The 52854-nt window shown below is 70.5% G+C and carries 60 protein-coding genes, 3 tRNA genes and 1 pseudogene (1 of these 64 cut by a window edge); 40 read left to right on the forward strand and 24 right to left on the reverse strand.

Going from position 1 to position 52854, the window contains the following annotated elements; all coding sequences use genetic code 11:
- The first annotated feature begins 215 nt into the window (after positions 1-215).
- Positions 216-401: a hypothetical protein gene (locus ACZ6ZQ_RS17005; protein WP_469769318.1), complete on the forward strand. Its 186-nt coding sequence runs from the start codon at positions 216-218 to the stop codon at positions 399-401.
- Between the two features lie 179 nt (positions 402-580).
- Here ACZ6ZQ_RS17005 and ACZ6ZQ_RS17010 read toward each other — a convergent pair whose 3' ends face one another.
- Entirely contained in the window at positions 581-1030 is a 450-nt protein-coding gene (locus ACZ6ZQ_RS17010; protein ID WP_469769319.1) for a VOC family protein, read from the reverse strand.
- 22 nt (positions 1031-1052) lie between these two features.
- On the opposite strand from ACZ6ZQ_RS17010, the gene ACZ6ZQ_RS17015 reads away from it, so the two are divergent.
- Together ACZ6ZQ_RS17015 and ACZ6ZQ_RS17020 are read left to right on the forward strand one after the other, a co-directional pair.
- Entirely contained in the window at positions 1053-1694 is a 642-nt protein-coding gene (locus tag ACZ6ZQ_RS17015; RefSeq protein ID WP_469769320.1) for a CGNR zinc finger domain-containing protein, read from the forward strand.
- Positions 1694-2089 (forward strand): SRPBCC family protein, encoded by a 396-nt coding sequence (locus ACZ6ZQ_RS17020; protein ID WP_469769321.1) that lies wholly within the window; start codon positions 1694-1696, stop codon positions 2087-2089. Before ACZ6ZQ_RS17015 ends, ACZ6ZQ_RS17020 begins: the two co-directional genes overlap by 1 nt.
- Before the next feature lie 92 nt (positions 2090-2181).
- Here ACZ6ZQ_RS17020 and rarD read toward each other — a convergent pair whose 3' ends face one another.
- Complete coding sequence (gene rarD / locus ACZ6ZQ_RS17025; protein WP_469769420.1) at positions 2182-3090, reverse strand: EamA family transporter RarD; 909 nt, start codon at positions 3088-3090, stop codon at positions 2182-2184.
- A gap of 158 nt (positions 3091-3248) precedes the next feature.
- Complete coding sequence (locus ACZ6ZQ_RS17030) at positions 3249-4112, reverse strand: SDR family oxidoreductase (protein ID WP_469769322.1); 864 nt, start codon at positions 4110-4112, stop codon at positions 3249-3251.
- A gap of 129 nt (positions 4113-4241) precedes the next feature.
- On the opposite strand from ACZ6ZQ_RS17030, the gene ACZ6ZQ_RS17035 reads away from it, so the two are divergent.
- Positions 4242-4580, forward strand: coding sequence for a winged helix-turn-helix transcriptional regulator (locus ACZ6ZQ_RS17035; RefSeq protein ID WP_453664649.1), 339 nt, complete (start codon positions 4242-4244; stop codon positions 4578-4580).
- Positions 4581-4631: 51 nt separating this feature from the next.
- On the opposite strand, the gene ACZ6ZQ_RS17040 is transcribed toward ACZ6ZQ_RS17035, so the two are convergent.
- From ACZ6ZQ_RS17040 to ACZ6ZQ_RS17060, 5 genes are all read right to left on the reverse strand, one after another.
- A complete protein-coding gene (locus ACZ6ZQ_RS17040; RefSeq protein ID WP_469769323.1) occupies positions 4632-5693 on the reverse strand; it encodes a 2-oxoacid:ferredoxin oxidoreductase subunit beta in 1062 nt (353 codons plus the stop codon).
- Positions 5686-7632 carry a 2-oxoacid:acceptor oxidoreductase subunit alpha gene (locus ACZ6ZQ_RS17045; protein ID WP_469769324.1) on the reverse strand — a complete coding sequence of 649 codons (1947 nt, stop codon included), beginning with the start codon at positions 7630-7632 and terminating at the stop codon, positions 5686-5688. The genes ACZ6ZQ_RS17040 and ACZ6ZQ_RS17045 overlap by 8 nt, the downstream gene beginning before the upstream one ends.
- Positions 7633-7871: 239 nt before the next feature.
- Positions 7872-8531, reverse strand: a complete 660-nt coding sequence (locus ACZ6ZQ_RS17050) for a LuxR C-terminal-related transcriptional regulator (RefSeq protein ID WP_469769421.1) — start codon at positions 8529-8531, stop codon at positions 7872-7874.
- A 291-nt stretch (positions 8532-8822) separates the two neighbouring features.
- The gene (locus tag ACZ6ZQ_RS17055; protein ID WP_469769325.1) at positions 8823-10133 is read right to left on the reverse strand and encodes a sensor histidine kinase; all 1311 of its coding nucleotides are present in this window, start codon (positions 10131-10133) and stop codon (positions 8823-8825) included.
- A 487-nt stretch (positions 10134-10620) separates the two neighbouring features.
- Positions 10621-11859, reverse strand: a complete 1239-nt coding sequence (locus ACZ6ZQ_RS17060) for a sensor histidine kinase (protein ID WP_469769422.1) — start codon at positions 11857-11859, stop codon at positions 10621-10623.
- Positions 11860-12185: 326 nt separating this feature from the next.
- Here ACZ6ZQ_RS17060 and ACZ6ZQ_RS17065 point away from each other — a divergent pair, with 326 nt between their 5' ends.
- The 13 genes from ACZ6ZQ_RS17065 to ACZ6ZQ_RS17125 all read left to right on the forward strand — a co-directional run bounded on the left by ACZ6ZQ_RS17065 (position 12186) and on the right by ACZ6ZQ_RS17125 (position 24192).
- Entirely contained in the window at positions 12186-12587 is a 402-nt protein-coding gene (locus ACZ6ZQ_RS17065; protein WP_469769326.1) for an NADH-quinone oxidoreductase subunit A, read from the forward strand.
- Positions 12578-13237 carry an NADH-quinone oxidoreductase subunit B gene (locus tag ACZ6ZQ_RS17070; protein ID WP_469769327.1) on the forward strand — a complete coding sequence of 220 codons (660 nt, stop codon included), beginning with the start codon at positions 12578-12580 and terminating at the stop codon, positions 13235-13237. Before ACZ6ZQ_RS17065 ends, ACZ6ZQ_RS17070 begins: the two co-directional genes overlap by 10 nt.
- Positions 13234-14556, forward strand: a complete 1323-nt coding sequence (locus ACZ6ZQ_RS17075) for an NADH-quinone oxidoreductase subunit C (protein ID WP_469769328.1) — start codon at positions 13234-13236, stop codon at positions 14554-14556. The genes ACZ6ZQ_RS17070 and ACZ6ZQ_RS17075 overlap by 4 nt, the downstream gene beginning before the upstream one ends.
- Positions 14553-15521, forward strand: a complete 969-nt coding sequence (locus ACZ6ZQ_RS17080; RefSeq protein WP_469769329.1) for a complex I subunit 1/NuoH family protein — start codon at positions 14553-14555, stop codon at positions 15519-15521. The genes ACZ6ZQ_RS17075 and ACZ6ZQ_RS17080 overlap by 4 nt, the downstream gene beginning before the upstream one ends.
- Positions 15521-16138, forward strand: a complete 618-nt coding sequence (locus ACZ6ZQ_RS17085; RefSeq protein WP_469769330.1) for a NuoI/complex I 23 kDa subunit family protein — start codon at positions 15521-15523, stop codon at positions 16136-16138. The genes ACZ6ZQ_RS17080 and ACZ6ZQ_RS17085 overlap by 1 nt, the downstream gene beginning before the upstream one ends.
- Positions 16138-16707: an NADH-quinone oxidoreductase subunit J family protein gene (locus ACZ6ZQ_RS17090; protein WP_469769423.1), complete on the forward strand. Its 570-nt coding sequence runs from the start codon at positions 16138-16140 to the stop codon at positions 16705-16707. Before ACZ6ZQ_RS17085 ends, ACZ6ZQ_RS17090 begins: the two co-directional genes overlap by 1 nt.
- On the forward strand, positions 16707-17066 hold the full coding sequence (gene nuoK, locus ACZ6ZQ_RS17095; RefSeq protein WP_453665963.1) for an NADH-quinone oxidoreductase subunit NuoK: 360 nt from the start codon (positions 16707-16709) through the stop codon (positions 17064-17066). Before ACZ6ZQ_RS17090 ends, nuoK begins: the two co-directional genes overlap by 1 nt.
- Positions 17063-19054 carry an NADH-quinone oxidoreductase subunit 5 family protein gene (locus tag ACZ6ZQ_RS17100; RefSeq protein ID WP_469769331.1) on the forward strand — a complete coding sequence of 664 codons (1992 nt, stop codon included), beginning with the start codon at positions 17063-17065 and terminating at the stop codon, positions 19052-19054. The genes nuoK and ACZ6ZQ_RS17100 overlap by 4 nt, the downstream gene beginning before the upstream one ends.
- A 3-nt stretch (positions 19055-19057) precedes the next feature.
- Entirely contained in the window at positions 19058-20635 is a 1578-nt protein-coding gene (locus ACZ6ZQ_RS17105; RefSeq protein WP_469769332.1) for an NADH-quinone oxidoreductase subunit M, read from the forward strand.
- On the forward strand, positions 20632-22188 hold the full coding sequence (locus tag ACZ6ZQ_RS17110; protein ID WP_469769333.1) for an NADH-quinone oxidoreductase subunit N: 1557 nt from the start codon (positions 20632-20634) through the stop codon (positions 22186-22188). Before ACZ6ZQ_RS17105 ends, ACZ6ZQ_RS17110 begins: the two co-directional genes overlap by 4 nt.
- Positions 22189-22322: 134 nt before the next feature.
- Positions 22323-22781 carry a large conductance mechanosensitive channel protein MscL gene (gene mscL / locus ACZ6ZQ_RS17115; protein WP_469769334.1) on the forward strand — a complete coding sequence of 153 codons (459 nt, stop codon included), beginning with the start codon at positions 22323-22325 and terminating at the stop codon, positions 22779-22781.
- 155 nt (positions 22782-22936) lie between these two features.
- Positions 22937-23800, forward strand: a complete 864-nt coding sequence (htpX, locus tag ACZ6ZQ_RS17120; protein ID WP_469769335.1) for a zinc metalloprotease HtpX — start codon at positions 22937-22939, stop codon at positions 23798-23800.
- The gene (locus tag ACZ6ZQ_RS17125) at positions 23797-24192 is read left to right on the forward strand and encodes a YccF domain-containing protein (RefSeq protein ID WP_469769336.1); all 396 of its coding nucleotides are present in this window, start codon (positions 23797-23799) and stop codon (positions 24190-24192) included. The genes htpX and ACZ6ZQ_RS17125 overlap by 4 nt, the downstream gene beginning before the upstream one ends.
- Before the next feature lie 144 nt (positions 24193-24336).
- Here ACZ6ZQ_RS17125 and ACZ6ZQ_RS17130 read toward each other — a convergent pair whose 3' ends face one another.
- Positions 24337-25572 carry an APC family permease gene (locus ACZ6ZQ_RS17130; protein WP_469769337.1) on the reverse strand — a complete coding sequence of 412 codons (1236 nt, stop codon included), beginning with the start codon at positions 25570-25572 and terminating at the stop codon, positions 24337-24339.
- Positions 25573-25673: 101 nt separating this feature from the next.
- Between ACZ6ZQ_RS17130 and ACZ6ZQ_RS17135 the strand changes: the two genes are divergently transcribed.
- Positions 25674-25943 carry a GlsB/YeaQ/YmgE family stress response membrane protein gene (locus ACZ6ZQ_RS17135; RefSeq protein ID WP_453668272.1) on the forward strand — a complete coding sequence of 90 codons (270 nt, stop codon included), beginning with the start codon at positions 25674-25676 and terminating at the stop codon, positions 25941-25943.
- A 10-nt stretch (positions 25944-25953) separates the two neighbouring features.
- Here the strand turns inward: ACZ6ZQ_RS17135 and ACZ6ZQ_RS17140 are convergent, their stop codons facing one another.
- Positions 25954-26661 carry an alpha-ketoglutarate-dependent dioxygenase AlkB family protein gene (locus tag ACZ6ZQ_RS17140; protein ID WP_469769338.1) on the reverse strand — a complete coding sequence of 236 codons (708 nt, stop codon included), beginning with the start codon at positions 26659-26661 and terminating at the stop codon, positions 25954-25956.
- Positions 26658-27164 carry a methylated-DNA--[protein]-cysteine S-methyltransferase gene (locus tag ACZ6ZQ_RS17145; RefSeq protein WP_469769339.1) on the reverse strand — a complete coding sequence of 169 codons (507 nt, stop codon included), beginning with the start codon at positions 27162-27164 and terminating at the stop codon, positions 26658-26660. Before ACZ6ZQ_RS17145 ends, ACZ6ZQ_RS17140 begins: the two co-directional genes overlap by 4 nt.
- A gap of 441 nt (positions 27165-27605) precedes the next feature.
- Between ACZ6ZQ_RS17145 and ACZ6ZQ_RS17150 the strand changes: the two genes are divergently transcribed.
- Genes ACZ6ZQ_RS17150 through ACZ6ZQ_RS17160 form a run of 3 tightly spaced genes read left to right on the forward strand, consistent with a single transcriptional unit; the run spans position 27606 to position 28461 of the window.
- Positions 27606-27902, forward strand: a complete 297-nt coding sequence (locus ACZ6ZQ_RS17150) for a hypothetical protein (protein WP_469769340.1) — start codon at positions 27606-27608, stop codon at positions 27900-27902.
- The gene (locus tag ACZ6ZQ_RS17155; RefSeq protein ID WP_469769341.1) at positions 27899-28189 is read left to right on the forward strand and encodes a hypothetical protein; all 291 of its coding nucleotides are present in this window, start codon (positions 27899-27901) and stop codon (positions 28187-28189) included. Before ACZ6ZQ_RS17150 ends, ACZ6ZQ_RS17155 begins: the two co-directional genes overlap by 4 nt.
- The gene (locus ACZ6ZQ_RS17160; RefSeq protein WP_469769342.1) at positions 28186-28461 is read left to right on the forward strand and encodes a hypothetical protein; all 276 of its coding nucleotides are present in this window, start codon (positions 28186-28188) and stop codon (positions 28459-28461) included. Before ACZ6ZQ_RS17155 ends, ACZ6ZQ_RS17160 begins: the two co-directional genes overlap by 4 nt.
- 180 nt (positions 28462-28641) lie before the next feature.
- On the opposite strand, the gene ACZ6ZQ_RS17165 is transcribed toward ACZ6ZQ_RS17160, so the two are convergent.
- On the reverse strand, positions 28642-29226 hold the full coding sequence (locus ACZ6ZQ_RS17165; RefSeq protein WP_469769343.1) for a DUF6415 family natural product biosynthesis protein: 585 nt from the start codon (positions 29224-29226) through the stop codon (positions 28642-28644).
- A gap of 364 nt (positions 29227-29590) precedes the next feature.
- On the opposite strand from ACZ6ZQ_RS17165, the gene ACZ6ZQ_RS17170 reads away from it, so the two are divergent.
- From ACZ6ZQ_RS17170 to ACZ6ZQ_RS17180, 3 genes are read left to right on the forward strand one after another with little or no spacing between them, the layout of a single operon-like run.
- Positions 29591-30667, forward strand: a complete 1077-nt coding sequence (locus ACZ6ZQ_RS17170) for a hypothetical protein (RefSeq protein WP_469769344.1) — start codon at positions 29591-29593, stop codon at positions 30665-30667.
- Positions 30667-31215 (forward strand): GNAT family N-acetyltransferase, encoded by a 549-nt coding sequence (locus ACZ6ZQ_RS17175; protein WP_469769345.1) that lies wholly within the window; start codon positions 30667-30669, stop codon positions 31213-31215. The genes ACZ6ZQ_RS17170 and ACZ6ZQ_RS17175 overlap by 1 nt, the downstream gene beginning before the upstream one ends.
- 22 nt (positions 31216-31237) lie before the next feature.
- Entirely contained in the window at positions 31238-31591 is a 354-nt protein-coding gene (locus ACZ6ZQ_RS17180) for a hypothetical protein (protein ID WP_469769346.1), read from the forward strand.
- A 767-nt stretch (positions 31592-32358) separates the two neighbouring features.
- Here the strand turns inward: ACZ6ZQ_RS17180 and ACZ6ZQ_RS17185 are convergent.
- Positions 32359-32715: a hypothetical protein gene (locus ACZ6ZQ_RS17185; RefSeq protein ID WP_469769347.1), complete on the reverse strand. Its 357-nt coding sequence runs from the start codon at positions 32713-32715 to the stop codon at positions 32359-32361.
- Positions 32716-33223: 508 nt separating this feature from the next.
- A complete protein-coding gene (locus tag ACZ6ZQ_RS17190) occupies positions 33224-33523 on the reverse strand; it encodes a hypothetical protein (protein ID WP_469769348.1) in 300 nt (99 codons plus the stop codon).
- A 40-nt stretch (positions 33524-33563) separates the two neighbouring features.
- Here ACZ6ZQ_RS17190 and ACZ6ZQ_RS17195 point away from each other — a divergent pair, with 40 nt between their 5' ends.
- Positions 33564-34574 (forward strand): quinone oxidoreductase family protein, encoded by a 1011-nt coding sequence (locus ACZ6ZQ_RS17195; RefSeq protein ID WP_469769349.1) that lies wholly within the window; start codon positions 33564-33566, stop codon positions 34572-34574.
- 389 nt (positions 34575-34963) lie between these two features.
- On the forward strand, positions 34964-36340 hold the full coding sequence (locus ACZ6ZQ_RS17200; RefSeq protein WP_469769350.1) for a S41 family peptidase: 1377 nt from the start codon (positions 34964-34966) through the stop codon (positions 36338-36340).
- Here ACZ6ZQ_RS17200 and ACZ6ZQ_RS17205 read toward each other — a convergent pair.
- From ACZ6ZQ_RS17205 to ACZ6ZQ_RS17215, 3 genes are all read right to left on the reverse strand, one after another.
- Positions 36252-38189 (reverse strand): bifunctional DNA primase/polymerase, encoded by a 1938-nt coding sequence (locus ACZ6ZQ_RS17205; protein WP_469769351.1) that lies wholly within the window; start codon positions 38187-38189, stop codon positions 36252-36254. The genes ACZ6ZQ_RS17200 and ACZ6ZQ_RS17205 overlap by 89 nt on opposite strands.
- 68 nt (positions 38190-38257) lie before the next feature.
- Entirely contained in the window at positions 38258-38596 is a 339-nt protein-coding gene (locus ACZ6ZQ_RS17210; RefSeq protein WP_469769352.1) for a hypothetical protein, read from the reverse strand.
- On the reverse strand, positions 38593-39012 hold the full coding sequence (locus tag ACZ6ZQ_RS17215) for a hypothetical protein (protein WP_469769353.1): 420 nt from the start codon (positions 39010-39012) through the stop codon (positions 38593-38595). The genes ACZ6ZQ_RS17210 and ACZ6ZQ_RS17215 overlap by 4 nt, the downstream gene beginning before the upstream one ends.
- A 110-nt stretch (positions 39013-39122) precedes the next feature.
- Between ACZ6ZQ_RS17215 and ACZ6ZQ_RS17220 the strand changes: the two genes are divergently transcribed.
- The 3 genes from ACZ6ZQ_RS17220 (at position 39123) to ACZ6ZQ_RS17230 (ending at position 41201) form a co-directional block, all read left to right on the forward strand.
- The gene (locus ACZ6ZQ_RS17220; protein ID WP_469769354.1) at positions 39123-39878 is read left to right on the forward strand and encodes a helix-turn-helix domain-containing protein; all 756 of its coding nucleotides are present in this window, start codon (positions 39123-39125) and stop codon (positions 39876-39878) included.
- 82 nt (positions 39879-39960) lie between these two features.
- A complete protein-coding gene (locus ACZ6ZQ_RS17225; protein ID WP_469769355.1) occupies positions 39961-40593 on the forward strand; it encodes a tyrosine-type recombinase/integrase in 633 nt (210 codons plus the stop codon).
- A gap of 2 nt (positions 40594-40595) precedes the next feature.
- Positions 40596-41201 (forward strand): tyrosine-type recombinase/integrase, encoded by a 606-nt coding sequence (locus ACZ6ZQ_RS17230; RefSeq protein WP_469769356.1) that lies wholly within the window; start codon positions 40596-40598, stop codon positions 41199-41201.
- Positions 41202-41220: 19 nt separating this feature from the next.
- Here the strand turns inward: ACZ6ZQ_RS17230 and ACZ6ZQ_RS17235 are convergent, their stop codons facing one another.
- Positions 41221-41709 carry a YajQ family cyclic di-GMP-binding protein gene (locus ACZ6ZQ_RS17235; RefSeq protein WP_453668270.1) on the reverse strand — a complete coding sequence of 163 codons (489 nt, stop codon included), beginning with the start codon at positions 41707-41709 and terminating at the stop codon, positions 41221-41223.
- Between the two features lie 193 nt (positions 41710-41902).
- On the opposite strand from ACZ6ZQ_RS17235, the gene ACZ6ZQ_RS17240 reads away from it, so the two are divergent.
- Together ACZ6ZQ_RS17240 and ACZ6ZQ_RS17245 are read left to right on the forward strand one after the other, a co-directional pair.
- Positions 41903-41984: transfer RNA gene (locus ACZ6ZQ_RS17240), tRNA-Tyr, on the forward strand.
- Between the two features lie 25 nt (positions 41985-42009).
- On the forward strand, positions 42010-42210 hold the full coding sequence (locus ACZ6ZQ_RS17245) for a hypothetical protein (RefSeq protein WP_469769357.1): 201 nt from the start codon (positions 42010-42012) through the stop codon (positions 42208-42210).
- Between the two features lie 287 nt (positions 42211-42497).
- On the opposite strand, the gene ACZ6ZQ_RS17250 is transcribed toward ACZ6ZQ_RS17245, so the two are convergent.
- The 4 genes from ACZ6ZQ_RS17250 to ACZ6ZQ_RS17265 form a co-directional block, all read right to left on the reverse strand.
- Positions 42498-42956 (reverse strand): transglycosylase SLT domain-containing protein, encoded by a 459-nt coding sequence (locus ACZ6ZQ_RS17250; RefSeq protein WP_469769358.1) that lies wholly within the window; start codon positions 42954-42956, stop codon positions 42498-42500.
- 844 nt (positions 42957-43800) lie between these two features.
- A complete protein-coding gene (locus ACZ6ZQ_RS17255; protein ID WP_469769359.1) occupies positions 43801-44301 on the reverse strand; it encodes a GyrI-like domain-containing protein in 501 nt (166 codons plus the stop codon).
- Between the two features lie 136 nt (positions 44302-44437).
- A complete protein-coding gene (locus ACZ6ZQ_RS17260) occupies positions 44438-45094 on the reverse strand; it encodes an SDR family oxidoreductase (protein ID WP_469769360.1) in 657 nt (218 codons plus the stop codon).
- Positions 45095-45506: 412 nt separating this feature from the next.
- Positions 45507-46754: an amidohydrolase family protein gene (locus ACZ6ZQ_RS17265; RefSeq protein ID WP_469769361.1), complete on the reverse strand. Its 1248-nt coding sequence runs from the start codon at positions 46752-46754 to the stop codon at positions 45507-45509.
- Between the two features lie 345 nt (positions 46755-47099).
- Between ACZ6ZQ_RS17265 and ACZ6ZQ_RS17270 the strand changes: the two genes are divergently transcribed.
- The 7 genes and pseudogenes from ACZ6ZQ_RS17270 (at position 47100) to ACZ6ZQ_RS17300 (ending at position 50135) form a co-directional block, all read left to right on the forward strand.
- Positions 47100-47172: transfer RNA gene (locus ACZ6ZQ_RS17270), tRNA-Thr, on the forward strand.
- A gap of 47 nt (positions 47173-47219) precedes the next feature.
- Positions 47220-47292 (forward strand) — tRNA-Met (locus ACZ6ZQ_RS17275).
- A gap of 86 nt (positions 47293-47378) precedes the next feature.
- Positions 47379-47543, forward strand: a complete 165-nt coding sequence (rpmG, locus tag ACZ6ZQ_RS17280; protein WP_003948671.1) for a 50S ribosomal protein L33 — start codon at positions 47379-47381, stop codon at positions 47541-47543.
- A gap of 133 nt (positions 47544-47676) precedes the next feature.
- Entirely contained in the window at positions 47677-48129 is a 453-nt protein-coding gene (locus ACZ6ZQ_RS17285) for an FAS1-like dehydratase domain-containing protein (RefSeq protein WP_453662608.1), read from the forward strand.
- 5 nt (positions 48130-48134) lie between these two features.
- On the forward strand, positions 48135-48563 hold the full coding sequence (locus ACZ6ZQ_RS17290) for a MaoC family dehydratase (RefSeq protein ID WP_453662606.1): 429 nt from the start codon (positions 48135-48137) through the stop codon (positions 48561-48563).
- Positions 48564-48567: 4 nt separating this feature from the next.
- A pseudogene (locus ACZ6ZQ_RS17295) lies at positions 48568-48953 on the forward strand (hypothetical protein); the annotation flags it as partial.
- 126 nt (positions 48954-49079) lie between these two features.
- The gene (locus ACZ6ZQ_RS17300; protein ID WP_469769362.1) at positions 49080-50135 is read left to right on the forward strand and encodes a UDP-N-acetylmuramate dehydrogenase; all 1056 of its coding nucleotides are present in this window, start codon (positions 49080-49082) and stop codon (positions 50133-50135) included.
- A 70-nt stretch (positions 50136-50205) separates the two neighbouring features.
- Here the strand turns inward: ACZ6ZQ_RS17300 and ACZ6ZQ_RS17305 are convergent, their stop codons facing one another.
- The gene (locus ACZ6ZQ_RS17305; RefSeq protein ID WP_469769363.1) at positions 50206-50841 is read right to left on the reverse strand and encodes an NAD(P)-dependent oxidoreductase; all 636 of its coding nucleotides are present in this window, start codon (positions 50839-50841) and stop codon (positions 50206-50208) included.
- A gap of 168 nt (positions 50842-51009) precedes the next feature.
- On the opposite strand from ACZ6ZQ_RS17305, the gene ACZ6ZQ_RS17310 reads away from it, so the two are divergent.
- Complete coding sequence (locus ACZ6ZQ_RS17310) at positions 51010-51621, forward strand: TetR/AcrR family transcriptional regulator (protein ID WP_469769364.1); 612 nt, start codon at positions 51010-51012, stop codon at positions 51619-51621.
- A gap of 43 nt (positions 51622-51664) precedes the next feature.
- Positions 51665-52384 (forward strand): hypothetical protein, encoded by a 720-nt coding sequence (locus ACZ6ZQ_RS17315; protein WP_469769365.1) that lies wholly within the window; start codon positions 51665-51667, stop codon positions 52382-52384.
- Here ACZ6ZQ_RS17315 and ACZ6ZQ_RS17320 read toward each other — a convergent pair.
- On the reverse strand, positions 52329-52854 hold the 3' end of the coding sequence (locus ACZ6ZQ_RS17320) for an adenosine deaminase (protein ID WP_469769366.1). 536 nt of this gene lie beyond the right edge of the window; only the last 526 of its 1062 coding nucleotides appear in the window; the start codon falls outside the window, past its right edge; its stop codon occupies positions 52329-52331. The genes ACZ6ZQ_RS17315 and ACZ6ZQ_RS17320 overlap by 56 nt on opposite strands.

Below are 52854 nucleotides of genomic sequence, written 5' to 3' on the forward strand. Positions count from 1 at the left end.
CCCCTGAGACGACGGAATCCCAGGAGGCTGGAGCTGTGCGGGTGCGGCGTGTGTGCTGAATGTTCAGCGAGATGTTGACTGACCGTCAAGGGCAGAAACCGGTCAGTCGGGTTCGATAGCCGGACATCGCGGAACGGTCAACGCCGCACGGCGTTTTGAGTACGCATCGTCTCCCCGGGCCCGGGCCCGGGCCCGGGCGCGGGCACGCTGGCTCCATGCCGGCGTGCGGTTGCATGGACCTCGGCCGGATCGCGTGGACCCTGGCCGAGCGGGGCGAGGTCGGGATCCTGCTCGGTCTCATGCGACTCGCCGATCCGGCCCGATCCACCGGACATGCCCTGCCAGGGGCCCTCCCGGCAAGCGTCGCCCTGTCGCGCCGCCCGGCACGCACTCCCCCGTAGCCCTTCGGGCACGGGAGGTGCCCCCACGCTGCGTTTCGGGATCGTCCAAGTACGCCCAAGTACGAGGACGACCTCCCCCAACCTCCGGCCGGGGGTACCCCCACCGCCTTGCATCTGCACGCACCGGACGCCGCGAAGCCCGCCCTCCGGGCGGACGGCGGCAGACAGGACTTACTCGTCTAGTGCACGCAGAACTCGTTGCCCTCGGGGTCCTGCATGACGCACCACTCGCCCCCGGGCTCCTTCACCTGGTGGAGCACCGTCGCGCCCAGTTGCTCCAGCCGGGCGATCTGCGCGTCGCGCAGCCCGGGGCCGGGGTGCAGGTCGAGATGGAGGCGGTTCTTGCCCGTCTTCGCCTCCGGCACCCGCTGGAACAGCAGCCGCCTGCCCAGGCCGGTGCCCGTGTCCTTGTCGTACGGATCGTCCGGATGCCGGACGGCGGCCAGATCCCGCCATGCGCGGCGGTCGTGCCAGTCGGTGGTCGCGGATTCCGGTGCGGCTCCCATGCCGAGCAGTCGCTCGATGAAGGCGCTGTTGTCCTCCGTCACGTAGCCGAGGGCCTCGGCCCAGAAGTCGGCCTGGGCGAGCGGGTCGGTCGCGTCGATCACGAGTTTCCAGTGCATCGTCATGGCAACCAGTTATAGTGGTTACATGAACAGCGGCGCAATGGACTCAACGGGACTCGTGCTCCACACCCCGGAGGGGCGGTCGTACCGCTTCGACCCGGGCGCGCTCTGCCTGGAGCTGCTGACCACCGGCGGCCCGGGCGCCCTTGCGCGCTACGAGGTGCTGGACGAACCGGAGGGCCTGGTGCGCTGGGCGGAGGCGAGCCGGCTCGCCCCGGGTCTGCCGCTCACTGTGACCGCCGCGGAGGCCGCCGCGGCGCGCGCTCTCCGCGACGCCCTGTGGGGACTGACGCGGGCCCGCGCCCACGGCCGGGCGGCCGGCCCGGCCGATGTGGCGGTGCTGAACGACGCGGCGGCCGCGCCCGCGCTGGTCGCCCGCCTCGCCCCGGACGCCACCCACGCGTGGGCTCCCGGCGCGACCGGCACCCAGCTCGTGTCGACCGTCGCGCGCGATGCCATCGACCTCTTCACCGGCCCGTACGCCGACCGGATCCGCGAATGCGGCGCCCACGACTGCGGCCTGCTCTTCGTGGACACCTCCCGGCCGGGACGCCGCCGCTGGTGCGCGATGGAACGCTGCGGCAACCGTCACAAGGTCCGGACCCACCGGGCCCGCCATACAGGCCATACAGCCCGCCATGCAGGCCATACAGAAGGAGACAAGTGATGCCCACGGGACTGACTCGGGACGCCGGCTGGCAGATCGGCGTGTCCAGAACGCTGCCTCTGCCGCCCTCCGCCGTCTGGGACTTCATCGCGAGCGACGAGGGCATTGCTCTCTGGCTCGGCGCGCGTGGCGGGCTGCCGCACGAGAAGGGTGCGCCCTACGAGACGGCGTCCGGCGTCACCGGTGAGATCCGCAGCTACCGGCCCGGCGACCGCATCCGGCTCACCCACGGCGGTACGACCGTCCAGGTCGCGGTCTCCCCCGCCGGCGACGGCACCCGCACGGTGCTCCGCTTCCACCAGGAACACCTCGCCGACGCAGCGGAACGCGAACAGCGGCGCGCGCACTGGCAGTCGGTGATGGCGTCCGTCACCACGGCGCTGGGCGAGGCCTGAACGACCCCTGCGCGTCTCGTGGGTGCCGGTGTGGGTCTGACCCTGGTGATCACCGGGAGGCAGTGATCACCGGGAACGAGCGAGAGCCGCGGTCAGGCGGCGGGTTCGGGGCTCTTCACGGCGCCCGGAACTCCGGTCGCCCGCGCCTCGGCCAGGCGGAGCGCCTCCGCCTTGTTGCGACGGGCGGTGTGCAGGGCGTCCCAGGTGAGGACGGTCAGGGCGAGCCAGACCAGGGAGAAGCCCGCCCAGCGCTCGGGAGGCATGGCCTCGTGGAAGTACACGACGCCCAGCAGGAACTGGAAGAGCGGCGCCAGGTACTGCAACAGTCCCAGCGTCGAGAGGGGCACCCGGATCGCCGCGGCGCCGAAGCAGACCAGCGGCACGGCGGTGACGATCCCGGTCGCCGCGAGCAGTGCCGCATGCCCGGCGCCGTGCGCACCGAAGTCGGCCGAGCCCTGCGAACCCAGCCACAGCAGATAGGCGAGCGCGGGCAGGAACTGCACCGCCGTCTCGGCCGCCAGCGATTCGAGGCCCCCGATGTTGGTCTTCTTCTTGATCAGCCCGTAGACCGCGAACGAGAACGCCAGGACCAGTGAGATCCACGGCGGCCGCCCGTACCCGACCGCCAGCACCAGCACCGCGGCGAAGCCGATGCCGACCGCCGCCCACTGCGCCGGCCGCAGCCGCTCCTTCAGCAGCAGCACGCCCATCGCGATGGTGACCAGCGGATTGATGAAGTAGCCGAGCGAGGCCTCCACCACCTGGCCGGCGTTGACGGCCCAGATGTAGAGACCCCAGTTGACGGTGATGACCGCCGCGGCGACCGAGATCAGGCCGAGCTTGCGCGGCTCGCGCAGCAACTCCCGTACCCAGCCCCAGCGGCGCAGCGCCAGCAGGGCGACGGCGACGACGGCCAGCGACCACACCATGCGGTGGGCGAGGATCTCGACGGCGCCGGCCGGCTTCAGCAACGGCCAGAAGAGCGGGACCAGGCCCCACATGCCGTAGGCGCCGATCCCGTAAAGCAGTCCTGCCCGCTGCTCGCTGTCCTTCACTGAGCCTCCCCTGTCCTGCCCTGCGCCGCGCTGTCCTCGTCGAAGGTAGCGCCGCGCAGGGCAGGCTGTCATGTCCGTATCGCGATACGGTCATGACGCTCCGATCAGCGGCGCGCGAGGGCCTCGGCGACCGTGTCGGCCAGCGGCGTCGTGGGCCGCCCGATGAGTCGCGCCAGGTCGCCGCTCGTACGGGCGAGCAGCCCGCGCTCGATGGCGTGGTCCACGTCGACGAGGATCGCGGCGAAGGCCTCCGGCACACCCGCGCCGGTCAGGATCTGCTGGTGCGCCTCGGCGGGCACGTTGTTGTACGCGATGTCCTCGCCGGACTGCCGGGCGACCTCGGCCGCGTACTCGGCGAGCGACCAGGCGGTGTCGCCGCTGAGCTCGTAGGCCCGGCCGAGGTGGCCCTCGCCGGTCAGTACGGCGGCCGCGGCGGCGGCGTAGTCGGCGCGGGCGGCGGAGGCGACCCGGCCCTCGCCCGCGTTGGCGACGACGGCGCCGTGCTCCAGCACCGGCGCCAGGTTGCCGGTGTAGTTCTCGGTGTACCAGCCGTTGCGCAGGAAGGTGTAGGGCAGGCCGGAGTCGAGGACGGCCTGCTCGGTGGCCTTGTGCTCGTCGGCGAGTGTGAAGTCGGCGTCGGGGCCGCCGAGGACGCCGGTGTACGCGAGCTGGGCGACGCCCGCCTCCTTCGCGGCCGCGATGACCGCCGTGTGCTGCGGCACCCGCCTGCCGACCTCGCTGCCGGAGATCAGCAGCACCCGGTCGCCGGCCCGGAACGCTCCGGCGAGCGTCTCCGGCGCGCTGTAGTCGGCGACCCGCACGGCGACGCCGCGCTCGGCCAGGTCGGCGGCCTTCTCCTTGTTCCGTACGACCGCGGCGATGGTTCCGGCGGGGACGCCGGTGGCGAGGAGGTGCTCGATGACAAGGCGGCCGAGCTGTCCGGTGGCTCCGGTGACGACGATGCTCATGGGGGGATTTCTCCGTTTCGTAGGGGCTCCGGCACCGACCCTACGGTGAGCGCTAACTCTGCGAAAGTACCCACTTTGAAGTAAGGTACTGGTGTGAGCGTAAGCAGGAAGCCCGATGTCAACGACACGATGTGCCCGTCCCGCATCGTCCTGGAGCACGTCACCAGCCGCTGGGGCGTCCTGATCCTCGCCGCCCTGCTGGAGCGTTCGTACCGCTTCAGCGAGCTGCGCCGAGCCGTCGGCGGCGTCAGCGAGAAGATGCTGGCCCAGACGCTGCAGACCCTGGAGCGCGACGGCTTCGTCCACCGCGACGCCAAGCCCGTCATCCCGCCGCGCGTGGACTACTCCCTCACCGCACTCGGCAAGGAGGCCGCCGACCAGGTGTGGGCGCTGGCGCGCTGGACCGAGCGGCGCGTCGAGGACGTGGAGCGGGCGCGCGCCGCATACGACGAGGCCCGGACCTCCTGAGAGGAGGTCCGGGCCTCGTGGTACCTCACGGCACCGTGCGGGACTGGCAGGTCAGCCGACGACGGTCCAGGTGTCGTTGCCGGTGAGCAGTGCGCTCAGGTCGCCCTTGCCGTTCTGTTCGATGGCGGCGTCGAGCTGGTCGGACATCTGGACGTCGTAGACCGGGCGGTCGGTGCTGCGGAACACACCGATGGGCGTGTGGCGCAGGGTGTCCGGGTCGGCGAGCCGGGACAGCGCGAACGCGGTGGTGGGGCTGGCGCTGTGGGTGTCATGGACGAGGATCTGCGACTCGTTCTCGGGGGTGACGGTGACGGCCTTGAGGTCGCCGGTGGCCGGGTCGCGGAGCACGCCCTTGGCGTTGTCGGTGCCGAAGCGGATCGGCTGCCCGTGCTCCAGCCGGATCACGGCCTCCTCGGCCTGCTGCTTGTCCTTGAGGGCATCGAAGGCGCCGTCGTTGAAGATGTTGCAGTTCTGGTAGATCTCCACCAGCGCCGTGCCCGGGTGGTCGGCCGCCGCGCGCAGCACCTCGGTGAGGTGCTTGCGGTCGGAGTCGATGGTGCGGGCGACGAAGGACGCCTCCGCGCCGATGGCCAGGGAGACCGGGTTGAAGGGGGCGTCGAGGGAGCCCATCGGCGTCGACTTCGTGATCTTGCCGACTTCGGACGTGGGGCTGTACTGGCCCTTGGTCAGTCCGTAGATCCGGTTGTTGAAGAGCAGGATCTTGAGGTTGACGTTGCGGCGCAGGGCGTGGATGAGGTGGTTGCCGCCGATGGACAGCGCGTCGCCGTCGCCCGTGACGACCCAGACGGACAGGTCGCGGCGGGAGGAGGCGAGTCCGGTCGCGATCGCCGGGGCGCGGCCGTGGATGGAGTGCATCCCGTAGGTGTTCATGTAGTACGGGAAGCGGGAGGAGCAGCCGATGCCGGAGACGAAGACGATGTTCTCCTTCGCCAGGCCGAGCTCGGGCATGAAGCCCTGCACGGCGGCGAGGATCGCGTAGTCACCGCAGCCGGGGCACCATCGGACCTCCTGGTCCGACTTGAAGTCCTTCATCGACTGCTTGGCCTCGGCCTTCGGAACCAGGGACAGCAAAGAGGACGCTGTCTCAGTCATTGATGGCCTCCTTGAGAGCCGTGGCGAGCTGCTCGGCCTTGAACGGCATGCCGTTGACCTGGTTGTAGGAGTGGGCGTCGACCAGATACTTCGCGCGGATCAGGGTGGCGAGCTGGCCGAGGTTCATCTCCGGCACCACTACCTTCTCGTAACGCTCCAGGACCTCTCCCAGATTCCGGGGGAAGGGGTTGAGATGGCGCAGATGGGCCTGCGCGATGGGGAGACCGGCGATCCGCAGCCGGCGGACGGCGGCGGTGATCGGCCCGTACGTGGATCCCCAGCCCAGGACCAGGGTCTTCGCGTCGTCGGGGTCGTCGACCGTCAGATCCGGCACCTCGATGCCGTCGATCTTGGCCTGGCGGGTGCGGACCATGAGGTCGTGGTTGGCCGGGTCGTAGGAGATGTTCCCGGTGCCGTCCTGCTTCTCGATGCCGCCGATGCGGTGTTCCAGGCCGGGGGTGCCGGGCACGGCCCAGGGCCGTGCCAGGGTGTGGGGGTCGCGCTTGTACGGCCAGAAGACCTCGGTGCCGTCGTCCAGGGTGTGGTTGGGTCCGGTCGCGAACTGGATGCGCAGATCGGGCAGTTCGTCGACATCGGGGATCCGCCACGGTTCCGAGCCGTTGGCCAGGTAGCCGTCGGACAGCAGGAACACCGGGGTGCGGTAGGTGAGCGCGATACGGGCTGCGTCCAGGGCCGCGTCGAAGCAGTCCGCCGGGGTCCTGGGGGCCACGACGGGGACCGGGGCCTCACCGTTGCGGCCGTACATGGCCTGCAGCAGATCGGCCTGCTCGGTCTTGGTCGGCAGTCCGGTGGAGGGACCGCCGCGCTGGATGTCCACGACCAGCAGCGGCAGCTCCAGGGAGACCGCCAGCCCGATCGTCTCGCTCTTGAGCGCGACGCCGGGGCCGGAGGTGGTGGTGACCGCGAGCGAGCCGCCGAACGCGGCGCCCAGCGCGGCGCCGATGCCGGCGATCTCGTCCTCCGCCTGGAAGGTGCGCACCCCGAAGTTCTTGTGCTTCGACAGTTCGTGAAGGATGTCGGAGGCCGGGGTGATCGGGTACGAGCCGAGGTAGAGGGGCAGGTCGGCCTGCTGGGACGCGGCGATCAGCCCGTAGGACAGCGCCAGGTTTCCGGAGATGTTGCGGTAGGTGCCCGGCGGGAAGGCGGCGGTCGCGGGGGCGACCTCGTAGGAGACGGCGAAGTCCTCGGTGGTCTCGCCGAAGTTCCAGCCGGCCCTGAAGGCGGCCACGTTCGCCTCGGCGATGGCGGGCTTCTTCGCGAACTTGGCCCGCAGGAACTTCTCGGTGCCTTCGGTGGGCCGGTGGTACATCCACGACAGCAGGCCGAGCGCGAACATGTTCTTCGAGCGTTCGGCTTCCTTGCGGGAGAGCCCGAGGTCCTTGAGCGCCTCGATCGTGAGGGTCGTCAGGGGTACGGGGTGGACGTTGTAGCCGTCGAGCGAGCCGTCCTCGAGCGGACTGGTGTCGTAGCCGACCTTGGCCATGGCGCGCTTGGCGAATTCGTCGGTGTTCACGATGATCTCGCCGCCGCGCGGGACATCGCCGATGTTGGCCTTGAGCGCGGCAGGATTCATCGCCACCAGCACGTTCGGCGCGTCGCCGGGGGTGAGGATGTCGTGGTCGGCGAAGTGCAGCTGGAAGCTGGAGACACCGGGCAGGGTGCCGGCGGGGGCGCGGATCTCGGCCGGGAAGTTCGGCAGCGTGGACAGGTCATTGCCGAAAGACGCCGTCTCCGACGTGAAACGGTCACCTGTCAGCTGCATACCGTCACCGGAATCACCCGCGAACCGAATGATCACCCGGTCGAGGTGGCGTACCTCTTTCGTGCCGGGAGGCTGCCGCGGCCCCCCGACGAGAGCCTCGCCGCCCTCGTCTGCCTCGTCTGCGTGCTCGGCTGGGCTACTGACCTGGCTGGTCACTGAACTGGACCTCCTTCGAGGCGGCTGGGCTGCGGCCGGCTCACCGGTCGCTCCAAGGTCAACCCTACGTCGGTAAGGGTCGCCTTCCCGGTACCGCTCATATACTGGACGTCAATTTGAGACGCCCCTGTGCCCTGGTATGCCATGTTCTGTTCGCCCCCCCCGGGTCCTTCTCTTGAAGACGCCCCCGCCTATCCTGTGGTTCTCACCGAAACTGACTCTGACACAGTGTCAGGCAACTATGAGTTGAGATAGGTCAGCACGGCCAGTACACGCCGGTGATCGCCGTCGCTCGGGGACAATCCGAGCTTCAGGAAGATGTTGCTGACGTGCTTCTCCACCGCGCCGTCGCTCACCACCAGCTGCTTCGCGATCGCCGAGTTCGTGCGGCCCTCCGCCATCAGACCCAGGACCTCCCGCTCGCGCGGCGTCAGCCCGGTCAGGACGTCCTGCTTACGGCTCCGCCCCAGCAGCTGCGCCACCACCTCCGGGTCCAGCGCGGTGCCGCCCCGGGCGACCCTGACGACGGCGTCCACGAATTCGCGCACCTCGGCGACGCGGTCCTTCAGCAGATAGCCCACGCCGCGGCTGCTCCCGGCGAGCAGCTCGGTGGCGTACTGCTCCTCCACGTACTGCGACAGCACGAGCACGCCGATCCCGGGGTGATCGCGGCGCAGCCGTACCGCCGCGCGTACGCCCTCGTCGGTGTGGGTGGGCGGCATCCGCACGTCGGCGACCACGACGTCGGGCAGTGACTGCTGCGCGGCGAGATCGTCGACGGTCTTGATCAGCGCGTCGGCGTCGCCGACGCCCGCGACCACGTCGTGCCCGCGATCGGTCAGCAGCCGGGTGAGGCCCTCCCGCAGCAACACGGAATCCTCGGCGATGACCACCCGCACCCTGTCCTCCACGACCTTGTATCCCCCTACGTCGATGCGCGCGTCGGAAGGGCGACGCGCCTGCGTGCTCCAGCATCGCAGCATTGCGGGGTGCGTGCGGTGAGGTTGGGGAGGGGGCCAGGGGTGTGCCGGGGCTGCCGTTCTGCGGGGTGCGGACCCCGCGGCCCCTCCCGCAGCCCCTGGTCCATAGGCGTCCGCACTCGGCAACCGGGCTCTGGCGCGGAGCCGATCCGATACCCGGGGTGTACCGGGATGTACCGGGGTGTACCCGGGTGGGGAGCCACGCCCCGCTCACCCCCGCCAGGGCAGCTCCGCCGTCACCGTCGTCGGCCCGCCCGCCGGTGAGTCGACCACGAGGATCCCGTCGACCGCGTCGAGCCGCTCGGTCAGCCCGGCCAGCCCGCTGCCGGCGGATACCTCCGCCCCGCCCCGCCCGTCGTCGGAGACCTGAAGCATCAGCCGGTCCTCCGTACGCCACACATCCACCGACGCCCGACCCGCCTGCGCATGCTTGCTCACGTTCTGGAGCAGTTCGGAGACCGTGAAGTACGCGATGCCCTCGATCGCCGGGGCCGGCCGCGCGGGCAGGTCGACCTCCACCCGGACCGGCACCGTGCAGCGGGAGGCCACGGCGGACAGCGCGGCGTCCAGGCCGCGGTCGGTGAGGACGGCCGGATGGATGCCGCGCGCCAGATCCCGGAGTTCCTGGAGCGCCGTCTTCACCTCTCCGTGCGCCTCCTCCACCATCCGTGCCGCCGCCCGCGGATCCTCGGCCAGCTTCTCCTTGGCCAGCCCCAGGTCCATGGCGAGGTTGACCAGCCGGGCCTGGGCGCCGTCGTGCAGATTGCGCTCGATGCGCCGCAGGTCCGCGGCCGCCGTGTCCACGACGACGCCGCGGTCCGACTCCAGCTCCACGACGCGGCCCTCCAGCCGGGAGGGCCCGAGCAGCCCCATCACGAGCAGCCGGTCCACCGTGGCCAGCCCGCGGATGATCCACGGCGTGATCAGGACGAGCAGCAGCCCGATCGTGCTGGTCAGGGCCAGCTCGAAGGGCGAGTCGAGGTAGAAGCTGTGCGTTCTGTCGTCGTAGAGCTGGAGCCCGTCGATGCCGGCGTACACCGGGAACACCCACTGCCACAGCGGGTACGTGAGACAGGCCCAGCCGTACGCCCAGAAGGTCAGCGAGACGCAGAACGCGAACACCGCCCACGGCATGTGCACCATCGCGTACAGCAGATGCCGCCAGGACACCCCGCTCTTCAGCATCGCGCCCATCCAGGACATCGGCCCGTGCCGCTCGGGCCGGACCGGTGCGGGGTCGGCGATGTCCAGCCCCAGCAGCCCTCGCGCCCGGCTCCGCTCCAGCGCGCCGAAGCCGCGGCACATGGCGAGGGCTCCGGCGAGGACCGGGATGCCGAGGAAGGTGACCACCAGGCCGGCACCGGTCGCCGTCAGCGTCACGGCGAGCGAGAAGAAGACGATGCTGAGCGGCAGGTTCAGCATGAGGTAGCCGAACTCTCGCCAGGTGCGGCCTTCGAACGGCGCGCGCAGTGCCGGGGGAAGGAAGTGGGCCCGGTGCTCCGGTTCGTATGCCGTGGCCATCGTCGTGGTCGTCCGTTCTGCTCGGCGGCGGGTGCTGGGTGCTGGGTGCTGGGTGCTGAGTGCTGAGTGCTGCGTACCGTGCCTTTGCTGTTCATCGCGGTACTCCCTCAAGACTGCTGACCGCGCCGCCGGCACACCATGAGGCCGGTATCCCTCTTGGCCCGGGGGTTTTCCCTACCTGGCCGGAGACGTGAGGCCGCCGACCCGTTATGGGGACGCCGCCCCTACCGGGTACCGGGACCGCTCTGCCGCCTACCTGGTACCGGGAGGCTCCCCGCCTCCTACCTGGTACCGGGACCGATCTGCCTCCTACCTGGTACCGGGACCGATCTGCCTCCTACCTGGTACCGGGACGGCTCTCTGCCTCCTACCTGGTACCGGGACGGCTCTCTGCCTCCTACCTGGTACCGGGACGGCTCTCTGCCTCCTACCTGGTACCGGGACGGCTCTCCGCCTCCTACCTGGTACCGGGACGGCTCTCCGCCTCCTACCTGGTACCGGGACGGCTCCCCGCCCTCGCCGCGGCGCCGCTGCCGGCCGGCATCCGGTCGCGCCACGGCAGCTCCGCCGTGACGACCGTGGGGCCGCCGCGCGGTGAGTCGACGACGAAGAGGCCGTCGACCGCGCCGAGCCGCTCCGCGAGCCCGGCCATGCCGGTGCCGCCGGAGGGCGAGGCGCCGCCGTTGCCGTCGTCCCGTACCTGGATCAGCAGGCGGTCGTCGCGCCGCCACACCTCGACGGACGCCGTGCGGGCACCGCTGTGCTTGCTCACGTTCTGGAGCAGTTCGGAGACCGTGAAGTACGCGATGCCCTCGATCGCCTCGGCCGGCCGGGCCGGCAGATCGACCGCGACCTGCACGGGCACCGTGCAGCGGGAGGCGACGGAGGAGAGCGCGGCGTCCAGGCCGCGGTCGGTGAGGACGGCCGGGTGGATGCCGCGTGCCAGGTCCCGCAGTTCCTGCAGGGCGAGCTTCACCTCGTCGTGCGCCTCGTCGACCATGGCCGCGACGGTTTCGTCGGCCTGGCCCTCCAGCAGCTTCTCCTTGGCCAGACCGAGCCCCATGGCGAGGTTGACCAGCCGGGCCTGGGCGCCGTCGTGCAGGTCGCGCTCGATGCGCCGCAGGTCCGCGGCCGCCGTGTCCACGACGACGCCGCGGTCCGACTCCAGTTCGGCGATCCGCCGCTCCAGTTCGTCGGAGGGCGACAGCAGCCCGCGGACCATCGCCCGGTCGGCGTTGGCCATGCCCCGCACGATGTACGGCAGCACCGGCCAGAGCACGAACAGCCCCACCAGTGTCACGGTGAAGGCCAGGACACCCCACGGCAGCCGGATGAACGCGTACAGCGCGGACCGCCAGGCCACGGGGTCCTTGAGCCCGGTCCACAGCGAGGAGAAGAAGCCGCCACCGCGGGGGCGCGGCAGCGGGCTCGGCTCGTCCACCCGTACGCCCAGCAGCTTGCGCGCCCGCGCCCGCTCCGACCTGCCGAGCAGCCGTGAACCGGCCAGCCCGCCCGCCAGCAGGGGCAGACCGACGACCGTCACCGACAGCCCTGCGCCGATCGCGACCATGGCCACCGTGTAGACGAACCCGGCAATCGCGATCGGCAGGTCGGAGAGGAGATGCGCGATCTCCTTCCAGGTGTGCCGGTCGTACGCGAAGCGGGCGGGCGGCGGACCGTCGTGGTCGTCCACGTGGTCGTCCACCTGGTCCAGGGGACCGTTCATGGGGTCGTTCACGGGGTCGTCCACGGCGTCCACGGGGACATCCATGAGGCCGTCGACGGGGTCGTCCATGGGGTCGTCCATGGTGCTGCTGGTCGGGGTCATACGGCACAGCCTGCCCGGTCGTATCCGCGCACGCCATGGGGTACATGGGTGGGGGCGGAGTGGGGATATCCCCACCGTGAGGCGGCTGCGGGGCGCCTGCCGGGCGCCTGATGCCGTCCGATGCGTGACACGGCTGCTTACCGTCTCTTTAACAGGGCCTAGACTCCCGTGCGTACAGATCGTCGAACGGACATCGTCGAACGGGCAGGGAGCGAGGGGCGGACGTGCGCAAACTCACCGAACCGACCGTACTCGCGGCCGACTACTTCCAGAGCTATTCGGTCGTCGGACTGCTCGCCCTGATCGGCGTGCTCTTCGTCGCGGTGGCCTTCGGCGCGGGACGGTTGCTGCGGCCGGTCGTACCGACGCAGGAGAAGATGCTGACGTACGAATGCGGAGTCGACCCGGTGGGGGAGGGCTGGGCCCACACCCAGGTCCGCTACTACGTCTACGCGTTCCTGTATGTGATCTTCGCCGTCGACTCGATCTTCCTGTTCCCATGGGCCACGGTGTTCGCCGCGGCCGGATACGGCGCGGCGACGCTCGTGGAGATGTTCATCTTCCTCGGCTTCCTGGCCGTGGGAATTCTCTACGCATGGAAGAAGGGCGTCCTCACATGGACGTGACCCCGCAGACCCCGGGCTCCGCCCAGGCTCCCGAGCCCGTGCTGCTTCCCGAACCGATGGGGGCACCGCCCGCCGAAGGCAGGGGGAGGCTGGGCGCCCTCGCCCGGCTCGCCCCCGAGCCGATGAAGGTGGTCCTGAACTGGGGCCGCCGCTACAGCCTGTGGGTCTTCAACTTCGGTCTTGCCTGTTGCGCGATCGAGTTCATCGCCGCGTCGATGGCCCGGCACGACTTCATCCGGCTCGGCGTGATCCCCTTCGCGCCCGGACCGCGTCAGGCCGACCTGATGGTCGTGTCGGGCACGGTGACCGACAAGATGGCGCCGGCGGTGAAGCGGCTCTACGAGCAGATGCCCGAGCCCAAGTACGTCATCTCCTTCGGTGCCTGCTCGAACTGCGGCGGCCCGTACTGGGACTCGTACTCGGTGACCAAGGGCGTCGACCAGATCATCCCCGTCGATGTGTACGTGCCGGGCTGCCCGCCGCGGCCCGAGGCACTGCTCCAGGGCATCCTCAAGCTGCAGGAGAAGATCGCGCGCGAGTCGCTGGGCGAGCGATACGGCTCGGCCCCGGGCCGTGCCTCGGTGGGCGAACTCCGCAGCGGCCTGGTCACCCCGCCTCCTGCCCCGTCCGAGCCGGGAGCCGCCTCATGAGCACGTTCGAGACGGACATCGCCGAGCGCTTCGGACCGGACGCCACCGCTGAGCAGGCGTACGACCTGCTGACGGTGGACGTCCCCACCGCCACCTGGACCGACGCACTGCGCACCGCCCGCGACGAGCTGGGCTGCACCTATTTCGACTGGCTGAGCGCCGTCGACGAGCCGGGCGTGGGCTTCCGCGTGTGCGCGCACGTCGTCGCACTCCAGGCCGCGCCGGCTGCCGCCGGTGGTTCGGCGTCCGGCCCGGACGCCGGGCCGGGTGGTCATGTGGTCCGCCGGCTGCTGCTGCGTACGACCGTTCCGCACGAGGCGCCGGTGCTCGCGTCCGCGGTGGAGGTCTACGCGGGCGCGGCCTGGCACGAGCGCGAGACGCACGAGATGTTCGGCGTGGACTTCACCGGTCACCCGCACCTCGTCCCGCTGCTCCTCCCGGAGGGCTTCGAGGGGCACCCGCTGCGCAAGGACTTCGTGCTGGCTGCCCGGGTCGCCAAGGCCTGGCCGGGTGCGAAGGAGCCGGGGGAGTCCGATCACGGCGGCCCCAAGCGGCGCCAGATGCTGCCGCCCGGTGTCCCCGACCCGAACGAGTGGGGCCCCCTCAAGGGCCAGCTCCCCCCGGCCCCCGCCCGCCCGGCCCGTACCCCACGTGCCGCAGGCGAACGCCCGGCGCGCCGCACCCCGGCCGGCGAGGCTCCGGCGCGCCGCGCGCGTACGGCGGCCGAGGGGTCCGCGAGCCAGACGCCGGAAGAGGCCGGAGCTCCGGCCGCGGCTCCCGCGCGCCGCTCCCGCAGCGTGTCGGAGGGTTCGGCGAGCCAGCGCCCGGCGGCCACCGAGCAGCCGGAGGCAGCGGCGACCCCGGGCACCCCGGCTGCGGCACCACCGCGCCGTTCCCGTAGTGCGGCCGACGGCTCGGTGAGCCAGGCCGCGCCGGCCGGCGAGGAAACGTCACCCCCGCCGCAGGCCCCGCGCACCCGCACCGCCGACGCGCCCTGGCACCACGCCCGCCCGGCCTTCGACGAACCCGGGACCAAGCCGGAGCCCGGCCCCGGTGCCGCCCCCGGGACGAAGCCGGAGCCCGGCCCTGGGACGCAAGCGGAGCCCGGCCCCGAGGCAGAGCCTGAGCCCGCGGCCGGTGCCGAGCCCGAAGCCGGTGCCGCATCCGAGGCCGGTGCCGAGCCCGAGGCCGCGGCGGACGGAGAGCCGCCGTCCCGCGCCGCGGCCGACACCCCACCGACCACCCCCCGGCCGGAGCCAGGGTCCGACGACGGACCTGGTGACGAGCCGAACGACGCCACAGGAGGCGACTCCGCGTGAACGACGCACTCGACGTCGCCCTGCGGCTGATCGTCGTCTTCGCCGTGTTCCTCGTCCTGCCCCTCGTCATCGGGCAGACCGAGCACAAGGTGATGGCCCATATGCAGGGCCGCCTCGGTCCCATGTACGCGGGCGGCTTCCACGGCTGGGCGCAGCTCGTCGCGGACGGCGTGAAGTTCGCGCAGAAGGAGGACGTGGTCCCGGCCAACGCCGACCGCCGCATCTTCCAGCTCGCCCCCGCCGTCGCCCTTCTCCCCTATCTCCTCGTGCTGGTCGCGATCCCGATCGGCCCGAGCGAGGGCGCGGTCGGCATCATCGTCGACGCGGGCATCTTCTTCGTGCTCGCCGTCATGGGTGTCGGCGTGCTCGGCTCGCTCATGGCGGGCTGGGCCTCGGCCAACAAGTTCTCCCTCCTCGGCGGTCTGCGTACTGCCGCTCAGCTGCTCGCGTACGAGCTGCCGATGCTGCTCACCGCCGCGTCGGTCGCGATGGCCGCCGGCACCGTCTCCATCCCCGGCATCCTGAACGCCTTCGAGTGGTGGTGGGTGCCCTGGCAGATCGTGGGCGCCTTCGTCTTCTTCGTCGCCGGGCTCGCCGAGCTGCAGCGCCCGCCGTTCGACATGCCGGTCGCCGACTCCGAGATCATCTTCGGTGCGTACACCGAGTACACGGGACTGCGATTCGCGCTGTTCCTGCTCGCTGAGTACGCAGGCATCGTCGTCCTCTGCGGTCTGACCACGGTCCTCTTCCTCGGCGGCTGGCACGGCCCGTTCGGCGCCGAGGGCCTCGGCTGGGTCTGGACCCTGCTCAAGACGAGTGTGCTCGCCTTCGTCGTGATCTGGCTGCGGGTGACCTATCCGAGGCTTCGCGAGGACCAGCTGCAGAGGCTCGCCTGGACGACGCTCGTCCCGCTCGCCCTCGCCCAGATCGCCCTCACCGGCGTCGTGAAGGTGGTGATGCAGTAATGCCGATTCCCGGATCCGGCCTGGCCAAGGGCCTGGCCGTCACCCTGCGGACGATGACGAAGCGCTCGCACACCGCGCAGTACCCGGACGTGCAGCCCGAACTCCCGCCCCGCACGCGCGGCGTGATCGGCCTGTTCGAGGAGAACTGCACGGTCTGCATGCTCTGCGCCCGTGAGTGCCCCGACTGGTGCATCTACATCGACTCCCACAAGGAGACGGTCCCGGCCGCCGTGCCCGGTGGCCGCGAGCGCAGCCGCAATGTCCTCGACCGTTTCGCGATCGACTTCTCGCTCTGCATGTACTGCGGTATCTGCATCGAGGTGTGTCCTTTCGACGCGCTGTTCTGGTCTCCGGAGTTCGAGTACGCGGAGACGGACATCCACGAACTCACCCATGAGCGGGACAAGCTCCGCGAGTGGATGTGGACGGTTCCGGCGCCGCCCGCGCTCGACCCCGCCGCCGAGGAGCCGAAGGAGATCGCGGCAGCCCGCAAGGCCGCCGAGAAGCTCGCGGCCGCGCAGGCCGATGCCGCGCAGGCCGACGCCGCGTCCGGCGCGTCCGGTGCCGCCGGATCCGGCGGGTCCGCCACGCCGCCCGCCGAGGGAGGACAGGCATGATGCTCGCCGCCGGCCTCACCGGCGAAGCCGGCAACGGCTTCCTGTCCCCGACCGGTGTCGAGATCGCGTTCGTGCTCGTCGGCATCGCCACCCTCGCCGCGGCCGTTGTCACGGTGACGACCAGGCAGCTGGTGCACGCAGCCCTCTGGCTGGTCGTGGCGCTGGGCGGTCTCGCCGTCGAGTACCTCCTGCTCACCGCCGAGTTCATCGCCTGGGTGCAGGTGCTGATCTATGTCGGTTCCGTCGTGGTCCTCCTGCTCTTCGGTCTGATGCTCACCAAGGCCCCCATCGGCCGCTCCCCGGACGCCGACTCGGGCAACCGCCCAGCCGCCCTCGTGGTGGCCGTTGCCGCCGCGACCGCCCTGGTGTGGGTGGTCGTCGACGCGTTCCGCACGACCTGGATCGATCTGGACGGGCCGGCGCAGGGCTCCACCCGGGTCTCCGGCGAGATGCTCTTCCGGTACTGGGTGCTGCCGTTCGAAGCCCTCTCCGTCCTGCTTCTGGCCGCACTGGTCGGCGCGATCGTCCTGTCCCGCAAGGGCTCCCAGGACCGAGAGGGGAAGAGCTGATGCATCTCGCCTATCCCGCCGTGCTCTCCGTCCTCCTCTTCTCCACCGGCCTGTACGGAGTGCTCGCGCGCCGCAACGCGATCCTGGTCCTGATGTCCGTCGAGCTGATGCTCAACGCGGTCAATCTCAACCTGGTCGCCTTCGACGTCTGGCTCCGCGACACGCTGCACACCGGCCAGGCGCTGACCCTGTTCACCATCGCCATCGCCGCCGCGGAGATCGGCATCGGCCTGGCGATCGTCCTGATGGTGTACCGCAATCGCGGGACCTCGGACATCGACAAGCTTCGCGACACCGCCGAGGGCTCCGAGGCCGCGGAAGCCCCCGCCCCGGCAGAGAAGGCTGAGGCCACCGCGTGACCACGACGACCCTCGCCGTTCTCGTCCCCCTCCTTCCGTTCCTCGGCGCCGCGGCCGGTCTGCTGCTCGGCCGCATCGCGCCTGGGTTCGTCCGTCCCCTGGCCGTTCTGCCGACGCTGGCCGCGACCGTACTCGCGGTCCTCGTCGCCGTACGCCAGGGCGGTGGCAAGCCCATCTTCGCCGCCACCCAGCTCACCCCCACGGGTTCGGTCCCCATCGACCTCGCCCTCTACCTCGACGGCTTCGCGGTCCTGGTCGCCGTCCTGGTCGGGGTCGTGGCCTCCTGCGTGCAGATCTACTCGACGGCCTATCTGCGCGACGACCCTCGCTACCCCTCGTACGCGGCTCTCGTCTCTCTCTTCACCTCCGCCATGCTGCTCGTCGTCTACTCCGGCGACCTGATGGTGCTGCTGGTCGGCTGGGAGATCATGGGCATCTGCTCGTACTTCCTGGTCGGCCACTACTGGGAGACGCCCGAGGCGCGTGCCGCCTCCCTGAAGGCCTTCCTGGTCACCAAGCTCGGTGACGTCCCCTTCCTGTTCGGCCTGTTCGCGCTCGCCGTGGACGCCGGAACGTTCCGCATCACCGGGATCCTCGGCGCGGTCTCGGTCGGGGCCATCGATCACCCCACCCTCGTGGCGCTGCTGCTCCTCGCGGGCGTGGCGGGCAAGTCCGCTCAGTTCCCGCTGCACACCTGGCTCCCCGACGCCATGGCCGGTCCCACCCCGGTCTCGGCGCTCATCCACGCCGCGACGATGGTCGCCGCCGGCATCTACTTCATCGCCCGGCTCCTTCCTGTCTTCACCGCCTCCGCGGCAGCCCTCGTCGTGCTCGCCGTGATGGCCGCCGTCACCATGGTCGGCTCGGCGCTCGCAGCCCTCGCCCAGGACGACATCAAACGTGTCCTCGCCTACTCGACCATCGGCCAGCTGGGCTATATGTCGGGCGCCCTGGCCGTCGGTGACCGCGGCGCCGCCGTCTTTCACCTCCTGTCGCACGGCGCGTTCAAGGCAGTGCTCTTCCTCGCCGCCGGCGTGATCATCCACGCCGCCGGCACCAACTCGCTGACCGCCATGTCCCGGATGGGCGGCCTGGCCAAGCGCATCCCCGACGCGTACTGGACGATGACGATCGCCCTGCTCGCGCTCGCCGCCATTCCTCCCTTCGCCGGCTTCTTCTCCAAGGAAGCCGTCCTCGTCGCCGCCGAGCACACCGCGCTCGGCGAGAGCGAAGCCGCCCCGGCCGTGGCCGGCTGGGCCGTCCTGGTCGCGGGCCTGCTCACCGCCCTTCTCACCGCGGCCTACGCCACCCGCCTGTGGCTTCTCGCCTTCCGGGGCCGCGGGGCGCAGGCCCCCGACCACGGCAGGCAGCCCCTCGCCATGAACGCGGTGCTCTGGGTGCTCGCCATCCCCTCCCTCGGCTTCGGCCTCACCGCGGCCTACGTCGACGACTGGTTCGACGGACGGACCCTGGCCCCGACGCTCACCACCGCCGTGCTCGGCACGGGCGTCGCCCTCGTCGGCGGACTGGTCACCTACGGCACCTGGCGGCACACAACGGCCCTGGCCGCCCGGGCTCGGGCCGGTGCGCCCGCCCCGGAGCAGCCCCCGATCGTCGCCCACCCCGATGCCGAGCCCGGCTTGGTCGAGGCGGAGGCCCTGCACATGCCGCACCCCACGGCCGACCCCACCGACCCGGGCCGGCTGCTGCTCGGTCCGTTGCACCGCCCGGCGGCCGCCGGCTTCCACCTCGACGCCGTCTACCGCGCCCTGTTCGTCCGCCCCGTCCTGGCCGGCGCCGAGCTGGTCCGCTTCCTCGACCGCGAGGTCGTCGACACGTACGTACGCGGCGCGGGCACCGGTACCAACTGGCTGGGCTGGCTCGTCCGCCGTGCCCAGACCGGCAACGTGCAGACCTACCTCAGCGCCCTGCTGGCCGGCTCCGTCGTCCTGGCGATCGCCGCCGTACTCGTCGCCGCCGGAGTGTGAGCCGTGATCGATATCAGCGAATCCGTGATGCAGTTCCTTCTCGCGTTCATGGTCGTCGGCCCGCTCATCGGCGCGGCGGCCGCTCTCCTGCCGGCCCCGCCCGGACTGAAGGGGAAGTCACCCGACCAGGCCGTGCTCCGCCACGGGGTGACCGTCACCGGCGTGATCCTCGCCGCCGCTGTCGCCCTCGCGCTCGGCTTCGACCACGACCAGCCGTCGAAGATGCAGGCCACGACGGACATCAGCTGGATCCCGGCGCTGGACGTGCGGATCCACCTCGGCACCGACGGCATTTCCCTCCCCCTTCTGGTCCTGACCGCGCTGTTGACCTTCCTCTGCGCGCTGTACAGCTACTTCAAGATGCCCGCGGGCCCGTCCCCGAAGGCCTTCGTCGCCCTGCTGCTCGTTCTCGAGTCCGGCACCCTCGCGACCTTCGCCGTCCTCGACCTGCTGCTCTTCTTCCTCGCCTTCGAGATGGTCCTCATCCCGATGTACTTCCTCATCGCCCGCTGGGGCGGCGAGGACCGCCGCCTCGCGGCCTGGAAGTTCATCCTCTTCACGCTGCTCGGTTCGGTCGTCATGCTGCTCGGCCTGCTCCTCGTCGGAGTCAAGGCCGGCACTTTCGACATGGTGGCACTCGCCACTGACAACGGCCGGGGTCTGAGCCTTTCGGTGCAGGTCATCGCCGTTCTTGCGATCGGGATCGGCCTCGCCGTGAAGACCCCGATGTGGCCGCTGCACAGCTGGCTCCCCGATGCCCACACGGCCGCTCCGACGGTCGGCTCGGTCCTCCTCGCCGGCGTGCTGCTGAAGATGGGCACGTACGGATTCGTCCGCATCATCCTGCCGATCACGCCGGACGGAATGCAGGTCTTCGCCCCGTACCTCGCGGCCTTCGCCGTCGTCGGCATCATCTACGGATCGCTCGCCTGCCTCGCCCTCGCCAAGCCCGGCGCCAAGGGCGACCTCAAGCGCCTGATCGCGTACTCCTCCGTCGGCCACATGGGCTTCGTGCTCCTCGGCATCGCGACCATGACCCCCACCGGCGTCAACGGCGCGCTCTTCGCCAACATCGCCCACGGCCTCATCACCGGTCTGCTCTTCTTCCTGGCCGGCGCGGTCAAGGACCGCTACGGCACGGCCGACCTCGACACCCTCGCCGGCGCGACCGGCGCCGCGCTCTACGGCCGCGCACCCCGCCTCGGCGGACTTCTCGCCTTCGCCGCCGTCGCCTCGCTCGGCCTGCCCGGCCTCGCCGGATTCTGGGGGGAGATGCTCGCCCTGTTCGGCGCCTTCGACCCCGCCGACGGCCTCAGCCGCCCCGCCTTCCTCACCTTCATGGTGATCGGCGGCCTCGGCACCCTGCTCACCGCGGCGTACCTCCTGGTCGTCGTCCGCCGCGTCTGCATGGGTGGCGAGCGGCCGGCCGGCGAGGTGAAGCTCGCCGATGTCCAGGGATACGAGTTCGCCGCCTGGACGCCGCTCGTCGCCCTCACCGTCCTCGCCGGACTCTGGCCCGCGGTCCTCCTCGGCCTCACCGACCCGGCCGTGCAGAAGCTCCTCGCAGGAGGAAAGGCATGACCTCCCTGGCCGTCGTCGCCCTGCCGGCGCAGTCCGCGCCTCTCGCCGCCCCTGTCATCCAGTCCGTCGACTGGCTCGCCATCGCCCCGCCCACCATCGCCGCGGTGGCCGCCCTGCTCATCCTGGTCGCCGACCTCTTCGTCCCCGAGCGGAGCAAGGCGTTCCTCGGCTATGCGGCCATCGCCGGCCTCGCCGCCGCGGTGCTCTCCCTCGCCCCGCTGCGCAAGGGCGACCGCTCCACGTTCTGCCTCACCACCGCGCCGGACACCTGCAGCTACACGGCCGACAACTTCACCCTGGTCATCCAGTTCCTGGTGCTCGGCGGCGCACTGCTCACCGCGCTGCTCTCGGTCACCGAGACCAAGGACCGGCTGCCCGCGGGCGAGTACTGGTTCCTACTGCTGTCCTCGGCCGCCGGAGCCGCCCTGCTGCCGGCCTCCCGGGACCTGGCCACCCTCGTCGTCGCCCTCGAAGTGGCCTCGCTGCCCGCGTTCGCCCTGGTGGGCCTGCGGCGCGGCGACCGGATGTCGAGCGAGTCGGCGCTCAAGTTCTTCCTCTCCTCGGTCACCGCCACCGCCGTGATGCTGCTCGGCGTCAGCTTCGTGTACGCGACCACCGGCACCCTGCACCTCACCCAGGTCGCCATGCGCCTGGACGATGTCCCGGGGCAGCTGGAGACCCTTGCCCAGGCGGGCGTCGCGCTCACTCTCGTGGGCTTCGCCTTCAAGACGGCCGCCGTTCCGTTCCACTTCTGGGTGCCCGACACCTATGTGGGCGCACCGCTGCCCGTCGCCGCGTACCTCTCCGTCGTCGGAAAGGCGGTCGGCTTCTCCGGGCTGATCCTGGTGACCGTCATCGCCTTCCCCGCGTACGCGGACGTGTGGGGGCCCGCCATGGCCGTACTCGCCGGTCTCACCATGACCGTCGGCAATGTCGCGGCCGTACGGCAGTCGGCCACGCGCGCGTGGAGCGCTGTGCGGCTGCTGGCCTGGTCCTCGGTGGCGCAGGCCGGCTACATCCTGGTGCCGATCGCGGCGGCCGCGTACTCCAGCGACGACCAGATCGGCTCCACCGTCGCGTACGCCCTGATGTACGCCGTCGTGAACCTCGGTGCCTTTGCCGTCGTCGCCCTGGTCGCCCGTACGAAGCCGCTGAACCGGATCGCCGACTACCGGGGGCTGTACGCCACCCGCCCGGTGACCGCCCTTCTGATGGGGTTCTTCCTGCTCTGCCTGGCCGGGCTCCCGCCGGGCATCATCGGGCTCTTCGCGAAGGTCACCGTCTTCTCCGCGGCTGTCGACGCGGGTCTCGGATGGCTCGCGGTCGTCATGGGCATCAACGTCGTGATCGCCCTCTACTACTACCTGCAGTGGACGGCCCTGCTCTTCCGCGCGCCGGAGGAGGCGCCCGGGGCGGCAGCGGAAGGCGCGGCGGAACGGCATCGGGCACCCGCTCTGGTCACGGCCACGATCGCGCTCACCGGGGCCGTCGGCATCGTGCTGTCCGGGTGGCCGCAGCTGGTGCTGCGCTTCGCGGCGGTCAGCCTGTTCTGACGGGCCCCGCAGGCTCCTGACCGGCCCCGGAACGCGCGGTTCGACAAGCAGTGCCCCTACGGGGCACCGTGTTCAGCGCATCTGGACACCATCAGGAACTCAGGAACTGACTCAGGAACTAAGGAGAGCCGGCCGTGCTGAGCGGGTTCAAGGACTTCATTCTCCGCGGAAACGTGATCACGATGGCGATCGGTCTCGCCGTCGGCTCCGCCTTCACCGCGGTCGTCACGGGATTCAGCAACGCGTTCATCACCCCGCTGATCGGGGTCGCCACACGCGGTGCCGGTGACTTCAGCAAGGCCACGTTCACGGTCCAGGGAGTGAAGTTCCCGTACGGCCTCTTCATCAGCGCCGCGATCGCCTTCGTGATCACGGCGGCGGTGCTCTACTTCTGTGTCGTCGTCCCGATGATGAAGGTGCAGAACCGCTTCACCAAGGAGGAGCCGGTCAGCATCAAGGCGGCGGTCCGTGACTGCCCCCGCTGCTTCACCGAGATCCCCGCGATCGCCAGCCGCTGCGCGCACTGCACCAGCGAGGTGGAGCCCATCCCGGCGGCGCTGGAGAAGGCCGGGCTGCTCCCGTCCCAGCGCTGATTCACCCGAACGGCCCACCGGCGACGACGCCCCCGCCCGGAGCGACGGGGGAACCCGCGGCTCCCGCCTGGCGTTGACCAGTACGGGAGGGTCCACTGGAGAGCGGACCACGACCAGCAAAGGGTTCCCCTGCCGCACCACTTGGAGGGCGTACCGTGCACCGCCGGCACAACGGGCTGAGGACCGCTGTTCTCCTCGGGGGACTGTCCGCCCTCATCATCGCCATCGGCAGTCTGTTCGGCCGTACAGGCGTGATCGTCGCCGTTCTCGTGGCGGTCGGGACGAATGCGTATGCGTACTGGAACAGCGACAAGCTGGCCCTGCGGGCCATGCGTGCGCGCCCCGTCAGCGAGTTCGAGGCCCCCGCCCTCTACCGGATGGTCCGGGACCTCTCCACGCAGGCCCGTCAGCCGATGCCCCGCCTGTACATCTCGCCGACCCAGGCGCCCAACGCCTTCGCCACTGGGCGCAATCCGCGCAACGCCGCGGTGTGCTGCACCGAGGGGATCCTGCGGATCCTCGACGAGCGCGAGCTGCGCGGTGTCATCGGCCATGAGCTGAGCCATGTCTACAACCGGGACATCCTCGTCGCGTCGGTCGCGGGTGCCCTTGCCTCGGTGATCATGTTTCTGGTCAATTTCGCCTGGCTGATCCCCATCGGCCGATCCGACGACGACGACGGCCCCGGCATCCTCGGCATGCTCCTGGTCGTGATCCTCGGCCCGCTGGCGGCCTCAGTGATCCAGCTCGCCATCAGCCGCTCGCGCGAGTACGAGGCCGACGCATCGGGCGCCCGGCTCACCGGCGACCCGCTCGCCCTCGCCAGCGCCCTGCGCAAACTCGAAGCGGGCACGAAACAGCTTCCGCTCCCGCCCGAGCCGAAGATCGAGACCGCGAGCCACATGATGATCGCGAACCCGTTCCGGCCGGGCCAGGGCCTCTCCAGGATGTTCTCGACGCACCCGCCGATGGCGGAGCGCATCTCCCGACTCGAAGAGATGGCAGGTCGCCGCCCATGAAGACAATCCTGAACGTCATATGGCTCGTCCTGTGCGGTTTCTGGATGTTCCTCGGCTACCTGCTGGCCGGTGTGCTGCTGTGCATCACGATCATCGGCATCCCCTTCGGCCTGGCGGCGTTCCGTATCGGCATCTACGCCCTCTGGCCGTTCGGCTACACGGTGGTGGACCGGCATGACGCGGGCGCCCCGTCCTGCGTCGGCAACGTGCTGTGGCTCGTCCTCGCGGGCTGGTGGCTGGCCCTGGGCCACATCTTCACGGGCATCGCCCTGTGCCTCACGATCATCGGCATCCCGCTGGGCATCGCGAACTTCAAGCTGATCCCGGTCTCGCTGCTGCCCCTGGGCAAGGAGATCGTCAGTACCGACCAGCCGTTCGCGACGCGCTACTAGTGCCCCTCCCGGCAAGCTTTGCCCTGTCGCGCCGCCCGGCACGCACCCTCGCTACGTTCACGACACTCCCTGGCCCTGTCCGGCCGATCAGGCCGATCAGGGGCCCGGCCCAACTGGCGGCGCCCCACCCCGCCCCCGGCCGCACTATCGGCTCCAGCGCGCTCGCACCGCGTACGCACCGGCCCCCACCGCCAGTACCGCCGCCCCCGACACCACCGAGGACAGCGGCAGGGCGAAGGCCAGCGCCAGGCACCCCGCGAGCCCGCACCCGGCCAGGACTCGCCACCTGGAACTGAGCGTCCAGGCAGAGGCGTTGGCAATTGCGTAGTACACGAGCACACCGAACGAAGAGAAGCCGATCGCACCCCGCACATCGGCCGTCGCCGCGACCACAGCCACCACCGCACCCACGGCCAGTTCCGCGTGGTGCGGCACCTGGAAGCGGGGGTGGACGGCGGCGAGCGTGCGTGGAAGGTGGCCGTCCCGGGCCATCGCCAGCGTGGTACGCGAGACACCGAGGATCAGCGCCAGCAGCGAGCCGAGCGCGGCCACCGCCGCGCCCACCCGCACCACCGGGGCGAGCCACTCCACCCCCGCCGCCCGAACGGCATCCGCCAGCGGGGCCGTCGCCTGCCCCAACTGTCCCGCCCCCAGCACGGAAAGGACCGCCACCGCGACACATACGTACACGGCGAGCGCGATACCGAGCGCCAGCGGAATCGCCCGCGGGATCGTCCGGGCCGGGTCCCGTACCTCCTCGCCGAGGGTGGCGATCCGCGCGTACCCGGCGAACGCGAAGAACAGCAGCCCGGCGGCCTGCAGGACGCCTCCCGCGCCGCCGCCCGAGCCGCCCGCCTGAAGCCGCCCGAGATCCGCCGACACCGATGTGAGGGAGGCGACGACCACCGCCGCCAGGACCGCGAGCACGACCGCCACGATCGCCCGGGTCAGCCACGCCGACTTCTGAACGCCCCCGTAGTTCACGGCAGTCAGCGCCACGACCGCGGCGACCGCCACCGCATGCGCCTGTGAGGGCCAGACATACGCACCGACGGTCAGCGCCATCGCCGCGCACGAGGCGGTCTTGCCGACGACGAACCCCCAGCCCGCCAGATAGCCCCAGAACGGGCCGAGCCTCTCCCGCCCGTACACATAGGTCCCGCCCGACGCGGGGTACCGGGCCGCGAGCCGTGCCGACGCCATCGCGTTGCAGTACGCCACCACCGCGGCCAGCCCCAGTCCCAGGAGCAGCAGCGGCCCGGAGCCGGCGGCCCCGGCCGCGGGCGTCAGCGCCACGAAGATCCCGGCTCCGACCATCGAGCCCAGCCCGATGACGACGGCGTCGAACACGCCCAGTGACCGTCGCAGCTCCTGTGCCATGTGCTGCACCCTACGGGCCTTCGCAACCGCGCCCCGTACGCAGGGCGTCTGAAGAGAACGACGCCGCACGAGGAATGTGCACGAAGAAAGGCTGGCACGGCATGGGCTTCATCAGCTGGATCGTCCTGGGTCTGCTCGCCGGGATCATCGCCAAGATCCTGCTGCCCGGGCGCGACCCGGGCGGACTGATCGGTACCACCGTCATCGGTATCGCGGGCGCCTTCATCGGCGGCTGGATATCGTCCCGCTTCCTCGACCGGCCGATCACCAAGGAGTTCTACGACGGTGCCACATGGGTGTCCGCCATCGGCGGTGCGCTTGTGCTGCTGATCGCGTACCGGATCCTGTTCGGCCACTCGCGTTCCCGGTAAGGGCCTGAGCTCACCCCTGGAGCCCGGTCTCCCGGAGGGTGATGTTCAGCCGGCCGGTCAGGCCCAGCGCCGGATCGGCCGTGCCCGGATACACCTTCGGAACCCCGTGGTACGCGAAGCGCGACGCGCCGCCGAAGACGAACAGGTCCCCGGATGCCAGCTCCACATCCGTGTAGGGCTGACCTCGGTTCTCGGTGTTGCCGAAGCGGAAGACGCAGGTGTCGCCGATGCTCAGCGACACCACGGGGGCATCGCACCGCTCGTCCTTGTCCTGGTGCATGCCCATCTTTGCGTCGCCGTCATAGAAGTTGATCAGCGCGGTGTCCGGCGTGTACGTGCCGGGCGTGCACGTGTCCGGTGCGCCCGCCTCGCCCGCCTCGACGGCACCGTGGGCCGTCACGTCCCGGTAGGCCTCGACCAGCGCCTCCCGCCCCAACTCCACCAGCCAGTCGGGGAATCCGGCGACCACCGCGCCGTTCACATCGTCCGCCGTGCGCGTGTACCGGTACGGCTGCCAGTGCCAGCCCACGCACACCGTCTGCACGGACATCACGCCGCCGCGCGGCAGCCGGGTGTGCCGGATCGGCACCGGCCCCCGCGCCCAGTCGCGGCACGCCCCGACCAGCTCCCGCTGCCGCCCGGCCGACAGCCACCCGGGCACGTGCACCGCCCCGGGCGCGATCACGGCCCGCTCCCTGGGGAAGAGCCCGGCGGTCACGACACCGGCGCGCCTTCCAGGCCGAGCAGCCGCTCCTTGCTCTCCAGCCCGCCCGCGTAGCCGCGCAGCGCGCCATCGGCACCGATCACCCGGTGGCACGGCCGTACGACCAGCAGCGGGTTGCGCCCGATCGCGGTCCCCACGGCCCGTACGCCGGCCCCCGCGGAGCCGACCCGCTCGGCGATCTCCCCGTACGTCACGGTCTCTCCGTACGGAATCTCCTCCAGCGCCCGCCAGACGCGTCGCTGGAAGTCCGTGCCGGAGCCCTGCGCGTACTCGATCGCGAAGTGCGTCAGCTCACCGGCGAAGTACTCCCGGAGCTGCCCGGCGATCTCCTCGAACGCCTCCGGGTCGTGCCGCCAGGTGTCCTGGACCTCGGCCGCGCCCTTCTGCCCGGGCAGCGACAGCGAGACGAGTGCGGTACCGCCCACGGCGGTCGCCGACTCCTCGCCGACGAGCAGCAGCTCACCCAGCGGACTGTCGACCATCGCGTACACCGTCATGGCTCCGTCCTCTCGTCGTACGGTCCTGCGGCTACGAGTCTGCGTCGGCAGCCCCGCTCCGGCTGGCGGTATTCGGACATCACGCCCGGAACGCGAGGCGGGGGCGGAGCGACCAGGCCGCCACCGCCCCCGAGCGCCCGGGAACCGCCGGCGTTCGATCAGCGGTAGTTCACGTACTTACCGGACGAGCCGCTGGCCTGCACGCGACCACCGAAAGGGGGTTTGACGTGCGGAAACTACTGACAGTGCCTGCCATCGTTTCGCAAGGTTATCCACGATCCTGTGCCCTCGATGTGCCCTCGATGTGCCCTCGCGCTCCCGCGGCCCTCCATGGTCCCCCATCCACACCTCTGTGGACACAGTGGCCCCGAACCGGTGACGCCATCACCAGCCCGGGGCCTTGATCCGGATCACCCTTACTGATCAAGGGAGCCCAGACCCATGCAGGACCGTACAACGGCCGCTGCGGGCAGTCCGCCCGCACTGAGCACCGACACCCGCACCCTCCTCACCCAGCTCGCCGACAAACTGAGCAGCTACCGGCCCAACGCCGAGATGCGCGAAGCAACCCGACTCGCGCAGGCCCTCGTGTTCGCTGAGCGGCTCCACGGCCCCACCGAGGCCGCGTACGCCGCCGAGCAGGCTCTACTCGCAGCCGCCCCGCCCGTCCGTCCGGGCCAGACCCGCGGCGAGTACGCAGCGCTCCTGCGGCTCGTCGCCGAGGGGGTGTCACAGTGACCACCGACCCGATGCGCGACCTCCTCGCGGCCGTCCTCGAAGCGCTCGACATCCCCCACCCCGCCACCAGCGGCGACCGCGAGGCGCGCGACAGTGTGCTGAACGACCGTGCCATGCACGCGGCGATCGCGCTCCGCAGCGTCCTCGACTACAAGCCCCTGATGAGCGTCGAGTGGACCACCGAGTACCTCCGCGAGCGGCTCGCCGAGCACCCGCCCACTGGATACCGCCACTACGGCGCCCCGCGCGCCGAGGCCAGCACATCTGCGGGCGGTGAGGGCCAGTGAGCACTCCACCGAAGGCCGGCAAGGCCCTTTCCGTCCGCGTCGACCAGGACCTGTCAGACGACCTCGCCGTCCTCATGAGCGCCGGTATGACGGCGTCCGACGCCGTACGCCTCGCGGTCGGGTTCCTCGCCCACGGCTACCGCTGGATGTGGTCCTCCGGGCTCTACCCGGAGGGTGTCACACCTCGGCGTATGACGATGCGTGTGGACCCGTATGACGGGCGTCAGACGGCCCCGGGCGGGCGTCCGACAGGCGACATCGCGGCAGGGTAGCTCGTGCCGCTCGCCGTGTTTGCTGCGGCGGCACGTAGGCGCACAACGGCCCCCGCTGCGCGGACACATAAACGCGCAGCGGGGGCCGAGCCGTGCCCCGACCGGCAACGGCGGGGGGACGCCGGCCGGGGCCGCCTGTAGCCCGTCCGCACCCGATCGGCGGCGGGCGCGGACGGGAGTTCAGCGGTCCACGCGGGGCGGGTCTGGGATGCCACTCTTCAGGTTTGCCAAGTGGTCCAGCAGCGCGTTGACGGAGTGGGCGAGCCGCTGGGCATGCGCGATGGCCGCAGGCAGGCCCATGCCTGGCGACGCATTCAGGCGCCGCCGCGCCTCGCTGATGCCTGCGAGCGCGCAGGCCCGGGGAACGTCATCGCTCGGCAGACGGTCCGCGCAGCGCAGCACCTCGGGGATGAGCAGCATGACGTGCCCGCGCAGCTGAAGGGTGACGTCGTGCACCTCGTCGTACGTGGGCAACTGCGCGTCCGGCCCGAGAAGGCGCCGCGCGACGGCGCGCATCGCCTCCGTGTCGACGGGCCGCGTCGTCTGCCCTCTGGTGCTGCTCATGCCGCCGCCGCGGGCGTGGGGGTGGTTGCGGATTTCTACGTTGCAGTCCGTGGCGAGCGAGCAGTTCCGGGCCCGGCGGGCCTCGCTGCGCTGCCGCCCCAGCGCTGTGCACACCCCACACCCGGCCGCGGGCTTGGGGTCCGCCCCCGGCAACGGGAGGTGAATCGGCGGGTCCATCGTCGTCTTCCGTACGGTGCTCACGTTCGGCTCCCCTCGGCTCTCCTGCTCACCCCCTGAGCCAACACCCGCACGGTGCCGACGGCCGGACCTCCCCGCGGACGTTCCGGGGGACTTTCCGACCCGACGCGGACTTTCGCCCCCGGCGCGCCCGCTACGGTCAGTACGAGCGGGTACACCGGGGTGCGAAGTGGACGAGACACCAACACCGTTCGCGCGCGAGTGCGCGGCACGGGGCTGGGATCATCCGGCCGCGTTCCTGCGTGCCTTCGAGTCGACGGCCGTGCTCGTCGGGGAAGAGGCGGCGGTTACGGACCGCCAGTTCCGGCGTTGGCGGCAGGCTGGTCCACCCCGGCCGCGCCCGCGTGCCTGGCGTGTACTGCATGCGATGTTCGGCGTAAGCCCCCTCGATCTGGGCTTTCCCGGTCCGGAGCCGAGTGCGACGGTGGAGGCGTCACCCAGCACCATGGAGGGGGTGAAGGTGGACCGCCGCGCGTTCGTCGCCGACTCCCTCGGCGCTGCCGCGAGTCTGGCCGTGGGCTCATCCGATGCAGTCGGCACCGCCCACATCCTTGAGCTACGCGAGGGCCTGCGTTCCCTCTACACCCTCGATGACGCCTACGGCGGCGGTGATGTCCGCTCACTCGCCGTACGACACCTGCGCCGCGTCCGCCGCGTCATCAACACCGGCAGCTACCCGGACACCATCGGCCGCCAACTCCAGTTGCTCGCCGGGGAGACGGCCGAGCAATGCGCATGGCTGTACTACGACGCCGACGACCAGGACACCGCGCGCCGCTACTGGGGCGAGGCGCTGACCACCGCGACGATGCTGCGGGACGAGGGCCTCGAAATCCTGGTGCTCGCCAGCCTCAGCATGCAGGCCAGCTACGAGGGCCGGCCGCGCGACGGCTACGACCTCGCCCGCGCTGCCCACCAGCGCGCCGTAAGCCTCGGCTCGCCCGTGCTGCTCTCGCTGATCGCCTCGCGCGAGGCGCGGGCGCTCACGTTGATGCGCGACCAAAGCAGCGCACGGAAGCGGCTCGCGGACTCGATGCGCATGGTCGACCGCGGGGATCGCGGGCGCCCGGCACCAGAGTGGGCGGCATTCCACGGGCACGCTGAGCTCGACTACGCTCAGGGCCTGCTCTATACCGAGGCGAGCCACCACACGGCCGCGGTGCCATTCCTGCGCGCGGCTCTCGCCCACCAGGACCGTACGTACGGCCGCAACCGGGCCCTGTACCGGCTCACGCTGGCTCGCGGCCTGGTGCAGGCCGGGGAGGTCGACGAGGGCGCGGCCGAGGCTGTCGGCAGCCTGGAGCACCTTGAAGAGGTCGAGTCCGGGCGCATCACGCGCCGCCTGGCCGAAGTACGCGACTTACTCACCTCGGTGGACGCGGCGAGCGCTCGCCAGGCGGGCGAGGAACTGACGGAGTACGCCCAGCAGAAGGGAGACGGCTGATGGCCGAGGTGACGTACGAGCGTTACGAGGGGCCGGATGCGGCCGGGCAGCTCGACGCGTTCCTCCCCACGTATGAGGAGGTGTACGTCGAGCCTCCGTACTGCGAGGGTCCGCGGGACGTCGCCGAGTTCATCGACCGCTACCAGCTCCAGACGCAGCGCCCTGGCTTCCGCCTGGTGCTCGCCCGTGACGGCGGCGAGGTGGTCGGGTTCACCTTCGGCTACCGCCTGCCCGAGGACACGGGGTGGTGGGACAACCTGCTGGAGCCGATGCCGGACGAGTTCACGCGCGAGAGTGGGGAGCGGACGTTCGTCATCATCGAGCTGGCTGTGCGCAAGCCTTGGCGCCGTCGGGGCATCGCAGCCGGGCTGCATGAGCAGCTTCTCGGCGGTCTGGCGGTGGAGCGAGTGACGCTGACGATGCGGCCGGAGCCTGAGGCGGCGCCTGCGCAATCGGCGTACGCGTCGTGGGGGTACCGGAAGGTAGGGCAGTCCCATCCGTGGGATGAGGCCCCGGTGTACGACTGCATGGTGTTGGACCTGCGCTGATACGCCAAGGACAGGGGGCGGGATGGCCAAGGACAGCAGTGACCTCGGCGCGCTCGGATGCATTGTGGCGATCTTCGCCGGATTGATGTTCTGGGCCTTCTCCGACGACGACACGCGCCCGAGAGAGGAGTACAGCCCGACATGGCTGCCAGAGCCAAGGGCGTCGCTCCTGAATTGGGAGTACCAGGGGGCGGAGTGCGCCGACGGCTGGCCCTCCCAGTCGATCGGCCGCCATGGGGCATGCAGTCACCATGGCGGTGTTGTTTCGGTATGGGTGGATGCTGAGGGTACGGAGGTCAGGTGTGCGATCGCTCCGCCGATGACGGCGGAGCAGCGGGACGCGTCGATCAAGCGACACGGGTACGTCGTCTGCTAACCCTGCACCCGGCCGCTCGCCGTGCGGAAGCCGGGCCTTACGAGCAGCGATTAGGCGAGGCGACCGGGCTGGGGGGTGGGCGTGCGCTGCACTGTGCGCGCGGAACGCATCCGACTGGCCCTGCCCCTGTGTCCGCTCGGCGTCGCGCAGGCGGATGAGCTGCGGCAGCTGCCGGACCTCCTCCGGAGCCCGTACGGGCCGGAACGCCTGCACCGCGAGCCGGTGATCCGGGCGCGTCGAGCGGCCCGTGATCGCCTCGCGCAGGCCCGCCACCTCGTCGAGATACCCGGCTGTCGTCAGATGCTCGCGCGCCCAATCCCGGATCGTGTGCAGCTCGGAGAAGTCGACGATCGCGGTGAGCGCACCGCGGCGGCCGGCGTCATCGTCGAACCGCTCGGCCTCCTGGAGCAGCCGTACGCGCCCGGCGCGGTCGGTGTCGGCGGCCTTGTCGTACGCGGCCCGGAAGGCAGCCATGAGGACTGCACGGTCTGCGGGGGAGGTGTCTGCGGGGATGCCGGGCCCGGTGGGCACCTGGGTCTCCAGCCATTCGAGACGCTCACGGCGGCGGGCCTGGAGCCGGTCCCACGCGCCCTGAAGGGCTTCCAGGTACGCGGTGTACGCGGCATCGACAGCCTCGGCCCTCGCGAGGTCGGAGAGGCGGTACGACGACCGGGCTTCCTGCGCTGCCGTGAGGGACTCGGTCTGCGCCTCGCGGGCGGCAGTGACGTCGGGGTCCTGGTCCTGCATGGGCATCGGCTCGGGGATCATCAGCAGTCCTTCCGTAGGCGGGCGAAGTGTTCGGCGTCGTCCGGGTGCCACAGGCCCCGCGCTGCGGGCGCGAGGCCTTCGGCGGCGGCCAGACGCCGGACGTGCCGCCCTGTCACTCCGAGGCGGCCGGATAGCTCCTTGGTGGTGACCAGACGACGTGTCGAGGGTGCGCTGATGTCCGTAGGTGTCCGTTCGGGATGTCCGTTCGCGGACAAGTGGTCGAGGGCGGCAGCGCGCAACGCGTCGATGGCGGCTGCGACTTCGGGCCGTACCTGTCCACCGTCTGCGCGGTGCCGGGCGAGCTGGGCCCGCAGGGCCAGCCACAGGGGGTGGCAGACCTCCGCGGGCAGGACCACCCCGCCAGCCGCGATAACGGCTGGCGGGCGTGTCGGAAGATCGCCAGTCCTAGATGATCAATTCCAAGGGATGCCTGCGGATGGTGTGGGGTGGGCGGCGGCCGAAGCTACCGCGAGACGGTCAGGCGGCGGGCTGCCGGCCCTGGTTGTCGAGGTGGCAGCGGGCGGTCAGGCGTCAGGGTCGACTTCGGGGTGCGTGAACCGCACGGGCTTGCCCAGCGACCGGGCGTAGGCGATTTCGGCTCGGGTGCTGTCTCCGATGTAGTCGCCGACTAAAGCGCCTGAGTTCGAGATTTCTGAGGCGCTGGTACCACGAACTTGGTCCCTGCCGCCCGGGATTCTCGGCCGTGTGCGGTTCGGTTCCGGCGGATTCGAGGTCGAATTCTTGGCGTCGGTCATGGGGCCGGAACGAGACGGTCAGTGAAGCTCGCAGCCGCGGAGCGTCACGGAGTCCACGTACGGCCTCGGGGAACATCGGTACAGCGGTTATCGGTGAGAACGATCTTGTTCAGGTGTGAGGGCGCTGCCCCTGTTCTCGTACTCGCGGCGGGCCTTGGGCTGGGCCGGGACCGCGGGAAGGTCCTGGCTGCCGTCGAGCGGCTGGCAGCGGGCGAGGAGCCCGGTGCACGGCGGGGACGGCGCTGACGTGCAGGGTGTAGCCCTGGCCGCGCCGTACGGTCGTCCCCTGGTCGAGCGCGGCACGCTCGGCGGGCTCCAGCTCGGTGGTGCTGAGGTAGTCGGCGACCTTGCCCGGCATGTCGAGGGCGACCGGCAGCTCCGGGGCGGGCGCCGGGAATCGGATCGCCATCAACGGGGTTGGTGGGGGATGAGCCGTTATTGGAGGGGTCATGCGAGCGATACAGGTGTACGAAGTGGGCGGTCCCGAGGTGCTGCAGGAGGCCGAGGTGGACCAGCCGCGGCCGGGTCCGGGCGAGGCGGTCGTGGAGGTCGCCGCATCCGGGGTCAACTTCCTCGACGTCTACCACCGCGAGGGCCGGTACAGCCTCCCGCTGCCCTTCACCCCGGGCGCTGAGGGCGCCGGCACGGTCGTCGAAGTCGGACCCGGCGTCGCTGACGTCGCAGTCGGGGACCGGGTCGGTTGGGTGGAGATTCCCGGCACGTATGCCGAGCGGGCCGTCGTGGACTCCTCCCGGCTGGTGCCGCTGCCCGACGATATCGGCTTCGAGACAGCCGCCGCCGTGCTCCTCCAAGGCATGACCGCGCACTATCTCGTCAAGGACGCCTACCCGGTTCAGGGGGGCGACACGGTGCTCGTGCATGCGGCTGCTGGTGGCATGGGGCTGCTTTTGACCCAGCTCGTCACCCATCTCGGCGGCAGGGTGATCGGCACGACGTCGACCACGGCGAAGGCCGAGCTGGCGAAGCGTGCCGGGGCCGCTGAGGTGATCCTTTCCTCCGCAGTCGACGATCTCGCAGCCGAGGTGAGGCGGCTCAACGGCGGTCAGGGACTGCCGGTTGTCTTCGACGGCGTCGGCGCGCACACCTTCGATGCGAGCCTCGCCAGCCTGCGAACCCGCGGCCATCTCGTGCTCTTCGGCGCGGCAAGTGGTGCCGTGCCGCCGTTTGATCCGATTCGGCTCGCCCACGGCGGTTCGCTGACCCTGATCCGGCCCAGCCTCGGGGACTTCATCGCCGATCGGTCCGAACTGCTCCGACGGGCCGCCGATGTGTTCGAGTGGGTACGCTCCAAGGCGCTTGAGGTCACCGTAACGGGCCGCTACGCATTGTCCGAGGCCGCCCAGGCCCACAGCGATCTGGAGGCTCGGCGTACCACCGGCAAGCTGCTCGTCATACCCGATGCGGCCGCTATGGGACGCCGCGAGGAGACGCAGAGCTGATCGCGGGTGACGAGGTCGGGATCTTGGAGACTGAGATGTCGAGGGCATGGCCGACCGTCATCGCCAAGATCCCCGACAGCGGTGCGCGACGGCCGCGAAGCGACGAAGCGGATCATTTTGCTAGACGGCCATGATCGTTCTCGCCGATAACCGCTGTACCGATGTTCCAAGCACCGCGACAACACACGACAGTTGAATCGCGTCCTCACCAGTAGGTAGCGCGGCATGGTCCGCGCTGGTCGGTCCCTCAACGCGATCGCCCCCAGGTACTGCCGGTAACGGGGGGCTGGCCCCACCCCCGATCAGCCGGACAGCCGGATGGCCGGGAGAACGCCGTGTCAGCGACCGTGGACTGTCCCGAGCAAGTCACCTACAGAGAAGGCAAGATCGTGCGCATTGTCACGGCCACCGCCGTCGCACTGGCCCTCGCCGGCGGAGCCGCGCCGGCCGCCACCGCCCAACAGCCGACCATCGATGGAATCTGGCGCATGGACGGCTACGGCACAGTGCTGTCCATCCGGAACGGAACTTTCCAGGAGTACCAGACCACCGCCGTCAGCTGTCTCAAGGGCGACTCCGCGCAGCGGACCGGCCCCAGCACCTACACCACGCCCGGCGGCGACGTCCTGACCGTGCGCGCCCGAGGAGACCGCGACTACGCGGTCATGCGCGAGGAAGGTTCCGTCGGCAGCCGGAACCTCCGGCGTATCCCGGCGCTCCCCGACGCCTGCGCGCGCCCGGCAGCCAAGGACCCCCGCACGACCTTCGACGTCTTCTGGCAGACCTTCGAGGAGAACTACCCCTTCTTCGCGTCCAAGGGCATCGACTGGCACAAGGTCCGCAATCAGTACCGCCCCAAGGTGCACGCCGGGACGACGAGGGATGAGCTCTACGCCGTCTTCAGCGAGATGGTCAAGCCGCTCTACGACGCCCACGTCGCCGTCCAGGATGGCGAGCGCGTCTTCTACCAGGTCCGCCCCGGCACCGTCCTGCCCACCGGAGAACTCGACACCACGGTCAAGAAGTTCATCGTGGCGCGCGACCTCAAGGACGCCGGGAACCTCCAGGACTTCGCCCAGGGGCGGATCACCTACGCCGACCTCCCCGGCGGGCAGGGCTATTTGCGGATCTCCGGCTTCGGCGGGTACGCGGGCGACGGTGCCTCCTACGCCGCCCAGCTGGCCGAGCTCGACAGGGCGCTGGACACGGTCCTCAGCCAGGAGCGCACCCAGCGCCTGAAGGGCCTGATCATCGACCAGCGGATCAATGGCGGCGGCTCCGACGCCCTGGGAATCCACATCGCCGAGCGCCTCACCGACACCCCCTACCTGGCCTACTCCAAGCGGTCCCGCAACGATCCTGCCGACCCTACCCGGCACACTCGCCCCCAGCCCGTGTACGTCACGCCCGCCCAGGGCCCCCGGTACACCGGGCCGGTCGCCGTGCTGACTGGCGGATCGACCGTCAGCGCGGGCGAGACCTTCACCCAGGCCCTCATGGACCGCCCCGGCAAGACGGTCCGGATCGGGCAGCCCACACAGGGCGTCTTCTCGGACGTCATGCTGCGCGAGCTCCCCAACGGCATGTCGGCCTGGCTGCCGAACGAGGAGTTCCTGACCCGGTCGGGCAGGACCTTCGACGGCACAGGCATTCCGCCGCACCTCACTGAGCCGGTCTTCACCAAGGAGGAGTTCGACAAGAAGAGGGACTCAGCCTTCGACAGGGCCCTGAACGTCCTGCGGAACTACGGCGGCACCACAAGCTGACGCAGTAGTGCTGCACCTGCTGCTGATGCGCCTGCACGATCCCGGGTTCGGACAGTTCGTGTCGGGATTCGCCGGGGATCCACATGCCGGTGGTGAAGCTCTTCCGGCCGCGCCGGGTGATGTGGATCAGGTCGCTACCGACTCCGGTCCGGGTGTGGGTGCACTTGAACTTGATCTGTGTCGTGACGGTCTCGATGTCGCCCTCGCGGGAGCTGTCCGCGGTGAGACGGGTCATCTCCCATACGTGGTCGACGTCCTGCGACTTGGCGGACGAGCCGCGGCTGCCGCGCTCGGAGTCCTTGCCCATGTGGTCGAGGCGGGTGCCGGCGATTCCGCGGGCCTTCAGCGGCGCGTGAACGCGCTGGTAGAACTGGAGCCAGGTGTCCGAGTCGTTCTCCTTGCCGCTGATGAAGCGGCTCACGGTGTCGAAGACCACGATGTCGGGGTGGACATCGTCAACGATGCTCATCAACTCGGCGACCGCGATCGGGGCCGCGTCGAGGCCGCCGCTGAACTTGGGGAACGTGCGGTAGTCGAAGCGCTCCATGAGCTCGCTGGCGGTTGCGCCGAAGCCCTGCATGCGGGTGACGATGTCTCGGAGGCCGTTCTCCCGGTCGAAGTAGAGGACGTATAGCGGGTCCCGTCGCTCGTCGCCGAGGAATGATCGGCCCGTGGCTGCTCTCCACAGCCAGTCGTGAACGAAGAGGGTTTTGCCGACCTTGCCGTCTCCGACGATGGCGACTTGCTGCCCGCGCTCCATGAATTTGCCGGGGAGCCACTCGATCTGTGAGAAGTCGGTGGCGAACGCTTGGTGCCAGTCGAGGCGGCGGAAGCGCTGGGCTGGCTCCTCGGCAGGCTCCTGCTGATCTTCTGTGGTGGCGGGTGTGAGCAGTGCCGAGAAGTCGTTGCGGTCGTCTGCCCGGGCCACGGGGGGCCAGGGGTGCCGGGGCATGGCCATGCCGGCGCGCAGCCCGGACCCGATCGTGGCGAGGGCGCGGCCCTCGGGGTGGTTTCCTGCGCGGGCTGCGGCGAGCAGGTGTTCGCGGGCCTCGGCTTCGCTGAGGGCGCCTGCGCCTACGAGGGTGCCTACGCTGAACGCTGCGGTGTTGATCGTGTTGTTCTGGTCGCCGTCGGGGGCGGTGGTGATTGCGTCGCACTCAGCCTGGATGGCCTTGCGGGTGTACCCGTCGTGGCGGTCCGCGGGGATGGCGATGTTCGTCGCGGGCGCGGCTGGCGAGGTCGGGCGGGCCTGGAGCGCTTCGAGGAGCCACTCCGGGGCGGCCACGGGGGGCTGCGCCGCGTCCTCCAGCGTGTAGGTGGCGCCAGTGGCGTGCACGGAGCCGGGGCCGATGACGTAGGCGTTTCCGGCGCGTACATCCCCGTCGAACTTGCCTTTCAGGGCGCCGAGTCCATTGCCGAGCCGGGCGTCAGCTGGCGCCCAGTAGTAGTCGTGGTGGCCCTTGGCGGTGAAGACTCGCATCGTCGGCGTGTGCGGGTGGCCGAGGGCGGCCGCGGTGTCCTCAATGGCTCCGAGCCGGTCGCTGTCGACGACGAGGAGCCTGGCCCCGTCCGTACGGGTGCAGGCGCCGACGGCTACGCCGACGTTGCGGGGCTGGCCACCGAAGAGGCGCGGCAGCTGCGTCTCGTCTGTGGTGTGGCTGCGGGTGAAGGGCACTGCGGGGTGCTTGCCGCGGTCCGTGCACGTCGCCGGGTCGTGGCCGCGCCCGACGCCTGCGCACTGCTCGGCGGCGGGGTGGTCCGCGGGGAAGACAGCGAACCCGTGACGTACGAGCCACCGCGCGCCGTCGAGGGGCGTCATGCTGGCCGTTCCGTCGTCGGGGTGGGTCACGTTCGGCGCTCCATCGGGCGTGCCGCCGCTCCCGCGCGAGGGAGGGGGCGGCGGCGGGGGAACGGTGGTCAGCATGTGCGGCGGCTGCCACTGGCGAAGGCATCTGCGAGGGCTGCGCCGAGCGCATCGACGGTCGAGGCGACCCCGTACGGGTCGGTGCCGACGACCTCGATCTCTCGGCACTCGCGGAAGGCGCCCGCGATCAGATGAGCCATTTCGGGGAGGCAGCGGCGTGCGTCGCCGATGTCCAGGCGCAGGCTCGTGCCGCGCGGGTAGGGCAGGATGCCGCCGTACTGCATCGTCGGGTGCGGTGCCCATACGCCGCCGTGCTCGACGGGGAGGCGGAGCACGGTGATGCCGCGGATGTTCGGGCCGGGCCTCGTGTAGACGAGGCGGGTGCCGGTCATGCGCGGGCCCCAGCGGGATCGATAGCGGCGAGGAACTGACGCGCGACGCCGATCGGGTCACCGGTGCGACGGAGCTCGGCGAGCAGCCCATCGAGGAACCGCACGAGGGGGCTGCCCTCGGGCGCGGTCCGGCGCTGCTCGTAGATGTCGCCGACCCAGGCGACGATGCGGCTGGCGAGGTCGTCGACGACATCAGACCGTACGGTGGCCTGCGAGGCGGCGACACTGATCACGTGGCCCTCAGTGCAGTCGTCGCAGGTCCAGTAGATGGCGCCGGTCTGGGCCGTCTGCTTGGTGCCGGCGGGCTGCTTGCAGTAGAAGCAGACTCCGTCGAGGGCGGTCGGCCTGGCGGCTTCGGCGACGATGAACGGTTCGTGACCGTGGGTCTCGGTGGGTGCGATGTCCTGTGCCATCATTGGGATGTCCGTTTCTTTCGTTGAAGCCCTGGGCGCTCTGGCCGAGCGATGAGCCCGGGGCTTCGGCGTTGCTGGGATCGGATAGGCCCTCAGTGAGGCGTTGGCGCGCCATGCTGGGCGAGGCCCCGCCGTTCGCGGTGGCCCTCGGGAGGCAGCTGCGACGAACGCGGGAGGAGGCGCAGCGAACAGCCGAGGATGTTGCGCAGACTGCTCGCCAACTCGGTCTGGCTTGGCATCGTCCGACCGTGGGGCAGATCGAACTCGGCAAGCGAGGTCTGACGGCTGCTGAGTTCCTGCTTCTGCCTCTGGTCTACGGTCTTCCGCTGCGGGACCTGTTGCCGCCCGCCGACGGCGCCGTCTGGCTGACCGAGGAAACCGCGGTCTATGGAGCCGAGCTTCGTCGAGTGCTGGACGTCGGATACGCCCCTGGCAAGTCCGGTCGCCTAGGGCCGGGCAGCTGGCATCGCCGGAACCGCATCTCCAAGGAGGATGTGCTGGAGTTTGCGCACCGTCTGGCAGCTAAGGCGAGCGCATGGCCTCATGGGGCTCAGATCAAGCACATGGAGCAGCCCGACGAGGCGGAGACCAAGGCTGCGAAGAAGCTGAATACCACCCCGCAGTACGTCGCCTACACAGCTCGCGAGCTGTGGGGGCACGGCCTAGTGGCGGAACGCGAGGCTCGGCTCACCGAACGTTCAGACCTTCCCGACTCGCCTCGGGCCCTGCAAGCCGCACGAGGCCACATCACCCGCACCCTGATCGAGGAGATGGAGCCGACCATCAGGGCGCACGAAGGCAACCGCGGACAGCCAGAAGAGATCGACTGGGAAGAGTTCTCAGAGGGGACGGGGAAGGCCGATGGCTGAGGTCTACGACCGCTGGCACCTCTCTCGGCCACCGGACGGCGCGGAGTCGTGTGCGGAGCACAGCACCAGGACCCGCGCGCTCGTGGCCAGCAAGGATCACGGCAAGGGGAAGCGCTGGCAGGTCCGTTGGCGCGACGCGGCAGGGGAGCAGAAGAAGGAGAACTTCGCCAAGCGCAGCCAGGCTGACACCCGCGCGGCGACGATCGAGGCCGACCTCGCCCGCGGCCTGTACGTCGATCCGGCGGCCGGTAAGGAGAGCTTCCGTTCGATCGGCGAGCGCTGGCGCACCACGGCCGTGCACCGGGACGGCACCGCATCCCGCGTGGAGCGTGCCCTCCGCATCCACATCTATCCGACGTTCGGCGACCGCCCGATGGTCAGCATCCGCCCCAGCGAGATCCAGGCATGGATCAAGGACAGGTCACAGCACCTCGCCCCGTCCACGCTGCGGGTCACCTACGCGTACCTGGTCACCATCTTTGGCACCGCCGTGCGCGACCGAATCATTGCCATCAACCCGTGCGCCGGCATCAAGACGCCAGACGTCCGCAAGGCAGAGATCATTCCCCTCCATGCCGATGCGGTCCGGGCCCTCGTCGACGCGGCGCCCGCCAGGTACAGGGCGCTGACGCTCCTTGCTGCCGCTTCGGGTCTGCGTCAGGGGGAGCTGTTCGGCCTGGAGGTCGCTGCATCGACTTCCTGCGTAGGGAGGTGACGGTGCGACAGCAGCTCATCGGCCCCGAGGCTGGTGAGCCGTACATCGGCGAGCCGAAGACGCACGAGAGCTACCGGACTGTCCCGCTCGTCACCTCTGCCGTGGACGCCCTCGCCGCCCACCTCCAGCGGTTCCCCGCGGCCATGGTGGACATCGAGGACCGGACGGACCCGCGCAAGCCGAAGCGGCGCAAGGCACAGCTGCTGTTCACCAGTGAGCGGCAGGAGTCGCTCCGGCGCGGCAACTGGGCCCACGTCTGGGAGCGCATGGAGACGAACGCCAACAAGCTCCTCACCGCAGCCCACGGCAAGGCGCGCGAGCAGTGGGAGCGCCTCGGCTGGCCGGAGGGCAGAGAGCCCGTACTCGTACGTGTGCCGCAGGGTGCGAGCATGCACGATCTGCGGCACTTCTACGCCTCGGCGCTGATCAAGCACCGGGAGAGCGTGAAGACGGTGCAGCGCCGGTTGGGGCACTCGAAGCCGTCGATCACGCTCGACATCTACACGCACTTGTGGCCGGACGACGAGGACACAACGCGGGCCGCGGTGGAGGCGGTCCTCGGCGATGTGCCCGCGTTGTGCCCTCCCGTCAAGATCACTTCAAGTTAGTGCAGGTCACGGCGGTGTATCACCGGTAGTTCACGAACTGCAGCGCGAAGTCGAAGTCCTTGCCCTTCAGCAGCGCGATCACGGTCTGCAGGTCGTCCCTGCTCTTCGAGCTGACCCGCAGCTCGTCGCCCTGCACCTGCGCCTTGATGCCCTTCGGGCCCTCGTCGCGGATGACCTTGGCGACCTTCTTGGCGTTCTCCTGGGAGATGCCCTCCTCGATCGACGCGAAGATCTTGTACTCCTTGCCGGAGAGCTGCGGCTCGCCCGCGTCCAGCGACTTCAGCGAGATACCGCGCTTGATCAGCTTGGACTGGAAGATGTCGAGGATCGCCTTGACCCGCTCCTCACCGCTCGCCTGCATCAGGATCTTGTCGCCGGACCACTCGATCGTGGCGCCGGTGCCCTTGAAGTCGTAGCGCTGCGAGATCTCCTTGGCGGCCTGGTTGAGTGCGTTGTCGACCTCCTGCCGCTCGACCTTCGAGACGATGTCGAAACTGGAGTCGGCCATGTCCTGTGGCTCCTTGTATCGGGTGCGTAGAGGTACGGCCGGGCTGCCCGGACCGCCACCGCAAAGCCTAGCCACCCGCACCCGCCCCGAGTGCTGATCAATCCGGTGGCGAAGCACCCCTGGGCATCAGGTATCGTTTACGTCGTTGCCACGGAGCACCGCCGAAAAGCGGCCCTCCAGCGCGACATCCCATGGCGGTGTGCCCGAGTGGCCAATGGGAGCGGACTGTAAATCCGTCGGCTTAGCCTACCCAGGTTCGAATCCTGGCGCCGCCACGCGATGTGAGACCCCCGTTGACCTGTGAAAACGCAGGACGGCGGGGGTCTTCTCGTTGCCCAGGCGTCCCCCGACGAGCGGTCCGCGCCGGTGCAGGTCCGGGCACGCCGCAGCAGCAGCCGGTCACCCGGTTCGTACGCACGCGAGGCCCGGGCGAGGCTGCGCCATGCCGCGCCGCCGCTGGTGCCCGAGGAGGTGTCACTGCCGCGCAGACAGTCGACGTAGTACGTCGTGCCGGACCTCTCGTGTGCGGTGGCCGCCGCCGGGAGGAGGCCGGTCAGGGTGACGGCTGCCGCGAGCGCCGTCACGGCTGTCTTCGTGCGCGTGGCGCGCATCACACCACTCGTGTGCGTCGTGCGCATCGCGCGAGTGGTGTGCGTCGTACGCGTCGGGGGAATCGCCACGCGCCGGAACGTAGCCATGGCCCCGATGCGGGGCCATGGACATACATACCTGCTGCTTGGTCCCGGCGACGCGGATCGCGCCGCCGCAGCCTTGCGGATCCTGCTTGATCAGTAGGGTCCATTCACGTTGTCGATGGACCCGTAACGCTTGGCCGCGTAATTGCACGCCGCCACAATATTCGCGATCGGGTCATAAATGTCCCACGAGGTACCGTCTACGTGGTATGTCCGAAATGTGGGGTCAATGACCTGCATGAGTCCCTTTGACGGGATTCCGGCCGCCGCATTCGAGTCCCAGAGGTTGATGGCGAAGGGGTCGCCGCTCGACTCGCGCATCAGGTTCCGGCGGATCCCGTCATAGCTGCCGGGAATTCCCTTGGCGTCCATCACCAGCAGTGCGTGCTTGATCCAGCCGTCAAGTCGCTGTGCGCTTGCTGGAGTTGCGGAGGCCGGGGTCGGGAGAACCGCGGCGCTCGCTCCGAGCAGAACCGTGGCGGCGGCGAGGCCGCCCGCGAGGTGTCTGACGATCTTGGACGTTGCTCGCTTGGGGAGAACGGAAAGCCGCATGGCGCCTCTTTCGCGTGAATCTGCGGATGGTGATTGATCCCATGCAGGCGGTTCATCGAGGAATAGGGATTTCCGCCGGGGTGTTTCTCAGCATCCGAGCGAAGAGGGTCGACGGCAAGGGGCAATTCTGTGATTGCCGCCACAAGGGTTTGAAATGAGCGGAAAGCGGGGTCAGGTCGGCCCCATGGCTGAACCCGGCCCGACCCGTCATCTGAGTCTAAAAAGTCGGAAGTTTCTTGATTTGTAGAACTTTCATGGTCCGTGCCGCGCAGGCCGCAGGCCGCAGGTCGCAGGCTGCAGGTGGTCGCAGGCGGCTGCCGGCCGCTGAAGCCCCGGCTGACGGCTGACCGCTGACGGCTGTCACCTCGGCTTCGGCCGCTACGACCGCCGCCGCGGCTGCCCCGGCGGCGATGGCAGCGGTGACGGCGACGGCAGCGGTGACGGCGACGGGAAACGCCACCCCGCCACGCTCGTGCGACACGCGCATGTCCGATTCCGGCAGGTCGTCGCGTACAGAACAGTCGGGTACAGAACAATGGGCGGGCGCTTCGCCAGGTGCCGCCGCCGCGGTCGCCGATATTTCTCCTTCAGTCGGACGATGCCAACAGGCGTGAACGAATCGTCAGCGCTGCGACAGTGACGACGAGTCAGAACTCTGAGCCTCGCAACCCGCGCCAGCGAACTCGGTTACCAATGAACTGGGTTACCAGCGAATTGGCGGAAACGGCGGCAGTGGCGACATCGGAAGCAATGGCGGCAACGGCAGAAATAGCGGCAGCTGCAGAAATGGCGACAGCGGCGGTGCATTGCTGTCGGGCGTCGCGCACTTCCCGGTCCGCTGTGATCAGTCGGCCAGGCGGAATGCCAGTTCCATCTCCCACTTGGCCGGATCCGGCTCGACACGCGGGTCCGTGAGGTACGACTCGATACGGCAGCCCCAGCGTTCCACGCTGTTCGCCTCTGTGATCAGGTCCCATTCCAGGCCCTCCGCCGCTGCCCATTCCCGCAGCCGCGTAATGGCACCGAACAGGCCGTCGGGATGGCCGACATGCGTCAGGGTGGCGTACCGGCCCGCGGGCAGGGTGCCGATCACCATGTCGCCCTCGGGCTCGGGCGGGGAGGTGACCGGGACGCCCGCCTCGACCACCGATTCGCCGTCCATGTCGATGGCGTAGAAGCGGAAGGACGGGGCTCCGGCAGGAGCGATGCCGTGCGAGGCCAGCCAGGCGACGATCTCGGGGAGACGGTCCGCGATGACGTCGAACGCGTCCATCCTGACGGACCTTCTGACACCCACGTAGGTCTGCTCGGGACGCTGTACGACGGTGGGTCGGTGCTGCTCCATGGGTTCCCTCGTGACATCAAGGACCGTGCCGGTGGCCGGAGTTCATCGGTCACAGGCGCCGGTGCGTTCACCAGTGAGCGTGCGGTGCGCGTGCTGGTGTGCGTGTCGACGGGCGCACCGGCCGCACGCGCTCACGTCAGTTGCCCGCGATGTCCTTCACCGCGACCGAGACCGGCACGGCCCCGCCGATCAGTTCCAGCGTGAGCCCGGCCGTCGCGGGGGTCTCGATGAGCTCCGCGACGACCGCGGCCACGTCGTCCCGGGGCACCGGCCCGCGTCCGGTGTCGGCCTCCAGGCGGACCAGCCCTGTCCCGGCGTCGTTCGTCAGCATCCCCGGGCGCAGGACCGTCCAGTCGAGACCGCTCTTGCCTCGTACGTGCGCGTCGGCCGCGCCCTTCGCCCGCAGGTACGCGTCGAACACGTCGTCCCCCCGGTGCTCGGGGTCGGCGCCCATCGACGAGATGACGATGTACCGCCGTACGCCCGCCCGTTCGGCCGCGTCCGCGAAGAGCACCGCCGCGCCGCGGTCCACCGTGTCCTTGCGCGCGCTGCCGCTGCCAGGGCCCGCGCCCGCGGCGAACACCGCGGCGTCCGCGCCCTGCAGCACCGCCGCGACCTGCTCCACCGAGGCCGACTCCAGGTCGAGCAGCACCGGCTCCGCGCCCGCCACCCGCAGGTCCTCACCCTGCTCCCGCTTGCGGATGATGCCCACCGGCTCGTGTCCGCCCGCCGCGAGCAGCCGCTCAAGGCGCAGCGCGATCTGACCATGTCCTCCAGCGATGACAATGCGCATGCTCACGACCGTACGCCGGTCGACCGCGACCCGCGCGCGGCGCACGGGCCCAGGAGCCGGGATCCAGCCGCCCCGTCGCCGGGTTACGACGCTCCCGCCCACGCGCCCGCTCCCGCCCACGCGCCCGCTCCCGGGCACCGCCCACGCACCCACGACCCCGAGCCCCGCCCCGGGCACCTGCGCCCAGGAACCGGGACCCGACCGCCCCCGCCCCCGCCCCGGAGCCCCGCGTGCCCGCTACGTCCCTACCTGCGCACGCGTGCCGCGCCACCTGCGCACACGTGCCGCGCCGCGTGCAGCCCCGCCCGCGCCCGCCCCCGTCCCCGCCCCCGTCCCGCATCCTGACGCTCACGGCCCGGGATCCTCGCGGTCTGAGATCTTCACAGCCCGGGATCCTCGCGGTCCGGGATCCTCACGGCCCGGGATCCGGCCGCCCCTGGCGAGGCAGTTCGAGGGCGACGGCCGCCGCCGAGTCGCAGTACTCGCGCACCGCGCTGGTGCGGGCCACCACGCGCCCCCTGTGGACGACGATCCTGCTGTAAGCGAGCGACAGCACGCCCGCGAGCCGATCGCCGCGCACCGCCAGCAACTCGGCCGGGAAGCCCGCCTCCACCCGCACCTCGGGCAGCCCCATCGCCTCCCGCGCCGTCGCGCTCACCGCGTCGTACGCCTCCGGGGCGCGCAGCCCGCCCTGGGAGGCCAGCAGGAAGGCCGCCTCCAGCGGGTCGCCGCGCCCCACCGGGTTCGCCACGTCACGCATCGCCCCACTGCCCGCCGCGACCCGCACCCCGGCCGCACGCAGCAGCCGTACCGGCGCGACGCCGCGCAGCTCCGCGCCCGCGCAGCCGCCCTGCGGCAGGCAGACCACCGTCACGCCGGCCGCCGCCAGCTGGTCCGCCGTCCGGGAGGCGAGCTCGGCCGGCAGCCGGGCCAGGCCCGCGCACGGGCCGACCGAGACGCCGGGCCGCAGCCCGCCCGCCATGGCGGCGAGCCGCGCGAGCCGCGCCGGGTCGTCGCCGTCCGTGTGCAGATCGACAGGACAGCCGTGTTCTGCGGCGACCTCGAGCACCGCCTCCGTGTACCCCGTCGGATCCGGGTCGAGGTCCGGGCTGCCGCCGATCACGGACGCGCCCATCTTCATCGCGTCCCGCAGCATCGCGAGCCCGTCCGCGCCGGCCACCCCGGTGAGCAGCCGGGGCACCGCGACGGCGGTCAGCTCGGCGAGCCCGCGCAGCGACCGGCGCGCCTGCAGCACCGCCTCCAGCGGATCCAGCCCCTGCACATCACCGATCCGTACGTGCGAGCGCAGCGCGGTCGCCCCGTGCCCGAGCTGCAGCAGGGCGGCCTCGGTGGCGCGCCGCTGGACATCCTCCGTGGCGTACGACACGGGCTCCTCGGCCGTGAGCGCGGTGAGCGCGGTGTCGCCGTGGGCGTGCGGCTCGGCGGGGGCGGGGAGCAGCAGATAGCCGCTCAGGTCCACGCGCGCGGAGTGCACCTTGGGCGTCGCGCTGAGGCTGCCTGCGGTGCCGACGGCCTCGATACGTCCACCGCTCAGCCGTACGTCGACCGTGCGGCCGTCGGTGAGGCGGGCGCCGCACAGGAGCAGCGCGGCGGTGTCTGCGGTGGTGCCGTCGGCCGGCTGTGCCTGACTGTCGGGCATAGCGCTCCTGGTGGGCGGGGTCCTGCGGAATCGGCGGGAACGAACGGGCGGTGGCGGGCGGCCTGCGGACGATCAAGATCACCCGGCGTGGGTCGAGCCTAGGGGCGCCCCGACCGCGCATCGAGAAGGAGCGCAATAGTCGTACCGGTGTGACCACGAGTGGCGTACGGGACAGGCGTGACAGTGCTCCCACGGAGCTCTGGACCGAGCCCCGCACTGAGCCGCGCACTGAGCCCTGCACCGAGGCTGCACCGAGGCCCGCACGTACGCCCCCGAAGGTGGCCAGCGTGGCCCGTAAACGGATTTGGGCGATCGGCGGCCGACCGTGTAATGTCTTCATCGCTCGCCCCAATAGCTCAGTCGGCAGAGCGTCTCCATGGTAAGGAGAAGGTCTACGGTTCGATTCCGTATTGGGGCTCTGATGTTGGGTGATCCTCGCCTTCGGGCGAGGGGATCCGGCATCGCAGCGGTGTAGCTCAGTCGGTAGAGCAAGCGGCTCATAATCGCTGTGTCACCGGTTCAAGTCCGGTCACCGCTACACACAGTAGCCGATTGTGGGGTCGGTCCTTCGATCGGCTACTCTTTTCTGCGTTCATCCGTCCCATCCGTCCAAGGAGCACTCACGTGGCTGCCACCGACGTCCGCCCGAAGATCACGCTGGCCTGCGTGGAGTGCAAGGAGCGGAACTACATCACCAAGAAGAACCGGCGCAACAACCCGGACCGCCTTGAGATGAAGAAGCACTGCCCGCGCTGCAACGCGCACACCGCGCACCGCGAGACGCGCTGAATCAGGCTCGAACGCGAGGCCGTCCCCACCAGGGGGCGGCCTCGTGTCGTTTGTTCCGGTGGTCCGGCAAGACATCCGGTTCCGGCAGGAGACCCGGCCGGTTCCGGCAAGAGATCCAGGAGGTAGCGCGTCCATGGCGCTCGACCAGTCCTTTGTGGGGCGGACCTATCCGCCCACCGCGCCGTACGAGGTCGGCCGGGAAAAGATCCGGGAGTTCGCCGAGGCGGTGGGTGACACGAATCCCGCGTACACCGACCCCGATGCCGCCAAGCAGCTCGGCCACTCCGATGTGATCGCCCCGCCCACTTTTGTGTTCGCGATCACTTTCAAGGCCGCAGGAGAGGTCATCGCGGATCCGCAACTGGGCCTGGACTACAGCCGCGTGGTGCACGGCGACCAGAAGTTCGCCTACAGCCGCCCGGTGCGGGCGGGGGACCGGCTCACGGTCACCTCGACCATCGAGGCGATCAAGTCCCTCGCGGGCAACGACATCCTGGACGTCCGCGGTGAGGTGCACGACGAGGCCGGTGAGCACGTCGTGACCGCGTGGACCAAGCTCGTGGCGCGCGGCGCCGAGGAGGCCTGATCGTGATGGCGGCGAAGATCGCATACGCGGACGTCGAGGTCGGCACCGAACTGCCCGCCCAGAGCTTTCCGGTGACCCGGGCGACGCTGGTGCAGTACGCGGGCGCCTCCGGGGACTTCAACCCGATCCACTGGAACGAGAAGTTCGCCAAGGAGGTCGGGCTGCCGGACGTCATCGCGCACGGCATGTTCACCATGGCCGAGGCGGCCCGTGTGGTCACGGACTGGGTGGGCGATCCGGGAGCGGTCGTCGAGTACGGCGTGCGCTTCACCAAGCCCGTGGTCGTACCCAATGACGACGAGGGCGCGGTCATCGAGGTCAGCGGCAAGGTCGCGGCGAAGCTGGACGACAACAAGGTGCGCGTCGACCTGACGGCGATGTCGGCCGGCCAGAAGGTGCTGGGTATGTCGCGGGCGGTAGTACGGCTCGCCTGACAGGGGCATCGGCATGTCGCTGCACTTCGCGCCCGCCGCCAGTCTCGTCATGTCGAGCGTCCGCCCGGCGGAGCAGGGCATCGCCTCCGGCGCGAACAACGCACTGAGGGAGGTCGGCGGGGCGCTCGGTGTGGCGGTCCTCGCCTCCGTCTTCGCGCGCAGGGCGGCTATGAGTCACCGGACGCCTTCGTGGACGGCACGGTCCCGGCGCTGTGGATCGGTGCGGGGGCGGTGGGCCTCGGCGCGCTCGTGGCCCTGCTGATTCCCCGGCGGCGGGGGGCGGCCGCCGCGGCCCGTGACGAGGCACACGAGCCGGCCCGTGACGAGGCACACGAGCCGGCGCACGACGAGGCGCCCGCCCCGGCCGGAACGGCCCCGGCGAACGCGTGACGGCGTGAGCGCGGGCACACCGTCCGTGAGCCCGGGCGCACCTCGTCCGTGAGTCCGGGCACACCCCGTCCGAGGACACCCCGGCCCCGCCAGGGCCGGGGTGAGCCGTTCCGTACTCTTGTCCCCGTGCAGGAACTCCTTGACGCCCCCCTCGCCCCGCTGACCACGTTCCGCCTGGGCGGACCGGCCACGCGCCTCGTCACCGCCACCACGGACGAGGAGGTGATCGCCGTCGTCCGCGAGGCCGATGCCGCGGGGACGCCGCTGCTGGTCATCGGGGGCGGCAGCAACCTGGTGATCGGGGACAAGGGGTTCGACGGCACGGCCCTGTGCATCGCGACCACCGGGTTCGAGCTGGACGGTACGACGCTCGAACTGGCCGCGGGCGAGGTCTGGGACCAGGCCGTCGCCCGGACCGTCGAGGCGGGACTGGCCGGGCTCGAATGCCTCTCGGGGATCCCCGGCTCGGCCGGGGCCACGCCGATCCAGAACGTCGGGGCGTACGGCCAGGAGGTCTCCTCGACGATCACCGAGGTCGTGGTGTTCGACCGCCGCAGCGGTGAGACGGTCACCATCCCGAACACGGAGTGCGGCTTCTCGTACCGCCACAGCCGCTTCAAGGCGCACCCCGACCGCTACGTCGTGCTGCGCGTGCGGTTCGAGCTGGAGGACGCGGGGGGCCTGTCCGCGCCGATCAGGTACCCGGAGACCGCCCGCGGCCTCGGCGTCGGGGCCGGGGACCGGGTCCCGGCGGCGGCCGCGCGCGAGGCGGTCCTGAAGCTGCGCGCGGGCAAGGGCATGGTTCTGGACCCCGAGGACCACGACACCTGGTCGGCCGGGTCGTTCTTCACGAACCCGATCCTGACCGCCGCCGAGTACGAGACCTTCCTCGCCCGGGTACGCGCCCGGCTCGGCGACGGGGCCACCCCGCCCGCGTACCCCGCGGGCGACGGCCACACCAAGACCTCCGCCGCCTGGCTCATCGACAAGGCCGGCTTCACCAAGGGGTACGGCGACGGTCCGGCCCGTATCTCCACCAAGCACACCCTCGCCCTCACCAACCGGGGCGAGGCCACCACCGAGGACCTCCTCGCGCTCGCCCGCGAGGTCGTCGCCGGGGTCCGCGACGCCTTCGGAGTCACCCTCGTCAATGAGCCGGTGACGGTCGGCGTCAGCCTCTGAGCGCACTGGAGCCGCCCGCGCTCGACGGGACCCGAGTCGCTCGGTGTCGCTCAGTGCCGCTCGGTGTCGCTCAGTAAGCCACCGCCACCGCCTGCTTCACCGTGGCGGGGTCGTCCGCCATCGCGAGCATCGCGTGAGCCACGTCCGCCCGCGAGATCTTGCCGCCGCCGCGCAGGTTCGTGCCGATCGCCGTGCGGTAGTGCCCGGTCAGCGGGGCGTCGGTCAGGCGCGGCGGGCGCACCGACGTCCAGTCCGTCGCGCTGGCGCGCATATCGGCCTCCATGATCCGCAGGTCGTCGTAGTGCTTGCGCAGCACGCGCGACACGAGCGGTGTCCCGATGTACCGCAGGAAGAACGTCTCGTCCTCCGGTACGGGTCCGAGCGGCGCCGCGCTCACCGCCAGGAAGCGCCGCGTCCCCTCCGCCTCCATGGCCTGGAGGACCAGGCGCGTGAGGCGGGAGGCGACACCTACCTGCTTGGTACTGCGTGGGCCGAGACCCGAGAAGACCACGTCCCGGCCCGCGACCGCCTGCCGCAGCGCCTCCGGGTCGTCGAAGCGGGGAGTGCGGATCTCCAGCCCCTCGCCCGTGACCGGAAGCCGCGCCGGGTCGCGGACCACCGCTGTGACCTGGTGGCCTGCTGCCAGGGCCTGCCGGACGATCTCCTGGCCGATGCCCCCGCTGGCGCCGAGAACCGTGAGCTGCATGACGAGCCTCCCGAGGTGGTGAGTGTTTACTCACCACTAGGGTGAGTAAACACTCACCCGCTCGTCAAGCCCCGCTCGTCAAGCCCCGCTCGTCAGCCCCGCCCGTCAAGCCCGGCGCTCAAGCCCTGCCTGTCCAAGCCCCGCTCGTCACGCCCCGGAAGGAGCACCATGGAGAAGCCCACACGCGAGCGCATTCTCGACGCCGCCCATGAACTGATGCTCAGCGTCGGTCTGGCCCGCGCCACCACCAAGGCCATCGCCGCGTCCGCGGGCTGCTCCGAGGCCGCGCTCTACAAGTACTTCGCGAGCAAGGAAGAACTGTTCGTGAGCGTGCTCCGGGAACGGCTGCCGCAGCTCGCCCCGCTGCTGCGCCGGCTCGTCACCGACCCGGGGGAGCGAACCGTCGAGGAGAACCTCACCGAGATCGCCCGCCAGGCCACCCTCTTCTACGCCCAGAGCTTCCCGATCGGAGCGTCCCTCTACGCCGAGACCAAACTGAAGGCCCGCCACGACGACGCCATGCGGGAGATGGGCACCGGACCCCACCTGCCCATCGAAAGCCTCGACGCCTATCTGCGGGCCGAGCGGGACGCGGGCCGTATCGACCCCGGCGCGGACACCTTCGCCGCGGCTTCGCTGCTGCTCGGCGCCTGCGCGCAGCGAGCCTTCGCCTACGACGCGAGCGCCGGCAAGCAGCACCCGCAGTCCGTCGACCAGTTCGCCGCGGCCCTCGCCCGGACACTGCTGCGCGGAATTTCCGTTGAGGCGGAGCCGCGCTGAGCGTCATCCTGGGGACCATGTCCGCCAACCTGTCCGACCTCATATGCGGCTGAGGCTCCACGAGTTCAGGCCGCGCACCGGCGCGCACACGTACCGGATCGTGCAGCCCCGGCATCCCCTCCGGCACACGACGCTGAACGACCCCCTGCACGACAGATGGGGGTATCTGCTCGGCGACCACGACGGACTGTCCCGGCTCGCGGGACTGTGCGCCTTCGCCGCGTTCTCACGCCACACGGTGGTGCACGTGCCGCTGCGCGAGAGCCTGCCGAGGACGTTCTTCCCGGGTGTTCCGGTCGACATCGTCCTCGTCCACCACTCACTCGGCCTGTCGCCCTCCCGCTGGCCCGGGCTCCGCGCCGGACTGCGCCACGGCACACCGCTGACGGTCCGGACGGACGAGCGTCGCACCGCGGCCCACGCCGCCGCCTGGCGGAAGGAATGGGAGGACCACAACTGGCGCAGCTCCCAGTGGCTGCGCCCGGCCGTCCACGCACGCACCCTGTTCCTCTTCGGCAGCCGTGACGTCTTCGCCGAGGCCGCCACCTGCTTCGAGCAGGCGGCGGGCAACGCTCCCCTGTCGAAGCATGCGGCGAAGGGCTTCGACGTCCTGGGGTCCTCCCTCAGCCCGCTGTTCGAGCCCGACCATCGCTGGGACCGGCCGGAACTGGACATCGGCTTCCAGGCGTATCCGCCCTACCGCCACTTCAGGCCACCGGGCCGGCCAGCCAGTCGTCGATCCCGGACAGCAGCTTCCCCCTGATGTCCTCCGGCGCCGCGGAGCCGCGCACGGACTGGCGGGCCAGCTCCGCCAGCTCGGCGTCCGTGAAGCCGTGATGGCGCCGCGCGATCTCGTACTGGGCCGCCAGCCGGGAGCCGAACAGCAGCGGGTCGTCCGCGCCCAGCGCCATGGGTACGCCGGCGTCCCACAGCGTCCGCAGCGGAACGTCCTCGGGTTTCTCGTACACCCCCAGCGCCACGTTCGACGCCGGGCACACCTCGCACGTCACTCCGCGCTCGGCCAGCTTGCGCAGCAGCCGGGGATCCTCGGCCGCCCGTACGCCGTGGCCGATCCGCGAGGCGTGCAGATCGTCCAGGCAGTCCCTCACGGACGACGGGCCGGTCAGCTCGCCGCCGTGCGGGGCCGCCAGCAGCCCGCCCTCCCGGGCGATGGCGAACGCCCGGTCGAAGTCGCGTGCCATGCCGCGCCGCTCGTCGTTCGAGAGCCCGAAG

This window comes from Streptomyces sp. NPDC053673, assembly GCF_055585225.1.

Bases quoted from the DNA above. Each gene is read 5' to 3' on its own strand.
- ACZ6ZQ_RS17005 (WP_469769318.1), top strand. From the start codon at position 216: ATGCCGGCGTGCGGTTGCATGGACCTCGGCCGGATCGCGTGGACCCTG.
- ACZ6ZQ_RS17010 (WP_469769319.1), bottom strand. From the start codon at position 1,030: ATGACGATGCACTGGAAACTCGTGATCGACGCGACCGACCCGCTCGCC.
- ACZ6ZQ_RS17015 (WP_469769320.1), top strand. From the start codon at position 1,053: ATGAACAGCGGCGCAATGGACTCAACGGGACTCGTGCTCCACACCCCG.
- ACZ6ZQ_RS17020 (WP_469769321.1), top strand. From the start codon at position 1,694: ATGCCCACGGGACTGACTCGGGACGCCGGCTGGCAGATCGGCGTGTCC.
- rarD (WP_469769420.1), bottom strand. From the start codon at position 3,090: ATGTGGGGCCTGGTCCCGCTCTTCTGGCCGTTGCTGAAGCCGGCCGGC.
- ACZ6ZQ_RS17030 (WP_469769322.1), bottom strand. From the start codon at position 4,112: ATGAGCATCGTCGTCACCGGAGCCACCGGACAGCTCGGCCGCCTTGTC.
- ACZ6ZQ_RS17035 (WP_453664649.1), top strand. From the start codon at position 4,242: ATGTGCCCGTCCCGCATCGTCCTGGAGCACGTCACCAGCCGCTGGGGC.
- ACZ6ZQ_RS17040 (WP_469769323.1), bottom strand. From the start codon at position 5,693: ATGACTGAGACAGCGTCCTCTTTGCTGTCCCTGGTTCCGAAGGCCGAG.
- ACZ6ZQ_RS17055 (WP_469769325.1), bottom strand. From the start codon at position 10,133: ATGGCCACGGCATACGAACCGGAGCACCGGGCCCACTTCCTTCCCCCG.
- ACZ6ZQ_RS17060 (WP_469769422.1), bottom strand. From the start codon at position 11,859: ATGAACGGTCCCCTGGACCAGGTGGACGACCACGTGGACGACCACGAC.
- ACZ6ZQ_RS17070 (WP_469769327.1), top strand. From the start codon at position 12,578: ATGGACGTGACCCCGCAGACCCCGGGCTCCGCCCAGGCTCCCGAGCCC.
- ACZ6ZQ_RS17075 (WP_469769328.1), top strand. From the start codon at position 13,234: ATGAGCACGTTCGAGACGGACATCGCCGAGCGCTTCGGACCGGACGCC.
- ACZ6ZQ_RS17085 (WP_469769330.1), top strand. From the start codon at position 15,521: ATGCCGATTCCCGGATCCGGCCTGGCCAAGGGCCTGGCCGTCACCCTG.
- ACZ6ZQ_RS17090 (WP_469769423.1), top strand. From the start codon at position 16,138: ATGCTCGCCGCCGGCCTCACCGGCGAAGCCGGCAACGGCTTCCTGTCC.
- nuoK (WP_453665963.1), top strand. From the start codon at position 16,707: ATGCATCTCGCCTATCCCGCCGTGCTCTCCGTCCTCCTCTTCTCCACC.
- ACZ6ZQ_RS17110 (WP_469769333.1), top strand. From the start codon at position 20,632: ATGACCTCCCTGGCCGTCGTCGCCCTGCCGGCGCAGTCCGCGCCTCTC.
- ACZ6ZQ_RS17125 (WP_469769336.1), top strand. From the start codon at position 23,797: ATGAAGACAATCCTGAACGTCATATGGCTCGTCCTGTGCGGTTTCTGG.
- ACZ6ZQ_RS17130 (WP_469769337.1), bottom strand. From the start codon at position 25,572: ATGGCACAGGAGCTGCGACGGTCACTGGGCGTGTTCGACGCCGTCGTC.
- ACZ6ZQ_RS17135 (WP_453668272.1), top strand. From the start codon at position 25,674: ATGGGCTTCATCAGCTGGATCGTCCTGGGTCTGCTCGCCGGGATCATC.
- ACZ6ZQ_RS17145 (WP_469769339.1), bottom strand. From the start codon at position 27,164: ATGACGGTGTACGCGATGGTCGACAGTCCGCTGGGTGAGCTGCTGCTC.
- ACZ6ZQ_RS17150 (WP_469769340.1), top strand. From the start codon at position 27,606: ATGCAGGACCGTACAACGGCCGCTGCGGGCAGTCCGCCCGCACTGAGC.
- ACZ6ZQ_RS17170 (WP_469769344.1), top strand. From the start codon at position 29,591: ATGTTCGGCGTAAGCCCCCTCGATCTGGGCTTTCCCGGTCCGGAGCCG.
- ACZ6ZQ_RS17175 (WP_469769345.1), top strand. From the start codon at position 30,667: ATGGCCGAGGTGACGTACGAGCGTTACGAGGGGCCGGATGCGGCCGGG.
- ACZ6ZQ_RS17180 (WP_469769346.1), top strand. From the start codon at position 31,238: ATGGCCAAGGACAGCAGTGACCTCGGCGCGCTCGGATGCATTGTGGCG.
- ACZ6ZQ_RS17190 (WP_469769348.1), bottom strand. From the start codon at position 33,523: ATGGCGATCCGATTCCCGGCGCCCGCCCCGGAGCTGCCGGTCGCCCTC.
- ACZ6ZQ_RS17195 (WP_469769349.1), top strand. From the start codon at position 33,564: ATGCGAGCGATACAGGTGTACGAAGTGGGCGGTCCCGAGGTGCTGCAG.
- ACZ6ZQ_RS17210 (WP_469769352.1), bottom strand. From the start codon at position 38,596: ATGACCGGCACCCGCCTCGTCTACACGAGGCCCGGCCCGAACATCCGC.
- ACZ6ZQ_RS17215 (WP_469769353.1), bottom strand. From the start codon at position 39,012: ATGATGGCACAGGACATCGCACCCACCGAGACCCACGGTCACGAACCG.
- ACZ6ZQ_RS17220 (WP_469769354.1), top strand. From the start codon at position 39,123: ATGCTGGGCGAGGCCCCGCCGTTCGCGGTGGCCCTCGGGAGGCAGCTG.
- ACZ6ZQ_RS17235 (WP_453668270.1), bottom strand. From the start codon at position 41,709: ATGGCCGACTCCAGTTTCGACATCGTCTCGAAGGTCGAGCGGCAGGAG.
- ACZ6ZQ_RS17250 (WP_469769358.1), bottom strand. From the start codon at position 42,956: ATGCGGCTTTCCGTTCTCCCCAAGCGAGCAACGTCCAAGATCGTCAGA.
- ACZ6ZQ_RS17255 (WP_469769359.1), bottom strand. From the start codon at position 44,301: ATGGAGCAGCACCGACCCACCGTCGTACAGCGTCCCGAGCAGACCTAC.
- ACZ6ZQ_RS17260 (WP_469769360.1), bottom strand. From the start codon at position 45,094: ATGCGCATTGTCATCGCTGGAGGACATGGTCAGATCGCGCTGCGCCTT.
- ACZ6ZQ_RS17265 (WP_469769361.1), bottom strand. From the start codon at position 46,754: ATGCCCGACAGTCAGGCACAGCCGGCCGACGGCACCACCGCAGACACC.
- ACZ6ZQ_RS17285 (WP_453662608.1), top strand. From the start codon at position 47,677: ATGGCGCTCGACCAGTCCTTTGTGGGGCGGACCTATCCGCCCACCGCG.
- ACZ6ZQ_RS17290 (WP_453662606.1), top strand. From the start codon at position 48,135: ATGGCGGCGAAGATCGCATACGCGGACGTCGAGGTCGGCACCGAACTG.
- ACZ6ZQ_RS17305 (WP_469769363.1), bottom strand. From the start codon at position 50,841: ATGCAGCTCACGGTTCTCGGCGCCAGCGGGGGCATCGGCCAGGAGATC.
- ACZ6ZQ_RS17310 (WP_469769364.1), top strand. From the start codon at position 51,010: ATGGAGAAGCCCACACGCGAGCGCATTCTCGACGCCGCCCATGAACTG.
- ACZ6ZQ_RS17315 (WP_469769365.1), top strand. From the start codon at position 51,665: ATGCGGCTGAGGCTCCACGAGTTCAGGCCGCGCACCGGCGCGCACACG.